The sequence below is a fragment of the Ancylomarina sp. genome, assembly GCF_041555295.1.
In the GTDB taxonomy this organism is placed as follows: Bacteria; Bacteroidota; Bacteroidia; order Bacteroidales; family Marinifilaceae; genus Ancylomarina.
Genome location: NZ_JBFFKR010000001.1, coordinates 1 through 57671, shown reverse-complemented (window position 1 = coordinate 57671; position 57671 = coordinate 1). Strand labels below are relative to the sequence as shown.

At 35.1% G+C, this 57671-nt stretch carries 51 protein-coding genes and 1 pseudogene (1 of these 52 running past the window's edge); 33 read left to right on the top strand and 19 right to left on the bottom strand.

The window, feature by feature from the left end:
* The 6 genes from ABY905_RS00260 to ABY905_RS00235 all read right to left on the bottom strand — a co-directional run.
* On the bottom strand, positions 1-3175 hold part of the coding region annotated (locus ABY905_RS00260) for a cadherin-like domain-containing protein (protein ID WP_372639409.1) (this coding region is incomplete at its 3' end). The annotated region extends 47 nt beyond the left edge of the window; 3175 of 3222 annotated nt are visible.
* Positions 3176-3234: 59 nt separating this feature from the next.
* Positions 3235-4395: an ABC transporter substrate-binding protein gene (locus ABY905_RS00255; protein WP_372639408.1), complete on the bottom strand. Its 1161-nt coding sequence runs from the start codon at positions 4393-4395 to the stop codon at positions 3235-3237.
* An 83-nt stretch (positions 4396-4478) separates the two neighbouring features.
* Entirely contained in the window at positions 4479-5063 is a 585-nt protein-coding gene (locus tag ABY905_RS00250; RefSeq protein WP_372639407.1) for a phage tail protein, read from the bottom strand.
* A 1178-nt stretch (positions 5064-6241) separates the two neighbouring features.
* The gene (locus ABY905_RS00245; RefSeq protein WP_372639406.1) at positions 6242-6487 is read right to left on the bottom strand and encodes a hypothetical protein; all 246 of its coding nucleotides are present in this window, start codon (positions 6485-6487) and stop codon (positions 6242-6244) included.
* Positions 6488-6532: 45 nt separating this feature from the next.
* A complete protein-coding gene (locus ABY905_RS00240; RefSeq protein ID WP_372639405.1) occupies positions 6533-7345 on the bottom strand; it encodes an FKBP-type peptidyl-prolyl cis-trans isomerase in 813 nt (270 codons plus the stop codon).
* Between the two features lie 71 nt (positions 7346-7416).
* Positions 7417-7863, bottom strand: a complete 447-nt coding sequence (locus tag ABY905_RS00235; RefSeq protein ID WP_372639404.1) for a hypothetical protein — start codon at positions 7861-7863, stop codon at positions 7417-7419.
* A gap of 294 nt (positions 7864-8157) precedes the next feature.
* Here ABY905_RS00235 and ABY905_RS00230 point away from each other — a divergent pair, with 294 nt between their 5' ends.
* On the top strand, positions 8158-10527 hold the full coding sequence (locus ABY905_RS00230; protein WP_372639403.1) for a cache domain-containing protein: 2370 nt from the start codon (positions 8158-8160) through the stop codon (positions 10525-10527).
* A gap of 93 nt (positions 10528-10620) precedes the next feature.
* On the opposite strand, the gene ABY905_RS00225 is transcribed toward ABY905_RS00230, so the two are convergent.
* Entirely contained in the window at positions 10621-11661 is a 1041-nt protein-coding gene (locus ABY905_RS00225; RefSeq protein WP_372639402.1) for a hypothetical protein, read from the bottom strand.
* 221 nt (positions 11662-11882) lie between these two features.
* Between ABY905_RS00225 and ABY905_RS00220 the strand changes: the two genes are divergently transcribed.
* The 6 genes from ABY905_RS00220 (at position 11883) to ABY905_RS00195 (ending at position 19796) form a co-directional block, all read left to right on the top strand.
* Positions 11883-15638 (top strand): response regulator, encoded by a 3756-nt coding sequence (locus ABY905_RS00220; RefSeq protein ID WP_372639401.1) that lies wholly within the window; start codon positions 11883-11885, stop codon positions 15636-15638.
* A gap of 3 nt (positions 15639-15641) precedes the next feature.
* Positions 15642-17234 carry a response regulator gene (locus ABY905_RS00215; RefSeq protein WP_372639400.1) on the top strand — a complete coding sequence of 531 codons (1593 nt, stop codon included), beginning with the start codon at positions 15642-15644 and terminating at the stop codon, positions 17232-17234.
* 1 nt (position 17235) lies between these two features.
* A complete protein-coding gene (locus ABY905_RS00210) occupies positions 17236-18102 on the top strand; it encodes a protein-glutamate O-methyltransferase CheR (protein ID WP_372639399.1) in 867 nt (288 codons plus the stop codon).
* Positions 18087-18656, top strand: coding sequence for a chemotaxis protein CheB (locus ABY905_RS00205; RefSeq protein ID WP_372639398.1), 570 nt, complete (start codon positions 18087-18089; stop codon positions 18654-18656). Before ABY905_RS00210 ends, ABY905_RS00205 begins: the two co-directional genes overlap by 16 nt.
* 63 nt (positions 18657-18719) lie before the next feature.
* Positions 18720-19262, top strand: a complete 543-nt coding sequence (locus ABY905_RS00200; protein WP_372639397.1) for a class IV adenylate cyclase — start codon at positions 18720-18722, stop codon at positions 19260-19262.
* Positions 19263-19346: 84 nt separating this feature from the next.
* The gene (locus ABY905_RS00195; RefSeq protein WP_372639396.1) at positions 19347-19796 is read left to right on the top strand and encodes a hypothetical protein; all 450 of its coding nucleotides are present in this window, start codon (positions 19347-19349) and stop codon (positions 19794-19796) included.
* A 57-nt stretch (positions 19797-19853) separates the two neighbouring features.
* On the opposite strand, the gene tsaD is transcribed toward ABY905_RS00195, so the two are convergent.
* Positions 19854-20876: a tRNA (adenosine(37)-N6)-threonylcarbamoyltransferase complex transferase subunit TsaD gene (gene tsaD, locus ABY905_RS00190; protein ID WP_372639395.1), complete on the bottom strand. Its 1023-nt coding sequence runs from the start codon at positions 20874-20876 to the stop codon at positions 19854-19856.
* A 174-nt stretch (positions 20877-21050) separates the two neighbouring features.
* On the opposite strand from tsaD, the gene ABY905_RS00185 reads away from it, so the two are divergent.
* The 5 genes from ABY905_RS00185 to ABY905_RS00165 all read left to right on the top strand — a co-directional run bounded on the left by ABY905_RS00185 (position 21051) and on the right by ABY905_RS00165 (position 29263).
* Positions 21051-25424 (top strand): translocation/assembly module TamB domain-containing protein, encoded by a 4374-nt coding sequence (locus ABY905_RS00185; protein ID WP_372639394.1) that lies wholly within the window; start codon positions 21051-21053, stop codon positions 25422-25424.
* Between the two features lie 219 nt (positions 25425-25643).
* Positions 25644-27032 (top strand): sodium:proton antiporter NhaD, encoded by a 1389-nt coding sequence (nhaD, locus tag ABY905_RS00180; RefSeq protein WP_372639393.1) that lies wholly within the window; start codon positions 25644-25646, stop codon positions 27030-27032.
* 168 nt (positions 27033-27200) lie between these two features.
* Positions 27201-27911: a MotA/TolQ/ExbB proton channel family protein gene (locus ABY905_RS00175; RefSeq protein ID WP_372639392.1), complete on the top strand. Its 711-nt coding sequence runs from the start codon at positions 27201-27203 to the stop codon at positions 27909-27911.
* A gap of 8 nt (positions 27912-27919) precedes the next feature.
* Positions 27920-28312, top strand: coding sequence for an ExbD/TolR family protein (locus ABY905_RS00170; RefSeq protein WP_372639391.1), 393 nt, complete (start codon positions 27920-27922; stop codon positions 28310-28312).
* Positions 28313-28315: 3 nt separating this feature from the next.
* Entirely contained in the window at positions 28316-29263 is a 948-nt protein-coding gene (locus ABY905_RS00165; RefSeq protein ID WP_372639390.1) for a TonB family protein, read from the top strand.
* Positions 29264-29321: 58 nt separating this feature from the next.
* On the opposite strand, the gene ABY905_RS00160 is transcribed toward ABY905_RS00165, so the two are convergent.
* Entirely contained in the window at positions 29322-30098 is a 777-nt protein-coding gene (locus ABY905_RS00160) for a sulfite exporter TauE/SafE family protein (RefSeq protein WP_372639389.1), read from the bottom strand.
* Positions 30099-30190: 92 nt separating this feature from the next.
* Entirely contained in the window at positions 30191-31471 is a 1281-nt protein-coding gene (gene glyA / locus ABY905_RS00155) for a serine hydroxymethyltransferase (RefSeq protein WP_372639388.1), read from the bottom strand.
* Between the two features lie 443 nt (positions 31472-31914).
* Here glyA and ABY905_RS00150 point away from each other — a divergent pair, with 443 nt between their 5' ends.
* The gene (locus tag ABY905_RS00150; RefSeq protein WP_372639387.1) at positions 31915-32397 is read left to right on the top strand and encodes a hypothetical protein; all 483 of its coding nucleotides are present in this window, start codon (positions 31915-31917) and stop codon (positions 32395-32397) included.
* 50 nt (positions 32398-32447) lie between these two features.
* Positions 32448-32951 (top strand): hypothetical protein, encoded by a 504-nt coding sequence (locus ABY905_RS00145; RefSeq protein ID WP_372639386.1) that lies wholly within the window; start codon positions 32448-32450, stop codon positions 32949-32951.
* Between the two features lie 58 nt (positions 32952-33009).
* On the opposite strand, the gene ABY905_RS00140 is transcribed toward ABY905_RS00145, so the two are convergent.
* On the bottom strand, positions 33010-34404 hold the full coding sequence (locus tag ABY905_RS00140) for an aldehyde dehydrogenase family protein (RefSeq protein WP_372639385.1): 1395 nt from the start codon (positions 34402-34404) through the stop codon (positions 33010-33012).
* Between the two features lie 114 nt (positions 34405-34518).
* On the opposite strand from ABY905_RS00140, the gene ABY905_RS00135 reads away from it, so the two are divergent.
* Both ABY905_RS00135 and ABY905_RS00130 read left to right on the top strand, forming a co-directional pair.
* Entirely contained in the window at positions 34519-35220 is a 702-nt protein-coding gene (locus ABY905_RS00135) for an XRE family transcriptional regulator (RefSeq protein ID WP_372639384.1), read from the top strand.
* 153 nt (positions 35221-35373) lie between these two features.
* Positions 35374-36321, top strand: a complete 948-nt coding sequence (locus ABY905_RS00130) for a DMT family transporter (RefSeq protein ID WP_372639383.1) — start codon at positions 35374-35376, stop codon at positions 36319-36321.
* Here ABY905_RS00130 and ABY905_RS00125 read toward each other — a convergent pair.
* The 4 genes from ABY905_RS00125 to dinB all read right to left on the bottom strand — a co-directional run bounded on the left by ABY905_RS00125 (position 36318) and on the right by dinB (position 40133).
* Positions 36318-37220 carry a cation diffusion facilitator family transporter gene (locus tag ABY905_RS00125; RefSeq protein WP_372639382.1) on the bottom strand — a complete coding sequence of 301 codons (903 nt, stop codon included), beginning with the start codon at positions 37218-37220 and terminating at the stop codon, positions 36318-36320. The two genes, ABY905_RS00130 and ABY905_RS00125, sit on opposite strands and share 4 nt — an antisense overlap.
* 41 nt (positions 37221-37261) lie before the next feature.
* Positions 37262-38197: a bifunctional UDP-sugar hydrolase/5'-nucleotidase gene (locus tag ABY905_RS00120; RefSeq protein WP_372639381.1), complete on the bottom strand. Its 936-nt coding sequence runs from the start codon at positions 38195-38197 to the stop codon at positions 37262-37264.
* Positions 38187-38966 carry a 5'-nucleotidase C-terminal domain-containing protein gene (locus tag ABY905_RS00115; protein WP_372639380.1) on the bottom strand — a complete coding sequence of 260 codons (780 nt, stop codon included), beginning with the start codon at positions 38964-38966 and terminating at the stop codon, positions 38187-38189. The genes ABY905_RS00120 and ABY905_RS00115 overlap by 11 nt, the downstream gene beginning before the upstream one ends.
* A gap of 96 nt (positions 38967-39062) precedes the next feature.
* A complete protein-coding gene (dinB, locus tag ABY905_RS00110) occupies positions 39063-40133 on the bottom strand; it encodes a DNA polymerase IV (RefSeq protein WP_372639379.1) in 1071 nt (356 codons plus the stop codon).
* Between the two features lie 148 nt (positions 40134-40281).
* Between dinB and ABY905_RS00105 the strand changes: the two genes are divergently transcribed.
* From ABY905_RS00105 to ABY905_RS00080, 6 genes are all read left to right on the top strand, one after another.
* Positions 40282-41808 carry an MATE family efflux transporter gene (locus ABY905_RS00105; protein ID WP_372639378.1) on the top strand — a complete coding sequence of 509 codons (1527 nt, stop codon included), beginning with the start codon at positions 40282-40284 and terminating at the stop codon, positions 41806-41808.
* 35 nt (positions 41809-41843) lie between these two features.
* Complete coding sequence (gene mnmD, locus ABY905_RS00100; RefSeq protein ID WP_372639377.1) at positions 41844-42536, top strand: tRNA (5-methylaminomethyl-2-thiouridine)(34)-methyltransferase MnmD; 693 nt, start codon at positions 41844-41846, stop codon at positions 42534-42536.
* Between the two features lie 223 nt (positions 42537-42759).
* Entirely contained in the window at positions 42760-43362 is a 603-nt protein-coding gene (locus tag ABY905_RS00095; protein WP_372639376.1) for an FKBP-type peptidyl-prolyl cis-trans isomerase, read from the top strand.
* A 31-nt stretch (positions 43363-43393) separates the two neighbouring features.
* Positions 43394-44101, top strand: a complete 708-nt coding sequence (locus ABY905_RS00090; protein WP_372639375.1) for an FKBP-type peptidyl-prolyl cis-trans isomerase — start codon at positions 43394-43396, stop codon at positions 44099-44101.
* Between the two features lie 336 nt (positions 44102-44437).
* Positions 44438-44875, top strand: a complete 438-nt coding sequence (locus tag ABY905_RS00085) for a peptidylprolyl isomerase (protein ID WP_372639374.1) — start codon at positions 44438-44440, stop codon at positions 44873-44875.
* A gap of 66 nt (positions 44876-44941) precedes the next feature.
* Positions 44942-45310, top strand: a complete 369-nt coding sequence (locus ABY905_RS00080) for a DUF3127 domain-containing protein (protein WP_372639373.1) — start codon at positions 44942-44944, stop codon at positions 45308-45310.
* 71 nt (positions 45311-45381) lie between these two features.
* Here ABY905_RS00080 and ABY905_RS00075 read toward each other — a convergent pair whose 3' ends face one another.
* Together ABY905_RS00075 and ABY905_RS00070 are read right to left on the bottom strand one after the other, a co-directional pair.
* On the bottom strand, positions 45382-45804 hold the full coding sequence (locus tag ABY905_RS00075) for a hypothetical protein (protein WP_372639371.1): 423 nt from the start codon (positions 45802-45804) through the stop codon (positions 45382-45384).
* 65 nt (positions 45805-45869) lie between these two features.
* Positions 45870-46445, bottom strand: coding sequence for an RNA polymerase sigma factor (locus ABY905_RS00070; protein ID WP_372639370.1), 576 nt, complete (start codon positions 46443-46445; stop codon positions 45870-45872).
* 347 nt (positions 46446-46792) lie between these two features.
* On the opposite strand from ABY905_RS00070, the gene ABY905_RS00065 reads away from it, so the two are divergent.
* A complete protein-coding gene (locus tag ABY905_RS00065; protein ID WP_372639369.1) occupies positions 46793-47122 on the top strand; it encodes a DUF6249 domain-containing protein in 330 nt (109 codons plus the stop codon).
* Between the two features lie 74 nt (positions 47123-47196).
* Here ABY905_RS00065 and ABY905_RS00060 read toward each other — a convergent pair whose 3' ends face one another.
* Positions 47197-48483, bottom strand: a complete 1287-nt coding sequence (locus ABY905_RS00060) for a M64 family metallopeptidase (protein WP_372639368.1) — start codon at positions 48481-48483, stop codon at positions 47197-47199.
* A gap of 208 nt (positions 48484-48691) precedes the next feature.
* On the opposite strand from ABY905_RS00060, the gene ABY905_RS00055 reads away from it, so the two are divergent.
* The 10 genes from ABY905_RS00055 (at position 48692) to ABY905_RS00010 (ending at position 57203) form a co-directional block, all read left to right on the top strand.
* The gene (locus tag ABY905_RS00055) at positions 48692-49930 is read left to right on the top strand and encodes a mechanosensitive ion channel family protein (RefSeq protein ID WP_372639367.1); all 1239 of its coding nucleotides are present in this window, start codon (positions 48692-48694) and stop codon (positions 49928-49930) included.
* Between the two features lie 70 nt (positions 49931-50000).
* Positions 50001-50414, top strand: a complete 414-nt coding sequence (locus ABY905_RS00050) for a TM2 domain-containing protein (protein WP_372639366.1) — start codon at positions 50001-50003, stop codon at positions 50412-50414.
* Between the two features lie 94 nt (positions 50415-50508).
* Positions 50509-51222: a hypothetical protein gene (locus tag ABY905_RS00045; RefSeq protein ID WP_372639365.1), complete on the top strand. Its 714-nt coding sequence runs from the start codon at positions 50509-50511 to the stop codon at positions 51220-51222.
* Entirely contained in the window at positions 51194-51688 is a 495-nt protein-coding gene (yidD, locus tag ABY905_RS00040) for a membrane protein insertion efficiency factor YidD (RefSeq protein WP_372639364.1), read from the top strand. The genes ABY905_RS00045 and yidD overlap by 29 nt, the downstream gene beginning before the upstream one ends.
* Complete coding sequence (locus ABY905_RS00035) at positions 51685-52530, top strand: tol-pal system YbgF family protein (protein ID WP_372639363.1); 846 nt, start codon at positions 51685-51687, stop codon at positions 52528-52530. The genes yidD and ABY905_RS00035 overlap by 4 nt, the downstream gene beginning before the upstream one ends.
* Positions 52531-52579: 49 nt before the next feature.
* Positions 52580-53341: a hypothetical protein gene (locus ABY905_RS00030; protein ID WP_372639362.1), complete on the top strand. Its 762-nt coding sequence runs from the start codon at positions 52580-52582 to the stop codon at positions 53339-53341.
* A 49-nt stretch (positions 53342-53390) separates the two neighbouring features.
* Positions 53391-53684, top strand: a complete 294-nt coding sequence (locus tag ABY905_RS00025) for a PQ-loop domain-containing transporter (RefSeq protein WP_372639361.1) — start codon at positions 53391-53393, stop codon at positions 53682-53684.
* A 32-nt stretch (positions 53685-53716) separates the two neighbouring features.
* The gene (locus ABY905_RS00020; protein ID WP_372639360.1) at positions 53717-54271 is read left to right on the top strand and encodes a chalcone isomerase family protein; all 555 of its coding nucleotides are present in this window, start codon (positions 53717-53719) and stop codon (positions 54269-54271) included.
* Between the two features lie 225 nt (positions 54272-54496).
* Positions 54497-55576, top strand: coding sequence for a 3-oxoacyl-ACP synthase III family protein (locus ABY905_RS00015; RefSeq protein WP_372639359.1), 1080 nt, complete (start codon positions 54497-54499; stop codon positions 55574-55576).
* Positions 55577-55850: 274 nt separating this feature from the next.
* Positions 55851-57203 carry a 4Fe-4S dicluster domain-containing protein gene (locus ABY905_RS00010; RefSeq protein WP_372639358.1) on the top strand — a complete coding sequence of 451 codons (1353 nt, stop codon included), beginning with the start codon at positions 55851-55853 and terminating at the stop codon, positions 57201-57203.
* Between the two features lie 95 nt (positions 57204-57298).
* On the opposite strand, the pseudogene ABY905_RS00005 reads toward ABY905_RS00010, so the two are convergent.
* A pseudogene (locus ABY905_RS00005) lies at positions 57299-57671 on the bottom strand (sodium:solute symporter); the annotation flags it as partial.

Here is a 57671-nt window from a genome sequence, read left to right as displayed (position 1 = left end):
CTGCAGATGTTATCGATGCAACTGCATTCAGAAGCACATCCTGATACTCCAGGCTAACAGAGTAGATTGCACCATCAACAAGGGCATCATTGCCATCGGTGGTTACACTGGCGACATTGGCATTGGAAGACAGATCCGTTCCATCGAGTGTAGTTATATGTTGAGTAGCCGATTCGAATCCGGTAGCAAAAGTAAGAACATGCGGTGCAGACGCATCGGCAGTTCCACCTGTACGCATAAAGGTCATTTTAAGCGTACCAGGGCTTGCAGCCTCGGGAAGGCTGAAATCGACATTCAAATCACTGTTATCTGTTGATGAAGTAGCTGGTAAAGTCAATGAAGCTATTTGAGTATAATTTGTTACAACAAAGGAAAATGTCTGATTGGTCAACTCATTACCATGTTCATCTGAGACTTTAAAAACAAAACTGTCAGTGTCAGTATTTGTGCCATCGTGGGCATAAGTTATAATACCAGCTGTAAGATCAGCCTGTGTAAAAGTTCCATTTTCATTCACAATGGAACCAGATTTCTTTAAGGCACCATTCGAAGTATTGGTGGTCACTGTAAAAATCAATATTGCATCATTATCATCGGCATCAGTAGCACTTAAGTGTGAGACTGAACTTAGAGTAGCACTTGCTGCCTCATCAATATTGAGGGTACTGTTTGTAGTGAGGGTAGGTGAATAATCATCATCAAGTATTGTTGCTGTAACTTGTTGCGTACCATCTTCTGTACCATTGGTCACAGTCACAACATCAATTATAATACTTTCGTTATCTTCATCCAAAGCATCACTAACAGAAGAAAGTTGTATGGAGTTAGATGTATTACCCGCTGATATTATTATAGATGATGCAGGTAAAGTATAATCGGTAGCTGAACCTGTTGCTGTTCCTGAAAAAAGAAGATTTACTGTTACATCTTTATTAAAACTGTTAGATAATGTTGCTTTTAGATTTGTTGTTCCAGAGCTTTCTGCTATGGAAGAAGAAGGATCTAAACTAAGCGTTACCGTAGGTGCTGAAGAAACTGTTAATGTAGCAGTGTAAATTGAGGCACTATAGGTAATACCATCGTTCACAACAAATTCAAAATAACTGCTTATTCCATCAGTATTTAAATATTGTAAGTTCCCATTATCTAAATTAGCCTTGCTAACATTTGCTCCATTAGCTAATTCCTCTCCAGCATCATAATCATCTCCATTATCGGCATCAAGATATAATATACCATTCTCAGGTACCCAATTAAAAGTAATCTTAACCAGAGCATTACCATCAACATCTGAATAAGCAAAATTTCCTGTAGAAAAAACATAGGGTGTTCCTTCATATATTGTTGTTGCTGAAAAATTACTTGCTGTGGGTTTATCGTTAACGGCAGTGATATCAACATTAACTGTTCCTAAAGAAACATCTGTTCCTCCACCTGTTCCAGTATAACCTCCATCATTAGCCGATACACTTAAAGTAGCAGCATCGTTACCATTTATATTACTAGCCCCAGTATATTTAATATTCGATGCAATATTTAAATAAGTATCAATATTGGCAACTGTTCCGGTTAAAGTAAGCGTACCTGTACCTGAACCTCCAATAGTGACTGAACCTCCTGTACTAGCAGAAAGTGTACCTGTCGATGTCGTAATAGTTAATACAATACTATTTGCTCCTGCATCTACATCAGCTAAAGTGGCAGCCGAAAGATCAACATTACTTGCAATATCTTCCGTAACTGTAATATCGGTAGGTAAACCTGAAATGGTTGGATCATCATTAACAGCAGTAACACCAATTGTACGTTGAACAGTTTTACTGGCAAGAACTGCATCTAAAGCGGAAATAGTTATCCACCGCTCGGAAGTTCCTGGGTTATCAGACGTATTCCTATATCGTATAGATCTAAACACTTGCTGCACAATGGCATTTGTAGCATCAGAATCAAATCCGATAGCGAGTTGCGTTCCCCCTGTCGCTACTCCTCCACTGGGAACTAAATCACCTACGTCAGTGCCATTAGCAAATATATTGGCTCCGCTAATGGTAATTGCTATTCCATCACCATCTGTGTCACTAACACTAATTTCATCTGATGAATCAATATAAGAGTTTAGTTCTATAGCTAGTTGTCCACCGTTCCAATCGGCATCACCGTCAGGATCGGTTACTGTTGCAGCAGCATCAATTTGAATAGCTGCATTATTTTCGGTATAAGATAAAACAGATCCGTCAATTGAAATAACGGGAGTATCATTAACAGCAGTGATATCAAAGCTAACGCTCGCTGTATTGGAATCGTCTGTTCCATCGTTTGTAGTAAAAGAAATTGTAGCAGCATTAGTGCCACTTAGGTTAGGAGTAGGAGTAAATGTAGCAGCATCCAAAGCTGTATTAATTGCAGCCAGTGTACCTGAAGCCGTAAAACTAGCTGATCCATTTCCATTGCCACCAAATGTAATGCCAGTAGTTCCCGTAGTAAGCGTTCCTCCGGTTATTGTAAATGTAAGCGTCTGGTCATCTCCATCAGTATCTGCTACTTGAATGTTATCTGCCAAAGCAACATTTGTATCATCTTCGCTTACGCTTGGGGCACTAAGTGCTGTAGCCGTGGGGGCGGCATTGGCTGCACCTAAAGTGTACGCAAAATCATCAATCTCAATTATGATTTCAGTCCCTTCAAACCGAAGTTCATCAACCCCTGTAAAATTTAGTGTCTGTATTCCTGAAAAACCAGCGGAAACCGTCACCGTCTGACCTGTGGTGGCGTTATCATTATATCCTGTAATAATTACGTCGTCAAAATCTGAAAAGATCCAAAGACTTGTTGCGGTAAAAGAAGCCCCATCAGTCTTTTTTATCTTAAATGTTTTTACGAAAGTTGCGTCTGCTCCTGTAACTCCTAAATCTGAAGTTCCACTTTCACTCCAAACTACCCACCAATACAGATCTACGTCTGTTTCTTGTCCATCCAATTCCGTAATTTGGTATGTAAAGTCTCCATATTCATATGCAGTCATCCCATTTACAATAGATTCATCAGGAGATGTTCCTACACCAGAATAGTTTTCTGTAGTCTGTCCAAAACTTAAACTACCAGATAGGAATAAAAATATCGCCAATAAATATCTGACATTTCGAAAAAATGGGTAATGGGTAGAAGTTGCTTTCATAATTTAGGGTTTAGGAATACTCTGAATTGTTGAATTATATATTAAGAAAATAGATCAACTTACACGCACATGTAGGGATTTAGCCAGCCACTGACATTCTCTTTATGAATCCTTTCGTAGGTTTCATGATTGTACTGCATGGCTATTCCTTGTTCAATAACGATCTTGGTCACGGTGTTAGCGTGAAACCCAATCTTTTCGATATCTATAAGGGGAGTGGCATATTCTGAATTCAGGAAAAAGGAACGTTTGCCTCTAGGTCCTTCAATGGTTTCAGTTTTGAGTCTTTTTTTAATCTCAGGCCAGTCTCTTTTTTGGAAATCAGGTATCAATTTCTCAAACAAAAGACCTGTTTCATAACCCAAAAGGGTGTAAAAATCGGGTTTTTGTCCTGCAAATTGGTTCACCTTTTGTTTGAATTGAAGATTGGCCTGTTCTTTTGAATGATAGTTCCACATGGATGCCGAATAGAATTTCAGATCCAGATTACTCACTTGCTTCAGTATTTCATCGGAGGCCATATGAGCGCTTACAATAAGGGGAATCTGTTTGTTTAAACCCGATTTGCAGAATTCATCGTAGAATTCGAGGGCTTCGTTACCACAAAAAAGAGCATGTATAAATGAGGGCTTTTCTTTTTTGAGTTGTTGAAATAGTTCCTGAATTTGTCCTTTCACTTGCGAACCTTCAGGCTTATAATTGAGTACATGAAAATCCAATTCACTGGCGCCCGCCATTACAGCCCCTTGTCGAAAAGCAGATTGCAGATGGTAACCACTATCGTATATGGGGGTAATAACTGTACCTTTATCACCAAACTGTTTATGAGCCCAATCTCCTAGGGCAAATTGTGACTGCCACATCTGGAAACTGTTAAAGAACACATTGTCTGATATATGATGGGTATAAGGGATATATTCTCCTGCATCGAAGAAGAAACCTACCTTTTGCCTGCTTTCGATATGGGGAATAATAGAAGGCAGAACTTTATAACTGACGAATCCAGCAAGGATATCCACCTGATGGAAATGCAACAACTTATTTGCTGCTTCGATGATTATCTTATCCCCTCCCTGTCCGATATACTCAGGTATTATCTGAAAAACAGAATGATATTTTTCAGGAATGGCAGAATAAAAGCCAGAGATAAGGCTGGGAGTCATCTCGGGATAAATGGAGGAATAGGGTGTCAGAAAACCTATCTTGATATTTTTAATCATAAAGAAAAGAAGTTGGGGTTAACTAGGAGTAAAAAAAGGATCAAGCTAAAAAGTAGCTTGATCCCGACTTATTATTATTATTATTATGGTCTTGGTGGGAAGATTCCTTGCATACTCATAATATAATTTGTAACAGTGTAAGGTTGTCTATTCTCATGATACTGACTTAAACCTGCATTATTTACCGATATGTTACCACCGCTTGCAGACACACCATCCAAGCTAACATTAGGTACTTCTGTGTTATAAAGGGTAGCAGCATACTTTCCAGCACCTGCTCCAATTGTTTTAGCATTATTTTCGCCTGGTTTTGATTCTGTACCGGGCTGATCGCTAGCCTTAAACGATACTGAAACAGAAGAAAGAGCTGCTGCATGGGTGTGAGTAGGCATTTCGTTTTGTGTTAATTGCACCTTTTCAACCCCTCCTATTTGGCCCATAATAGTAGTGGGAATTAAACCTATTCCAGATCCATAACCAACCTGAACTCTTCCACGAAAGTCAGGTAGTTTAAAATAAGATCTACCATCACCGCCATAAGTTGTTCCAAGTAATGAATAAAGTGCAGGATTGTCGTTAATAGAAATAGTTTGGCCCCAACATAAAGCCCAATAGTTAGGCGCCCACTTTAGGGGCCAGATCCCAATAAAAGAAAGAAATGCTTCCATAGTTAAGATTTTAATTGTTAATATGATTATTGAAAAAAAAAAAAAAATCACAAACTCACAACCCACATCAAACAAGAATAATCTTAACACCCAACTTCTCTTTAACAAATTAAATATACAGTTTCCACAAACAAACTCCAAACATTGATTAACACATCTTTACACACACAAAAGAAAAAAATAGCTAAAAATCATGAAACATCACAACAATAAGCTAGAACAAAACCAATCATCTCAGTAAATACTTAACATGATGATTTATTAACACAACAAAAACACTACGATTAATTAACTATAAAAACAGCAATACCCTTTTATAAATACACAAGCTGTTCTACATGATATGAGACGACAGGTAAAACACGAAAATATCATTTCAAATTGGCTGTACTAGAGATTTTCTCATTGGGTAAAATGATTAAAGTAAAATCCAAACTCTTTTTCTGCGATCATCTGCATAATCGGCACTTCTCTAAGTATAGTTCCATGAATACACACAGTTCACCTCATAAAAAAGACTTCCGCTAGTCTAGAGACACACATCTGAGGAGTAAAGGAAGACTAGCGCTGGACATGTTTAAGTATAGTTCCGTTCATAAAAAAGACTCCCGCCAGTCTTGCGACACACATTTGAGACCTAAATAGTACTTACTTAGGTCTGTAGGAAGTATTCTAAGGTATAGAGATCACTTCCTCGGCTCTTAAGATGCGTATCTGAAGAAGGAATATAGCTTCCTTTAGAGCAGAACATGCACCCAACAAGAGCAGCGGAAGTCTTCCTTTAAAGCAGAGAAGCCTATAGAATCTCTTGGGGATGTACAATTGGGAGTGTGAAAAACATTCTGAAGACTAAAAAGACTTTCCGCCAGACTTAAGATACATCTCCCAAGAGCTCAAAACACATTCTCTACTCTGTAGATACATCTCGCAAGACCAGCGGAAGACTTCTCCACGAGTCGAAAAGCTTAAAATATCTATTGAGTCTGTATAATCTCAAGAGATGAGGTAGTCAATTTCTTGTGCTGAGAAGTAGGACAACCTGAGCCAAGGGAGTGCTAAACAAGTATAGGTTCATACTAAAACTAGTATGTTTATTAATACTGCAAATTCTTCGGGAAACTTTCACAAAAAAAAAGCCGCAACCTTACGATCGCAGCTTTATCCTTTATCCTTTGTATCTACTCTTCAGGTATACTCTTATTAAATGCTTCAATCAAAGCAAGGGCTTTCTCTTTATCTCTCGCAAAAATTTCGACTCCAACAGGATCAACACCACCTGCAGCCACATAAAAGGGTGCAATACTTCCCATCATCTGGTTAGTCATGCTTGCAATAATGCCATTATCGTTTAAAATATCCTTAATAATTTCAGAATTAATAGGGTTTCCTCTGTAAATTTCAATTAAGTCTGTATCCTTTTCCATGGTCGATGTCCTTTAATTTTAAAAAATTCTAATTACTATTCACAACTACTTTAGCGAAGGTTTCGCATTCATCTCAACCAACTTATCAGTAAATTCCTTATTTGTTGGCTCTTTACCAATTAGCACCTCCAAGTTCTCTTTCGCTTCTTTAAATTCGCCTAAGTTTTCCAAGGAAAGCACCATTTTGTACCAAAGCTTATTATCATTTGTAGCATCGGCAAAGCAAGCTGCCACTTCGGCTGCTTTCTTGTGCTGATTGGCTTTACTCAATTTGTCCCACAATCTATACAAATGATCTTGCCCTCTGTGGAATTTATTAGAATCGGCCGATGTTGTTATTTCTTTATATTTTTCCATTACAGCTTTCTCGCCACCAATTTCAATTGCTTTAAGTAGCGTATCAGCCATTATGCCTTTAGGCTCATCAACCCTTACCACTATAAACTTGTCGTAAACCAAAGTCGCATGAGGTGGAATAATATCTCCAGCGCCTTTAGCGCCATAAGCCAAGGAGTCCGGTAGAATCGCAATCACCTCATCACCTTCTCTAAGCAACATACTCATTTCTGTAAAACCTTTAATCAATCTGGTATACCCTGCTATATAAGTAAATAAAGAATCAGGCTGATCAGCACTAGTCCAAACCACATCATCGCCTACTTTTAAACTAAGATAGGTCGCCATTTCAGACCCAGCCTCAACTTTTCTACCCTTACCCATTTTCTCGTAATAGTATTGCAAACCACTTGCTGTTCGGATGGTATCACCCAAAACAATTTCACACTCATTCGACTTAGGCCCAGTGCATGAACTCAAAGCAATAGTGGCTAGTAGTATCAATAGATAAATCTGTCTCATTCTGAATTCGTTTTGTATTAGAAGTAATAAAGAGGAAAGATACATGCATTCTCACTTTTCTCCCTTACAATTTAGCCTAAGTTCTCTTTCAACTCTTTCAGAACACGATATAAAGCTTTCTTTTGATCTTGCGTAAAAATTGAAAAATCGTAGAGACTGTATTTTTGATCTTTAGTAACAAACTCAACCTTATTTTTCTCTATAATAAGATCGTATAAATTCTCAACTTCAAGATTCCTGGCTCGTTGTGAAACGTTTTTAAAGGTAACATTCTGAGGATTAATACAAATTGAATTAGATTCTTTAATCATATTCTTACCATAAGCAGCTATAAGGAAACTCAAAATACCACCAGCAAGAAAAATCATATAAAATCGAGACATAGGGTATTCCACAAGAAAGATCCCAACTGAGCCTACAAGCATTTCGACGATTCCCAACGAATAATAAGTCTTCCTTTTTGTTGAAGAAAAAGGTCTGCAGGCATTAAAACTCAATTCAAAATTTGTTGCATTCATAATTAGAGATTAATATTAGACACATCAAATTTATGAAAAACAAAATAACAGTCAAACTTTACGTAAAACTTAGATTACACCCAAAAACTAAACAAAACCTTTCCTTCTCTTATAAAAGTTAAAAGCTACATAATAAACAAGATATGGAATAGAGAACCTCTAGAGTATACACGCAGAAAGCTGACATAAATAAACAGGCTTATTTACACTGATTCTTTTTCCAAATAAACAGACAATTCGTTAATAATAATTGTATTTTAGTAGCTGATCAATTGCAAACCCTTATTATTCCCTATGCTAAAACGAAAAGCCCTATCTATACCGCAAACCTTTCTTTTATACATTGTTGTATTCTTTGCTATTTCGGCAATTGTAACAAGTAGTCTCTTCCTTTATTTCGAATACAAAACTTTCGAAAAACAAAGCAAGGAGAGTAAACAAGCCCATGTAGAAGCTCAAAAGCAATTGATTAAAAACGAGGTTGATCAAGTCATTGAACACATAAACATTAGCCGAGATATTAGAATCAATAAAATTAACGAATACTTAACCTATCGAGTTGATCAGGCCTATGTTTTAGCCGAAAATATATACAAAAAGAATAAACACATATACAGCAAGCAAGCTATCACACAAATCATTAGAGAAGCATTACGACCATTAAGATCAGAAGAAATCAGAGGTGACTACTTTATCCTTAATACAAATGGTGAAGAGATGCTATACCCCGCACATCCTGAATTTGAAGGCACCAATTTCTTAAAACTTAAAGATTCACCAGAAAAAGCAATCGTTCAGGAAGAAATAAGAATTGCAACTCAATATGGGCAGGGCTTTATTCGAGAAAAATCAACAAATTTAACGACCGATAAGTCATTTACCTCCCCATCAGTAATCTATGTTCGTTTATTTAAACCGCTCAATATTATTATTGGTACAGGCGAATACATTCCTGATATTGAAGGAGACATAAAAAAAGAGGCAATTCAATACATCAAGAACATACAATATGGTGTTAATCAACAAATTTTCATTAACGATACTGATGGAAATGTAGTTCTCTCAAACACGAAACACTACAGTAATGGGGAAAACATACTTAAATTAAAGGATGCTAAAGGCTTTGAAATAATTAAAGCTGAAATTGAAGCATCAAAAATGCCTGATGGCGGATTCACTAATTTTGACTGGCTTAACGAGGATAATAATCAAATTGATAAAAACATCTCCTATGTAAAGGGATACACCAAATGGAACTGGGTTGTAGGCGCTTGGTTCGATCTTTCACTTATAGAAGCAGATATAAACAGTAGCATTCAACAAATGCAAAATGCTCAAATTAAAAAGGCAACAAACATACTAATACTTATCATTCTTATCCATTTAATCTTAATTCTGATATTCAGATATGTAACTCATAAAACCAAAAAGAATACTGCAACCTTTATTCGCTTACTAAAGAAAGCGATCCAGTCGAATTCTAATATTGACAAAACAAAATTAAACTACTCTGAATTCCACGCAATTGCAGACGCAACCAATAAAATCATAGAGAATAAACTTATTGCAGATGAAGAACTCAAGAAGAGTGAACTGCAATTTAAATCCCTTTTCGAAATAGCGCCTATCATGATATTTGGCTTAGGCAAAGACGGTGAAATTGCCCTTTGGAATAAAGAATGTGAACGAGCTACAGGTTATACATTGGATGAAGTAAAAACCATGGATAATCCTTTTGAAAAGCTTATAAAAAACAAAGAGGAATATAATCACGTTAAAAATAATTTCTCTAATCCAAGTGGTCAGTTTAATGAATTTACTATCACCAATAAGAATCAAGAACAGAGAAACCAATTTTGGGCTGGGTTTACAACACCTTCAAATTTAACAATTGCTGTTGGTTACGATACTACAGAACTCAAAAAAACACTGACCGAGCTTAATGTCACTGCTGATAAATTGCAAGAAGCAAATCTGACAAAGGATAAGTTTCTTTCTATTATTGCCCACGATCTAAAAAACCCATTCAATGCCATTATTGGTTTTTCAAACATCTTGTGCACAAGCTACAATGAGTTCGACGACGAAACAAAACTAGAATTAATCAAAGATATTCAACATTCAGCAAGATTAAACTTTAACCTTTTAGAAAAAATGTTGGAATGGGCTATGAGTCAGTCTGATCAAATTCCTTTTCATCCTGAACATCTCAATCTTCAAGAAATCATTCAAGATTCAATTTCTTTCGCCTCATATCAAGCCAGTCAGAAAAAAATAGAATTGAAGATTTTAGATTGTTCAAACATGAAGATTTTTGCAGATGATAATATGCTAACCAGCCTTCTCAGAAACTTGATTTCTAATGCAATCAAATTCACGCCTGAAAATGGTACCATAAGTATTTATTCAGAAGACCGTCCAACCGACATTAAACTCTCTATAAAGGATACTGGTGTTGGCATGAGTGCTGATAATATTGCCAAACTATTCCGAATAGATACCAAGGTTCAAACCGTTGGAACCAAAGAAGAAAAAGGAACTGGACTTGGTTTACTTATTTGTAAGGAGTTTGTTGATAAGCATCAAGGGGAAATATGGGTTGAAAGCGAACTCGAACAAGGCTGTGTGTTTATTATGACATTCCCTAAGCAAGTTCTAAATTAAGAATAAACGTTTATAGAATCAAAAGCAAAAAAAACGCAAGGATTGATATGGTCAATACCTTGCGTTTTTTTTATTCATCGCTAATATTTTGAATTAACGCTCAAGCATTGCTTCGAAAGTCTTAACCAGATCTTTAAAATTTGGATATATTTTCTCTGCATTTTCTATTGTCTGATCCTTTAAGAGATTCTTAAGCTTATCTTTTCCTCCTTTATGAATGAGGAAATCGATAAATGCACCACCCATAGGGTAAGATAAATCTCTTTCATACTGCGTTGGTGATTCCCACAGTTCCAGCAAATGAAACTCTTTTTTAGGTGATACTTTTCTAGCTTGATCCATTTTGTTTCGGGATGTTTGATCAAAATACACACAAATCCCTTCATTTATCAATTTTGTTTTCTTCTTAGGTTGAATAGCAATATCACAAAGAATATGGCAAATTTCATGTCCCTTAGTTTGTTTATACCATGCATTTATAATCTTTCTTTCCGAATTAGCAAAGCCCAAAGGTCTACCAAACAAATCGTATGCCTCTTCCCTATCCTTCCAAACAAAGAAATCAATTTTCTTAGGCAAAACTGTCTTGAAAAACTTATTAACATCCAGATAAGCATCTTCGTGTTGCTTCATATAATTTTCTACATTCTCAATAATTGATTCATCCTGAAAATGAAAACGAATATGATCTGTTTCACGAACCTTCCATTTTTGAAAAAATTTGTTCTCTTGAAAACGCATCAATTGATTATGAGCAAAACGAGTACAATTTCGAGTAGCCTTCATATCCATAGCCTTTCTCAAATTCTCTACCCCAATTTTCACCTGTCCAGTATGATAATAAGCCTTACCTAATTCTGCCATGCTCCACGATATTGTAGAAGGCAGTGCAGTTTTATCATCTAAAGCTTTCTTCAAAAGGGGTATAGCAGTCTGATACTTCCCTATAGCCACATTAGCTCTACCAACAATCATATTAATAATCACATCATCAGGTGATTGCTCAAGTTTCAGCATCCCTTTTTCAATTACTTTTTCGAATTCACCTTTTAAATATAGCTTACTTAAATCTTTATGTTGAGCTGAAAGCAAAAGGCTAAAAGATAAGAAGATGATTAACAAAATATGCTTCATGATTTTATTGTTTTTTTTCGTTTTTGAATGAAGATATAAAGCTACAGTTAAATATATATTGAGCAATATATTTTTTATAAAAATCCTAAAAGATGAATAATTAACAATTTAACCTATTTTTCAAAGCTATTCGTGTAAGTAAATAGTTAGTTCATTTTATTTTATTACTATTTTTGCGCATCTTTAAGAGTCCATTTATACAACAAACACTGACGACTATCATGAACTTGCCAATATCTAAGTTTAAAGATTGGAAAATAAAATCACGTTTATTCCTTTTAACAATTGTTTCAGTTACAAGTATAATTCTACTTGGCTTACTGGCAAATTTCTTTTTCCAATCAAGTCGAGTATTGACTCTTTTCATGAATGCAGATCGTATTCACAATAATACTTTCAGTAGTGGTATTCAAGATTACTATAAATATATCCATACTGGTGACGAGGCATTATACACATCAGCACTTAATGATATTAAGGCTGCTAACTTTATGGCATATAATTTCTCGAAAATTGATGAACACCTTCAAGATTTATCGAAGAAAGAATTCACCAAATTATTCTACAGTTCTTTCCCTACAATACAACAACCTAATGAAGATCTTGTCAATACTTTCTACAACAGGTTAAAGCTCCTTAGTAAATATGCCCCTCATAAACTGGAAGAGAATCAGGCAATTGCTAAAAATGGCTATCAAATTGGCTTAAGTATTCAGAAACATATCGAAAATCATAAAGAGGGTATCGTCAATAAAGAACTTCTTAACGATATTAATAGATTAAAGAACCACTTTGGAGACTTTGCCAGAGAAACGGATCAATTATCAAACAAAGTAAACAAAGCTCTGATATATGTCATTAGCTTTTTTATATTCCTTATCGCAGTTTTCATATCGAGCATATCATATATCATCAACAGATCGATATCAAAACCTGTTGCTACTTTAGTGAAAAATTTTAATCTTCTAAACAAAGGGATTCCTCAAAAACGATTGAGCTTGAAGAGTAATAGTGAACTTGGTGTTTTGACACAATCTTTTAACGAAATTCAATTTGGCTTTTCACGTATTATTCACAATATTCAAAAAGTAGCTGAAGGTAACTACAGTGTTAAACTTAAGCCTCGCTCTAAAGTTGATGAGTTTACACATACCTTCAATAAGATTATTGACCAACTTGAAGCGGCACACCAAAGGAATAAAGAAACCAATTGGTTCCGCACAGGAATGAATCAACTTAACGAGAAATTACGTGGCGATCAGGAAACGACTGAAGTTTCAGGTAACGCTCTTGAATTTACAATCAACTTCCTTAATGCTGAACTGGGTGCTTTATATCTTTATGATGAAATTAATGAAGCGTTTAATCTTGTTGCATCACATGGTTTACCCGACAAGAATCAGTTTAAATTCATAAAAAAAGGGCATGGTTTGATTGGATCAATGTCCGAAAGTAGAGAAATCAAACACATTAAAGATCTTCCAAAAGATTATTTCACCATTTTCTCAGGAACTGGAGAGATTAGTCCTAAAGAAATCATATTGATACCTCTCCTTTTTAATAATCGCCTATGGGGCGTAATGGAATTGGCTTCAATTCGCGAGTTCAAGCCTCATAAAATTAGTTTCCTTGACAATGCCAATGAAACAATAACTGTAAATATTGCTTCCTCAATTGCTCGTGAACGTCTTGAAAGTTTATTAATGACAACTCAGGATCAAGCCAAAGAGCTTCAGGTTCAACAAGAAGAATTAAGAGTGGCCAACGAAGAACTTGAAGAGCACACCAAAATATTAACCGAAAACGAAAAGAAACTTCAGGTTCAACAAGAAGAATTAAGAGTGGCCAATGAAGAATTGGAGGAGCGTACCAATCAATTGGAGCTTCAAAAAGATGAGATTATACAAAAAAACCTCAACCTATCTCAAACTCATACTGAACTTGAATTAAAGGCTACAGAGCTTGAACAAACAAATCGATACAAGTCTGACTTCTTAGCAAATATGTCACATGAGTTACGTACACCTTTGAATTCTTTATTGATTCTATCGGGGATGCTTACTAAGAACAAAAAGGGTAACCTAAACAAATCTGATATTGAATCTGCTGAAATAATTCACAAAAGCGGTAAGGATCTTTTACAGCTAATCAATGAGGTTCTTGATTTGTCAAAAATTGAAGCAGGTAAAATGAATATTGAATTTGCTCCTACCAATGCAGCAGATATCAAACATGAAATCATGCTCGATTTTAAACACCAGGCAGAAAAGAAAAAATTAGAGCTTTCAGTTGAGATTTCAAAGGATATACCAACTTCATTTGTTAGTGATAGATTAAGATTATCACAAATCATCAAGAACTTACTTTCAAATGCCCTAAAATTCACGGCAAAAGGAAGTATTACTGTCTCTTTTAATAAGCATGATGAAAAGCTAGCACTTAGACGAAATGATCTTGATCCATCGCAAGCTCTTTCCATTTCGATAACAGATACTGGAGTCGGTATTCATGATGACAAGAAAGAAGCCATTTTTGAAGCGTTCCAACAAGCAGATAGTAGTACATCAAGAAAATATGGTGGAACAGGCTTAGGCCTATCTATCTCAAAGGAATTAGCCTTTATGCTAGGTGGTGAAATTCACTTAGAGAGTAAGATTAATCAAGGCTCAACATTTACAGTTATTATCCCTATTGAACCCAATCAAGGCTCTTTAGATTGTGCAGACGGAATTGCCGCACCTACTAAAGTTGAACTTCCTAAAACTGTAGAAGTAAACACTGAAGATATTACAAAATACATTGATGATGACAGAGATCGGTTCCAAACAAAAGCTATGGTACTTCTAATTCATCCAGAAAAAAAGAAAGCAGAAAAACTTCTAGATCTTATTCATAAAAATGATTTTCAAGCCGTAGCTGCTTCCGATATAAAGTCCGCTATGCCTTTGGTAGAGAAATACCAACCTACTTCTATCATTATTGCTTCCAAACTTTTATTAACGAATGGTGACGAACAGTTAGCAAAATTAAAAGAAAACCCACTGACATCTAATTTGCCTCTTCATATCGTCTCTCCAATAGATGGGCTGAAAAATGATAAAAAAGAACTGCTAACTACTGTAAATGCCATTGATTTTGATTCGGCAATGAACAAAATTAACAGACAAATTTTCTCTGATTCAAAACATATATTGATCGTCGAAGACAGTGCCTTAACAAGAAAAGTAATTCACACTTTACTACAGCAAACCCATGCACAGATTGATGAAGCTGAAAGTGGTTCTGCCGCACTAGAACAGATAAAAAACAAACAATATGATTGCGTCATTCTTGATTTAGGTTTACCTGATTTTTCGGGGCATGAATTATTGCAAAAATTATCAAAACTAGACATTACGATTCCTAACACGATCATCTATACAGGGAAAGAACTCTCACGAGAAGAACATCGTGAGCTAAGCAAATACACAAATGCTATAATTCTTAAGGGAATCAAATCAGATGTTCGTCTAATGGACGAAGTCACTCTCTTCTTACATCATGTCGCAATTAAAAACCCTCAAGTTCTTGCAAAAACAATAGGTGAAATTGATGAATCCATTTTTAAGGGTAAAAAGATATTAGTTGTTGACGATGAGATTAGAAACATATTTGCCCTAGGCAAAATACTTGAAGATAAAGATATGGAAGTACTTGAGGCCGAGAATGGAAAAATCGCACTCGAAGTACTGAAAGAAAACAAAAATATAGATTTAGTTTTGATGGATGTTATGATGCCCGAAATGGATGGATACACAGCCATTGAGCATATCAGGAAAACTCCAGAGATTAAGAATATTCCTATTATTTGCACCACAGCCAAGGCTATGAAAGAAGACTATGATAAAGCAATACATCATGGAGCTAACGATTATCTATCGAAGCCTATTGATGAAAACAAGTTATTCTCGATGTTAAAAATTTGGTTATACAATTAAGTTATGAATAAGGATAAAATACTAATCGTAGACGATAAGGAAGAGAATTTAATCAGTCTTGAATATATTCTTAGCGATTTCGATGTTGAAATTGTCAGAGCTTTTTCTGGTGAAGAGGCATTAAAACATACACTGAAGTATGAATTCGCAATGGCAATTCTTGACGTACAAATGCCTGGTATGGATGGCTATGAAACTTTGGAACTCATGCGTCACAGAAAGAAGACTAAATACCTTCCTGTAATCTTTGTTTCTGCAATTCATCAAAGTGAATATCATATTGTAAAAGGCATAGAAACAGGAGCTGTAGACTTTATACCAAAGCCTATTATCCCGGAAGTTCTTAAAGGAAAGGTGAGTGTTTTTCTTGATCTTTATAGACAAAGAAAAGAATTAGACCTTGTTTTAAAATACCTTGAGGAGAAAAATGAAGAACTTATTTTAGCCAAAAATAAAGCGGAAGACGCCACTCAAGCTAAATCAATGTTCTTGGCTAATATGTCTCACGAAATACGTTCTCCAATGAATGGCATATTAGGCCTTTCGCGATTAATGCAAAATGAGACTGAAAACTCAGAACATCAAGATATGCTCAATGTTGTAACAACATCAGGCGAACATCTCTTACAAATCATAAATGATATTCTAGATTTCTCAAAGATAGAAGCAGGACAGATCGACCTGGAATGTATTGACTTTGATATTAGAAAATTATGTGACACGATCTATCAGCTTCTTAACTACAGAGCCGTTGAAAAAGGAATTCGTTTTAACATAGATATTGACAAAGATGTTCCACGAGTTCTTAGAGGAGATTCTTTTAGACTGAACCAGATCATCATGAACTTAACCAACAATGCGGTTAAATTCACCCTTAAAGGTGATGTTAATGTATCAATTAAATTGCTTGATAAAAACAAAGAGTGGGTATCTCTTTTATTCTCAGTAAAAGACACCGGTATTGGAATTCATGAAAAGGCACAAAAGAAATTATTCAAAGAATTCACACAATCTGACAGTTCTATCTCCAGGCAATATGGAGGAACTGGACTAGGACTTGCAATCTCAAAGAATCTAACCAATTTGATGGGTGGTAAGATTACACTTCAAAGTAAACAAGATGTAGGTTCAGAGTTCATGTTTGAACTCAAATTCGAATATAAAGAACACGAAATAACAACAGGTCCAAGCAATAATAATGAACTATCACAAGACCTCACAATTCTTGTGGCAGAAGATAACCCAATCAATCAGAAAGTCGCCGTTTTAACTCTTCGACACTTAGGTTTAACTTGTGATGTTGCTAAAAATGGCCTTGAGGCCCTGCAAATGTACAAAGAGAAGAGATATGATATCATTCTTATGGACATGCAAATGCCAGTACTTGACGGACTGAATGCTTCCGCTAAAATTAGGAGCTATGAGACAAATGAAAATATTACCAACTCAACTTATATCATTGCGCTAACTGCAAATGCCTCATCAGAAAACAAACAACAATGCCTTGATGCAGGTATGGATAATTTTTTAAGCAAGCCATTTAAAGAAGATGGTTTAAAGAGTGTTTTGAGTAAAGGAATCAAAACTGTTCATTAAAATGGCAAGCAATCTGGATAAACTTGAAAAATTTGATAATATCGACATTGAAATACCTTTGATCCTTGAAGCCATTTATCAGAAGTACGGATATGATTTTCGAAGATATTCCCGTTCTCATATTAAAAGACGATTGGTACATCGATTAGCTATCAGCAATTTGGAAAGTATCTCTCAAATGCAGGATAAGATTTTACGTTCGAAAGATTTCTTTATCGAATTACTCGAGGATTTATCCATCAATGTCACTGAAATGTTCCGTGATCCTGAATTTTATGCTTCATTTCGAGAACATGTTATTCCAAATCTAAAAACATATCCATTTATTAAAATATGGCATGCAGGTTGTTCAACGGGTGAAGAAGTCTATTCCTTTGCTATACTTTTACGAGAAGAAGGCATTCTAGACCGTTGTCAGATTTATGCTACCGATTTTAACCGAAAAGTTCTGGAAGTAGCCAAACAAGGCATATACCCTATTCGTGACATTGACCAATTTGAGAGAAATTATGCGAAATCTGGAGGAAAATCTAAGTTATCAGATTTTTACACCATGAAATATGGATCAATCAAATTGGATCAATCCTTGGTTAAAAAAGTCGTATTTGCTGATCACAACCTCGTGACAGACTCTGTTTTTGCCGAAGTAAACCTTATTATTTGTCGCAATGTTCTCATTTATTTCAATCGAGATTTGCAAAATAAGGTGATCAACTTATTCCATGAGAGTCTGTCATCTAGTGGACATTTGTGTCTGGGATCAAAGGAAAGTTTGAAATTCACAACCAATGAGAATTGTTTCTCAAATGTGGATGATAAACAAAAGATTTATAAGAAAAGCCTAAGCAAATCATGTATAAAGCTTTAGTAATAGGCACCTCTTTTGGAGGCTTAGAAGCCCTAAAGGCTATTATTCCTCTACTACCTAAGGATTTCCCTTTGGCAGTAATCGTTGTTCTCCATATTGGAGACAATCAAAACGATTCTTTTATTCGTTTTCTTAATGACATCAGCCAACTATTCGTAAAGGAGGCTGAAGAAAAAGAGCCTATTTCTCCTGGAACAGTCTACTTTGCACCACCAAACTACCATTTATTAATTGAGTGTGACGAAACCTTTGCTCTTTCAACCGATCCTAAAATCAATCATTCAAGACCCTCAATCGATGTGTTATTCGAAACGGCAGCTTGGTGCTACAAACAAAATCTTATTGGTGTTGTCCTTTCGGGCTTAAATCAGGATGGAGCCAATGGTTTACTTCAGATAAATGATTTGGGCGGAATTTGTATCGTAGAAGATCCTGAAAATGCTATCGCTAGAATCATGCCTTCAGAAGCTTATAAAATAGCAAAACCACAGTTTATTACGCCTCTTCATCAAATTGCTGACAAGATTATAGAACTTGTACTATCTCAAAACTAAACAAATCGTCTTCATATCAAATTTATATCTACTTTTGAGCCATAAATTTATTCAAAATAGACCATGCCAATAAATATAGAAATCAAAGCTCGCTGTTCCAACTTAAACAAAGTTAGAGACATCCTTAAAAGTCAAAATGCAGATTTCAAAGGTATAGATCATCAAAAAGACACCTATTTCAATTCTAACAAGGGGCGTTTAAAACTTCGTGAAGGAAATATTGAAAACAACTTGATCCATTACGAAAGAGAAAATACTCAAGGAAGTAAAGAAAGTAAATTCACACTTTATAAAACCGAGGTAGATTCTAGTCTTAAAACGATTTTAGAAAATGCGATTGGCAACAAATGCATTGTTGAGAAAGATAGAGAGATATTTTTTATTGATAATGTGAAATTCCATTTAGACACAGTCAAAAATCTAGGAACATTTATAGAAATTGAAGCTTCAAACAAAGATAATAAGCTCTCTAAGGATTCACTTCAAGAGCAATGCAATATTTATATTAAATTACTTCAAGTCAACCCAAAAGATTTCATCTCCAATTCTTATTCTGATATGATTCAACAAAATAACTTATTCTCACAAATTCTGATTGAAGAATAAATGGTTTTGTCCCGAATTCAGACAAAGGTTTTTATGTTGGTTCAATTTTAAGTAACTTGAATCAAATACTAAAAACAAACTGCCATGCTTCAATTCGAATACGATATCCGAAGTCATAAGATTAAAGCACTTAATGGTAAGAGTAAACAATTAGCCATTGGTATTGCATCTATCATCACTGCTATTGTATTATACTTTTTTGTAAGATACTTCGAGGTTATCTATCTATGTAAATATTTTGCACCATTTTTAATCATTATTGCATCGATATATACTGTCGGAATTCTATTAGGCTGTAAGTTTATGCATCCTCGTGAATATCTAAAAATAAACTCACGAAGGATAAAATATAAATATGGGTGGTTTAAAAGGCGAACAAAAATCTACCGAAAAGATGTTAAAGAATTCAAGCTTATTAATAATGAACTCATTGTATTAACGAAGGAACAAGAAGAATATCGAATTAGCCTTAAGGATTTTTCTGATGAAGCCATCATGGTTTTAAAAGGTTATCTAAATATTACAACAGACTAGAATCAATTCGAATGATATAAAAACAGCCTTGAAAAAATATTTCAAGGCTGTTTAATTTTATTTGATAGTCATTCTTGCAAAAGGAGCTGTATCCTGTTCCACAAAATCTTTTTTCAGATATTTAAAATACCCTGTTATAGCAACCATTGCAGCATTATCAAGTGAATAACCTAGCTGTGGAATATAAACTTTCCATCCCATTTTAACAGCAGCTTCCTTCATCGCATTCTGAAGACCTGAATTAGCAGAAACACCTCCAGCGATAGCAACTTCCTTAATGCCTGTTTCACGAACAGCTCTTTTTACTTTATTCATCAAGACATCAACAATCGTATATTGAATTGATGCACACAAATCATTCATATTCTCCTCAATAAAATTAGGATTCTCTTTAACTCTATCGCGAAGGAAATATAAAAATGAGGTTTTTAATCCACTAAAGCTATAATTTAGCCCTTGGATTTTTGGTTTACTAAATTCAAAAGCCAATGGATTGCCTTCCTTCGATCGCTTATCAATTATAGGTCCTCCTGGATAAGAAATTCCCATAACCTTTGCACATTTATCAAAGGCTTCGCCTGCGGCATCATCAATCGTTTCACCAATGACTTCCATGTCCATATGATCTTTCACAATGATAATTTGCGAATTGCCACCTGAAACTAAAAGTGCTAAAAAAGGAAAATTAGGATGATCGTAAGTGTTTTTTAAATCATCAATAAAGTGAGCAAGAATATGAGCTTTTAGATGATTTACCTCTATTAGAGGAATGTTCTTTGATAGAGCAAAGCCCTTAGCAAAAGAGGTACCAACCATCAAAGAACCCAGCAATCCAGGTCCTCGTGTGAAGGCAACAGCATCAATTTCATCAGCTGTCACATTGGCTTCTTTTAAAGCTTGATCAACTACCGGAATAATATTTTGCTGGTGGGCACGAGATGCCAACTCTGGCACAACTCCACCATATGCCATATGCACAGTTTGAGTGGCAGTAATGTTAGAATGAATCACACCATCGCGTAAAACCGAAGCCGACGTATCATCACATGATGATTCAATTCCTAATATCGTTATACTCATCAAATTAAAAATTAACTTAAAAACATTAAAAAAGACTATAATCACAGCTTACACTAGCTGTTTTCTATTTCTTTTTATCTAATTTTGTGCAACTGCACTCAAAAGCACAAAACTATTAAAAAATTCCTCAAAATATCAATTTGGTCCATAGCAAGTATCATTATGGTGCTTATATTGACATATCTAATATTTTTGAGCCCTCGCGTACAAACGTATATTAGTCAAAAGATAGCCATATATATATCTGAACAGACCCATACTCCTGTTACAATAGAAGGTGTAGACTTTTCTCCTTTTAAAAACATCATCCTCAAAGGTATTTACATTGAAGATTATAAAAAGGATACTTTAGTTTATGTTGGAGAGTTGAAATCCAAACTTGATTCAATAGATTTCAAAACAAGAAAAGCGTATATAGGCAAGCTGATCCTAAATAAAGCATATTTTAATTTGTACGAGGGTGAAGATCGAAAACAAAACCTTCAAGTTTTTATCGATTCTCTTTCAAAAAAACAAGAAGTCCAAGATACATTGATACAAGGGAAACCTTGGAATATTAATGTTTCAAACCTCGACTTAATAAATTCTCATTTCAGTTTTGTTACAATTCATGCAAAAAAACAAGCTTTTGGCATGAATTACGACGACATTGATGTTAAAAACATCAAACTTCAAGCTCGTAAGATTAAAATCATTGGCGATTCTGTTGTTTTTGATTTAAAACATATGAGTTGTATTGAAAAATCAGGCTTTGTTTTAAAAGATTTTAAAACTCATTCTTGGATTACACCAACACAATGGGGTATGTCAGGTGTGACCATGAGTTCAACTAAAAGTAATGTTTCTGCACGACAGATACTTTTAAATTATGAAAGTGGACAAGGCTACTGGAGGCATTTTACTAAAAAAATGAAGCTTGATTTTCAAATTAAATCATCAAAAATTAATTTCGAAGATCTGGCTTATTTTAACGACAGACTTTTAGGCTTTAGGGAATACGGTTTCTTATCTGGTCATGTGTATGGAACAATTTATGATTTAAAGGGGCAGAATATTAATATCCTTTATGGGAATCAAACCAGCTTCAAAGGCCGATTCTATATGAATGGTCTCCCTAGTATTGCCGACTCATACCTCGAAGCTGATTTTAAAGATCTTACAACTAGCATTTCAGACATTGAGAGTATTTACATCCCTAACTATGAGGACAATTATATTCAACTTCCTAGTCAGCTAGATAATTTGGGTCTCATACATTATCAAGGAAAGTTCAATGGTTTTCTTAACGATTTTGTCTTTTATGGAAATTTCCAAACTGACCAGGGTAATATCAGAACTGATATTTTACTCAAGCCCAGCCTTATAGAAAACAACCTAAGTTTCACAGGTGATATAAATACTCAAGATTTTAACCTTGGACACCTTTTAGGTCAAGAAAAGATTGGAAAAGTATCAATGAATGTTGCCTTAAAGGGATCCACCTCTAAAGATGTGACTCAAGGTGTAATGAAAGGTAATATCAGAAAATTCAATTTCTTTGATTACGAATACAAGAACTTATCACTCGACGGGTATTTTGCTGATAAACATTTCGATGGTAAAATCTCACTTCTCGACCCAAATATAGGGCTTGACTTTACAGGTAAAATCGACCTTTCAAAGGAGACTCCAGTAGTTAATTTCAATTCTCAATTGAAGAATGCTAAATTATTTCCTTTACATCTTAATACAAAAGATGAACTCTCGGAACTCAGTTTAAGCTTAAATGCAAACTTTACAGGTGCACGATTTGATAATGCTAATGGTAATATTTTGATCGATGATATTAAATACAAAAACGACAGAGGAGAATTCAATTTAGATAAGATTACAATCGATTCTAAAACCACACCAGAACTCAAACAATTCAATTTAAAATCAGATTTAGCAGATTTAAATGTGAAAGGAAACTACGAACTTGATAAGCTCGTTTCATCCTTATCAAACATGATATACTACTACCTACCAGCCTATGCTCCTGATTCATCATACACTAAAATAGACTCAACCAATAAGTTTGAATTCGATCTGTTATTAAAGGAAAACGCAGAGTTGACCGAACTAATCTATCCTGAAATAAGCTTAGCACCCCAAAGTCAACTGAGTGGGAAAATTAATGCAAAAGAGCATTCCTTAAACCTTGAACTTGACATTCCATCCTTAAATTACGACTCAAAATATATTGAAGGAATTAAGGTAAGCTTGAACACCAACAACAATAAACTCAGTTTAAAGGGACGTAGCGATAAATTATCTTTCACCAATGATTATAACATTTTCAATCTTTCACATCAGATTGAAGCCCAAAAGAACCAAGTTAAATACGATTTAAACTGGAATAACTGGGGTGCAAAAACATATAGTGGCTCCTTATCTGTCATGGGAACTGCCAGTTCTAAAAAACTGAATTCAGATCCGAAATGGGAAATTGATATTCTACCCAGCACTTTGATTCTTTCTGATAGGACTTGGCAAATAAGTCAATCACACATTCAAATAGACAGTACAAGCTATACTATCGACCAATTTGAGATTAGGCAAGATGAACAATTTCTATCTATAGATGGCAAGATTTCAACTCAAGTTGAAGACATGATTAAATGTCAGATCAATAATATCAGCTTGAAGAATATAAATACGATTACTAACGGCAAAAGTTTAGGCATTGATGGTAATACTAGAGGCTACTTTCAACTCTCTGACTTCTATGGAGATCGCCTAACTAAATCTGACCTTATTCTAGATAATTTAACTTTTAATAGTGATACTATTGGAGATTTCCATCTTAAAAGTGATTGGGATAAAATTGAACAAAAGCTATCTATTAAATCATATGCGATTCATAACAATAAGCGAGAGATTAATATTGAAGGTGACTATTTTCCTGTATCAGATTCAATTAATCTAAGTCTCAGCTTAGATTCGATGCGTATGAATGCACTTCGTCCTTATTTGGAAGGAAATATATCTGAACTAAAAGGACGATTGGGTGGATTTATGAAAGTTGAAGGTCCTACCAGTTCACCTCGCTTTTATGGTAAGCTTAAATTCCTAGATACAAGCTTCAAGATTGATGAGTTGCAAACTAAATACTCTTGCAATGACAGTATTATTTTCACACCACAAGAAATACAATTTAATAACTTAAAATTGTATGATTCCGAAAATAATCTGGCTGAAATTTATGGTGCTATCTCACACAATAATTTCGAAAAAATTGATTTAGACATAGCTCTTAATACTAAAAACTTCAAACTTCTTAACACCAAAATTACTGACAATGAGCTTCTATACGGTCAAGCTTACATGACGGGCATTACACACCTATATGGTTCTCCAGATGATATAGAAATTGAGATCGATGTGAAAACCAATAAAGATACCCGAATATACATCCCTCTGAACAAAACAGGTGACATTGAGAAAAGCAATTTTATCACTTTCATTAACTCATATGAAACAGTCGAAATCGCAAAGGAAAAATATGATATCGATCTTAGCGGTATAAAACTAAATTGCAACCTTGAAATTACACCAGAAACCGATATACAAATCATTTTAGACCCTAAAATAGGAGACATCATAAAAGCAAATGGTACTGGTAATCTAAAACTAGGAATTGATACAAAAGGTGATTTTAATATTTACGGTAATTACACCATCAATACTGGAAGTTATTTATTCACACTTCAAAATGTAATCAACAAAAAGTTTGATTTATCAAATGGTGGGACAATTAAATGGAATGGAGATCCATACAGTGCAACAATTGATATCAATGCCATATACAATGTAAAGACAACTCTTTACGATCTCTTATTAAATACGCCATATGTCGAGAACAAGAAAAAGATACAAGTTCAGTGTAAAATGAACCTAAGCCAACAACTTAGCAATCCTAATATTCGTTTCGATATCGATTTTCCAACACTAGATCAACAAACACAAAGTATTCTTGATGCTCTTTTCTCAACAGAAGATGAGATGAACAAACAAATTCTATCCTTATTGGTATTGAATCGTTTTTATACACCAGAGTATATGCGATCTACGGATGCTGAATTTGAAAATAAAAATTCAAGTTATGCGGTTGGGGTCACAACTAGTGAGTTATTGTCTAATCAATTATCTAACTGGCTTAGTCAGATTAGTAATAAATTTGATGTTGGTTTCAGTTATCGACCGGGTGACAATATTACTAGCGATGAAATAGAAGTTGCTCTTTCGACGCAGATTTTCGATGATAAAGTAACAATTAATGGTAATTTGGGAACCAATTCTAATAAAAACCAAGACAATGATATTGTAGGTGACTTCGACGTAAATATAAAAATTGATCAAAAAGGAAAATTGAAATTGAAAGCTTTCACCCGATCTAATGATTATTTATCAGATAATGCCTCTCGTAATACACAAGGTGTTGGTATATTTTATAAAGAAGATTTTAATACAGTCGGTGAACTGTTCAGAAAATACCTAAACTTTTTGAGAATTAACAAAAAAAATTAAAAAGACTGAATAACAAAAACTTATCTGAATAAACATTTAATTTTGACTTTTAGTGTTGTGAAAATTCAAAACCTCTTTTTTTTATTAATGCTCATTCTAAATTACTCGATATCGACTTTTATTAGGAATTAGGCGACATTTGGCATTCTCCAGATAGTTAAATATAACTATATTAGTGACCGACAAAAAGCAATTAATTAACTATTAAAACAAGATAATATGTTTACATTAATGGTCGTGGTTTTTGTTCTTGGCTATATTGCGATTGCCCTCGAACATCCATTGAAAATTGACAAAGCCGCTTCGGCGCTTTTAATAGGAGTTATAACTTGGGCACTTTATGTGTTTGGTGGTGTTGACATCCTTGGTTCAGGAGTAAGTAGGGCATGGAATGAATTCGTACTTAACAATCCAGGTTCCGACAACCCAGAAGCTATGCTTCATTTTATCACCCATCATGAAGTTCTTCATCACCTTTCGGAAATTTCGGCCATTCTTTTCTTCCTCTTGGGAGCTATGACCATTGTTGAAATTGTAGACCAACACGAGGGGTTTAAAATCATTACTGATAAGATTAAAACAACAAACAAAGTTAAGCTTCTTTGGACCTTAAGTATCCTGACATTCTTCATGTCCGCTACTTTGGATAATCTGACAACAACTATTGTACTCGTTGCCTTAATCCGTAAGCTTATTGATGATCAGAAAGACCGTTGGTTTTTTGCCTCTATGGTTGTATTAGCTGCGAATGCAGGGGGCGCATGGTCCCCAATTGGTGATGTAACCACTATTATGCTATGGATTGGTGGTCAGGTAACAACTCTTAATATTGTAGGACACGTAATAATACCAAGTTTATTCACAATGCTTGCTCCTCTTGTTGTAGTAAGTTTCTGGTTAAAAGGTGATGTAACTCGTCCACAAATAAATGATGCTGACAGTAAAGAGTATACCACACATAAAGAGCAACTTTTTATGCTATGCTTAGGTGTATCTGCACTTCTTTTTGTTCCCGTTTTTAAAACTGTAACGCATTTGCCTCCATACTTAGGAATGTTATTCGGACTAGGTGTTATGTGGGTTGTAACAGAAATAATGCATCGTAATAAAGGACATGAGTATAAATCTCGTTTAAATGTTACTGGTGTTTTAAAGAAAGTTGATGTTCCTACTGTCTTATTCTTTTTAGGTATTCTTTCTGCCGTTTCAAGTATGCAATCAGCGGGCCATTTGGATATCTTAGCCAGTTGGCTAGATTCAAATCTGCACAATGTATACACCATTAACCTGGCAATTGGTGTCCTTTCTGCTATTGTTGATAATGTACCTTTAGTTGCCGCTGCAATGGGCATGTATGATATCACTGGGCCTGAAGCTGTCGGCTATGCTGCGAACTTTATGCAAGATGGTATCTTCTGGGAATTCCTAGCATATTGTGCTGGTACAGGAGGATCTATATTGATTATTGGTTCTGCTGCTGGTGTTGCTGCTATGGGAATGGAAAAAATTGATTTCATCTGGTATTTAAAGAAGATTTCTCTTCTTGCTCTTATCGGCTATTTAGCTGGAGCAGCTGTTTTCTATTTGCAAGCAACTTACCTGTTATAAGCCGCAAGTTTATGGCAGTAATACCCTGTAAATATTTAACTTGAGGATTTTGAAAAAAATCTACTCGAAATAGTCAAAGAAGAAAATACAAATATTAATTTAGCGAGATATAATATTTTATATTATATCTCGTTTTTTTATATATCGACAAATCAGAAAATTGACAATATGAATTACCTTTCGATGTTTGCAGGACTTCAGAACATGGCTCAAAATGAGGACGTTTTAAGCGAAGCTGGAACAAAATCTACTGAAATCACACTTAATTTTATTGATTTAGCTTTTAAAGGTGGTTGGATTATGATTCCAATCTTTGCCTTATCCATTATTGCCATTTGGATATTCTTCGAACGCTTTTATGCAATCAGACGAGCTTCGAAGAAGGATGATAATTTCATGAATCGTATAAAAGACTACATTCACGAAGGTAAAATAGATTCAGCATTATCACTTTGTGAATCGAATGATACACCAGTTTCAAGGATGATATCAAAAGGAGTTAAACGTATCGGTCGACCTTTAAACGATGTAAATGCTGCCATAGAAAATATAGGGAACCTTGAGGTTTCAAAATTAGAGAAGAATCTACCAACACTTGCTACCGTAGCTGGTGCTGCCCCAATGATTGGTTTCCTTGGTACAGTTATGGGTATGATTCAAGCCTTTTACGCCATGGCAAATGCCGGAAACAATATTGATGTTTCACTTTTAGCAAATGGTATTTATACCGCTATGGTGACGACTGTTGCTGGTCTAATCGTTGGTATCATCGCTTATTTTGCCTACAATATTTTAGTTGCTAAAGTTGAAAAAGTTGTTTTCACAATGGAGGCTACAACTACTGAATTTATGGATCTTTTGAATGAACCAATCAAGTAATTCACGCTATGGCATTAAAATCTAGAAATAAAGTCAACCCCAATTTCAGCATGTCTTCCATGACTGATATTGTCTTTTTATTGTTGATCTTTTTTATGGTAACATCAACCTTAATTGCACCTAATGCATTAAAGTTATTATTACCTAAAAGTAGTAATCAAACTGCATCAAACCCGATTACTTCCGTATCGATAGATAAGCATTACAATTACTATATTGAAACAACACCTACTTCATTTTCAAAGTTAGAAGGTAAATTGCAGAACTTATTAGCTAAACATGAAGATCCAACGATTTCACTTCATGTTGATAAATCAGTATCAATGGAGCAAGTCGTAAAAGTGATGAATATCGCAAAAAACAATAAATACAAACTGATTTTAGCAACATCAGCAAAATAATTTATGACGGATTCCAGAAGTAAACGAATAGGATTTGTGGGAACATTATTGTTTCACGCAGGAATTGTTGCACTCCTATTTTTTTTGGGTTTCCGTACACCCCTGCCCTTACCTGAGGAAGAAGGTATTCTTATCAACTTTGGCAATACCGACCAAGGAGCTGGCAGGAAAAGACCGGCTACAGCACAGTCACGACCTGCCCAAAAGTCAAAACCTAAACCTATTCTTAAAAAGAAAGAAGTCGTAAAACCAATAAAGAAAATAACAAGCTCTCCAAAGGAGAAAATATTAACTCAGAATACTGAAGATGCTCCAACTTTACCTTCTGCTGAAGAAATTGCAAAAAGAGAAGCAAGGAAAGAAAAAGCTAAAAAGCTGAAGAAAGAACAAGACAAAGCGAGAAAAACCGAAGCCGATAAGAAACGTATTGCTGAGCAAAAAAGGCTTGATGAAGAGAAAGCCGAGCAAGTAAGATTGGCAGAGATTGAACGTGAAAACTTAGCTGAGATTGCTCGTCAAGAAAAAATTACAAACATTAATAATAAAACGAAGAATGCTTTTGGTAGTGGCACATCAAATGCGAGTTCACAGGGCAAGACTTTTCCTTCTGGAAATCAAGGAAAAACAAATGGATCACCTGATTCAAATAATTACACAAGTAGTGGATTAAGTAATAAAGGTTATTCTTTTGATCTAAAAGGGAGAAATTCGATATCAATTCCTAAGCCGAAATACAATCTTCAAGAAAGTGGGAAAGTTGTGGTAGAGGTAACAGTTGATCGCAATGGGAAGGTGACTAATGCACGTCCAGGAGTTTCCGGTTCAACAACGACAAATATTACTCTACTCGAAGCGGCAAAAAGAGCAGCACTGAAAGCAAAATTCAATTCAGACAGTAAAGCTCCAGCTTATCAACGTGGAACGATTACCTATCACTTTCAATTGGATTAGAGTTTGAATGAAACCTAAACTTCTAGCTTCTTCAATTAGCTGGAATCAAATCACGGTTCTATTTCAGTATCATCATAAATAGATCAAATACGCCTAAGAATTTGATTGAAGCAACAATAATAACTCCCATTAAAATATAACGAACATATTTGGCCCCCCAGCTAACAGCGAATCTAGTGCCAAACCAAGCCCCTATCATATTACCAAATCCAAGAATTAATCCAACTTTATAATCAACCTGATCATTGTAAATAAATATCACAAGAGCAAAAGCCGTATAAAGAAGAACTATAAATATTTTTATAGCATTGGCTTTAACCAGATTAAAACCTGCACCCAGAACTAAACCTGCCAAAAGGAAGAAACCCACTCCAGCTTGAATAAATCCCCCGTAAAAGCCTATAAAAAAGAAAATGATGTGTTGACTCAAGTTAGGTCGCTTTCCCATTTTACCCACCTGACCTTTTACCCAGGCATCTGGTTTATAAAGTACAATAAAGAAAAGAACTATCAGGATTGCGCCAATGGTCTTTTCCATGATTTCCTCATTGATATTAACAGCAAAAATTGCCCCGAAAATAGAGCCAACAATTGCAGGTAATGCCAAACCTATCCCTTCCTTGTAGTTGAAGACTTTCTGCTGTTTAAAACTGGCTACACCAACAATATTCTGCATTAAAATAGCAATACGCAAGGTTCCATTAGCCACGGTAGCCGGTATGCCTAAAAAAATGAGAAGAGCTAAAATAAGTATAGATCCACTACCAGCTAAGACATTGATAAAACCAGCAAATACACCTGCCAAAACAACTAAAATATACGAGTACCATTCCATAATTTATCCAACTAATATCAAAAAAACACTGACAAGGTATAAAAATAAAGGCCACCCAGTGGGCAGCCTTTAAAATATATCAGTAATAAAAATTACCAAGCAAACATTGGACGCTCAGTCATCAATTCATTAACACGAGTTTTAACTGAAGCAATAACTTCTTCGTTATCGATGTTCGAGATTACCTCATCAATCATTGCGACAATAATTGGCATTTCTGCTTCCTTAAGACCACGAGTTGTGATAGCAGGAGTACCCACACGGATACCAGAAGTAGAGAATGGAGAACGCGTATCAAATGGAACCATGTTCTTGTTGATAGTGATATCAGCTTTCACCAAAATATTCTCAACTTTCTTACCTGTAATTTCTGGAAATTTAGAACGAAGGTCAACCAACATAGAGTGGTTATCAGTTCCGTTAGAAACAACCTTATAACCAAGCTTCATGAACTCTTCAGCCATAACCTTAGCATTCTTTTGCATTTGAATAGCATAGTCTTTATAGCTATCAGTTAAAGCTTCACCAAAAGCAACCGCTTTAGCAGCAATAACGTGCTCCAAAGGACCACCTTGTTGTCCTGGGAATACAGCAAAATCTATTACTTGAGACATCATTTTGATAACACCTTTTGGAGTTGTTTGTCCCCAAGGATTTTCAAAATCTTTACCTATAATAATCAAACCTCCACGAGGTCCTCGAAGAGTTTTGTGAGTCGTAGTTGTAATAACATGACAATGAGGAACTGGATTGCTCAACAAGCCTTTAGCAATAAGACCAGCTGGGTGAGCAATATCAGCCATTAATAAACAACCAACTTTATCAGCAATTTCGCGCAATCTTACGAAATCCCAATCACGAGAGTAAGCAGATGCACCTGCAACAATCATTTTTGGATTGTGCTCCAAAGCTAAAGCTTCTACCTCATCATAATCAACAAGACCAGTTTCCTCGTTTACATGGTAAGGAATTGGATTGTATAGATTACCAGAAAGGTTTACTGGAGAACCATGAGAAAGGTGACCTCCATGAGCCAAATCTAATCCCAAGAAAGTATCACCTGGTTTCATACAAGCATAGAATACAGCTGCATTTGCTTGAGCGCCTGAGTGAGGCTGAACATTAGCATACTCTGCACCAAATAATTCACAAGCTCTGTCAATTGCCAATTGCTCAGTTTGATCTACGATCTGACAACCACCATAGTAACGCTTACCAGGATATCCTTCAGCATACTTGTTAGTTAAACATGAACCCATAGCCTGCATTACTTGCTCACTTACAAAGTTCTCTGAAGCGATCAATTCGATTCCTTCTTTCTGACGATTGTGTTCTTGTCCAATCAGGTCGAAAATAAGAGTATCTCTTTCCATTGTTGTTTTTTCTTTTGTTTATTTTAAAAAATCTGTCAGTGCTATTCTATAAGTTAGATCCTAAATATTCATTAAAATCAAAACTCAAATCAATTACAATCCGCTGAATTACAAGTTGTAATTACCTTAAAAAAAGCATGATTCCCACCTCTTTTCAATTTCCCAAAAATAGGCAATTAGACCTATTAAAAAAACATTTAAGACCTTTTTTACAATAGCTTTTGAATAATACAATAAACAGCTAATAATCAATAAATTTAATATTTGAAAATTAGGGATTCATTTCTTAGTTTATTTTGATTCATAGGAGCTAGAGATATCAAAATCGAGTGATTTACAGTGCTTATCTATTTTATGTAATTAATTGTTAGCTTTTTTGTACATTTATTACCGTCAAAAACAATTCATAGCTGGATAAATAATAACCCAAAACAAAACCTAATATGGAAACAATATCTGTTTACCCTAAACCTCGTCCAATTCTACTTACGGCACTCTGTGTTCTTACATTTATAGGTAGTGGCTTTGGTGTTTTTGCCAATTTAATGGCCATGTTTGCAGCTCCTTTTATGGATTTGTTTCAGCCATCCATGTTAGATGAAGCCTATAGTCAATTAGGTAACGATCCTGGTGACATGTTTGCAAAAGAAGCTCTGGACATGGTACTTGTAGTCATAGATAACTTTCTCGCCATTACTCTTTCTAAATTTATATTCTATGCTTTAAGCTTAATTGGTGCCATTATGATGTTTCAGATGAAAAAAATTGGATTCTATCTCTATATAGCTGCACAAGTAGGTTTCTTATTTATTGGTCCTGTATTTCTAGGATGGAATATATTTGTCAGTATGGCTCTTTTATTCTCTGGCTTTTTCTCCGTTTTATTTATCGCGCTATATGCGATCAATCTAAAGCACATGTCTTAATTATTCAATAATCAACTAATAACCTATACTAACACATTAATTTTATACCCATGGAAGACATTACTCAAGTTGTATTAGCTAAAAAAAGACCAACATTTATTACTGTACTTTGTATACTTACTTTTATTTGGAGTGGAGCTTATGGTATTCTATATCTTGGATACGACTATCTTACTTTCGAGAAGACTTATCCTCAAAAAGCAGGTATGTTTGCTGAAACTATAGAAAACCTTGAAGATGCAGGACAAGATTCAGGAATGATCTATGACGGAATGATTAAAGCACAGTATATTCTTGAAAAGACCTCACAAAACCTTGATACTTTTTATTTAGCTAATATCTTTTTTGCCCTGTTAAGCGTTCTTGGAGCATTCTTAATGTTTCAAATGAAAAAAACCGGTTTTTATGTTTACGCTGGTTCCAATTTGTTTTGGATGTTAGTCCCTGTAGGTATCATTGGGATGGAAATAGGGCTAGTTTCAATTATTAGCACAATAGCCATAGCGATTCTATTCATCATTCTATATGGAGTCAATCTAAAACATATGGAGTAATTTCAATACTCATAATAGAAGAAAGGCTGTCCATCGAGACAGCCTCTTCTTATATTATCTAAATCGATTTAGATCGGATGACCATTAACTTGTCACGAGTCATTTCTTTCATTGAATAAGGAATTCCTCCGACTCCAATTCCTGACGAATCTCGACCTCCAAACGGCATCCAATCCACACGAAAAGCTGTATGGTCATTTATCATCACTGCCGAAGCATTTAACTGACTAACAGCATCAAGAGCCTTATCCATATTTTTGGTGAAAATGGAAGCCTGAAAAGCTAAATCCAGGGAATTACTTCGGTCAATAGCTTCTTGTAACTTACTATAAGTGTATAGACAGACAACTGGTCCAAAAACTTCCAATTTTGAAACTTTTGAATCCTCGGAAGGATCTAGTAAAACGGTAGGTTGATAACAAGTCGCCATACACTTACGTCCACCACATAATAGCTCTGCTCCTTCTTCAACAGCCTCATTTACCCATTTATGAACTCTCTCTTGTTCACAAGAATCAATCAAAGGGCCAACCTCAATGAATGGATCAAGAGGATCACCAACTTTTATACTTTTAGCATATGCAACCAGCTTCATACTAAACTCATCCATAATTGAATCGTGAACAAAAACTCTTTGTACAGAAACACAAACTTGACCTGCATGATAAAAAGCCCCTTTCCCTAATAAAGAAATAGCATCGTTAATATCGGTATCGGGTTCTACAATAACTGGAGCAGAACCGCCATGTTCCATAGCACAGTGCGTACCAGGAGCTAACTTCGAGCGCAAAGCCCAGCCGACTTCAGCCGAACCTATAAAGGAAAAATAATTCACACGACGATCCTTCACCATAAGCTCAGCATTTTCACGATTACAAACTACCACCTCAGCCCAATCAACAGGTAATCCAGCCTCTATCATCATCTTAACAAGTTCGATAGCCGACATAGGCGTACTACTTGCTGGTTTAATAATGACTGGACAGCCCACAGCAAAAGCAGGAACAATTTGATGCACCGCTAAATTTAAAGGGTGATTAAATGCTGAAATACTCAATACCACACCAATTGGTTCAGGCATGGTAAAAGCCAAACGATTTAAAGAAGCTGCAGTTATTCCCATAGGAATTTGATCGCCTTTTATCTGCCCAATATATTCTATGGCTAACTGAACGCCATTAATAGCACGCAAAACTTCAACCTTAGAATCCTGATAGGGCTTTCCTCCCTCAGAAGCTGCTATTATTGTTAGCTCTTCAACTCGAGCTTCCATCAATTTCTTAGTTCGCTCAAGGATTGCGATTCGCTCGTAAGGTTTAAGCCAGCGCGAGCGATCTTTAAAAAGAGCATGGGCTTTAGCCATTTTCTCTTCTACAAGCTGTTCGTTCATTAAAGGGATTTCCTGAAGCAATCGACCATTAAATGGTGATTTAACTTTTATACTTGTCGTCATATGATTTATTTTGATTTTGTAAGTCCAAATTACAAGAATTCGAGGCCATTATCAACAAGTATTCTTTACTTTTGCACGAATTTTTAGTTTATCACATCCCTCAGACCAAACAACATGCAGTATCTAGCACCTAATCTAAAATATCTCCGTCTCAGAAAACGATTATCACAAAGTAAACTCTCTTTTAAAACAGGGATTGGAGCTTCATCAATATCGGCTTACGAAAAAAAGAGATCAACACCTAAGCTTGAGACTCTACTTAAATTCACCAACTTCTTTAATAGAAATCTTGATGAATTAGTACTGACAGATATTAGTGCATTAGATAGAGAGAAACTTCAAGACACCAAAGGTGACAAATTGAGAATCCTTCCTATTGTTGTGGATGCTCAAAATGAAGAAATGATAACTTTAGTTCCAGTAAAGGCCGCTGCTGGCTACTTAAATGGTTACTCAGATACAGAGTTTATAAGTGAGTTGCCCAATTTCAGAATGCCTTTTGCTGAACTATCAGAAAACAAAAGTTATCGTGCTTTTCAAATTGAAGGTGAAAGTATGTTGCCAATTCCTGCTGGGGCTTATATTATTTGTGAATATGTGCAAGATTGGGAACTTCTACGCAATGGCTCTTGCCATGTCGTTGTGAGCTCTGAAGATGGTATTGTGTATAAACGAATTCAAAAAGACCTCGAAAACAATCAATTTATCCTTCATTCCGACAATTCTGAATTTTCTAGTTTCGAAATTGGCTTAAATCAAGTTCTAGAAGTATGGAAAGCTCTAGGTTACGTCTGTTTTGACTTACCGAATGCTTAAAACCAAGATAACAACATCATAAACAAGCCACAAACTGAAATGCTCTAAAATTGAAAACAAGACTAAAATCATACTTTAGGCAGCTTTTATTTTGAAAATTTAGTTTACTTTCGTCCTGATTAAATTCATTCTAAATAACTCAATCCGACCATAATGGGAAATTCAGGAATATCAACAAATCTTAAAGGGGTTTTATTTGCTTGCCTAACAGCATTTCTTTGGGGCTTTCTACCTATTTTCCTGAAGGTCAGTCTTAAATATCTTGACCCAAATTCCATTGTTTGGTTCCGATTTACTTTTGCAGCTGGTGTTCTCATTATCTACTACCTATTTACGGATAGACAACAACTTCAAATATTTAGACGACCACCTGTTTTACTCGTAATAGCATCTTTAGCCTTAGGCTTAAACTATATTGGTTTTCTGCAAGGGGTGAATTATACAAGCCCTAGTAATGCACAAATCATTATTCAAACCGGGCCAATACTTCTGGCATTAGTCGGTTTTATAGTCTATAAAGAAAGACTGAACATAAAACAAATGGGAGGCTTTGCTATTGCTGGAATCGGTCTTATATTATTTTATCAAAATCAGCTACAAGGTTTTCTTCACGATCCTCAGGCTTTTAATAACGGCTTTCTTTGGATTGAAATTGGAGCCGTAGCTTGGGTACTATATGCGGCCTTACAAAAGAAATTGGTACAGAAACACCCAGCTCAAACACTGAACATGTTTCTTTATGGTCTACCCGCATTGCTCTATACACCCACTGTTGACTTTCCTGCTTTCGCTGAATTGAGTTTGCCTATTTGGCTGATTGTCATTTTCCTTGGTGTAAATACTTTAGTCGCTTATGGATCTCTCGCTTTTGCATTTAAATACACCGAAGCCTATAAAGTGAGCATCATTGTTACATTAAATCCGATCATCACGCTAATAGCGATGGCTGTTCTTTCGAGTATGAACGTACAATGGATCAAAACCGAAAACCTTGATCCGGTTTCAATGATGGGTGCTGCATGTGTTATCGGGGGCGCTATAATCGCTGTTTTCTTTGCAAAGAAAAACTTGATGGTCGCAAAAGCTAAGATTACAATTTAAGAATCGATACTTATATGTTCCTGGTCATTAGGATCGATATGCAAGGTGGCTGAATAGGAATGTTCCTTTGCAATCTGATTTTCGATATAATCTACGATCTCATGGGCTTCCCGAATTGTCATTTCAGGAGGTAAACAAATATGAAAAGTGATTTCATTGTGATCACCATAAGAATGGACATGGAAATGATGTGGATATAAATTTTCAGGGTAACAACGCTTACATGTTAATTTAAGTTTGTCAATAATATCTTTAGAAGGACTTTCCCCTAACAAGGTATAGATTGAATCTCTAATGATTTCATAAGCGGCATAACCAATTAACAAAGCTACAATTAGTCCTAAAACTCCATCGATCCACCAAAAATACTTACCTAAAAATATACCAGCCAAAATAACCAAAGATGATATGGCATCGCTTCTATGATGCCAGGCATCCGCCTTTAAAACTTTTGATTCTGTTTTTTTTGCGCCCCAAAATGCAAACTGAGCCAGAAGTTCCTTCAATATCACTGATGCAATCATGACATAAATAGCCAAGCTTCCAAACATAGAACTTTCTCTATTTTTCAGAGCATCATATGATTCTAAAATAAAATCGAAAGCAACAAGTAAAAGCATAATCCCAATTACAAAAGCCGCAATTAAATCGGCACGACCATGACCGAAAGGGTGATCCTTATCAGCAGGTTTCTTTGAAAATTTTGCTCCTAATAATACGATAACCGAACTCAAGCTATCTGATAAAGTATGCCAGGCATCAGCCATAATAGCAATAGATCCTGTAACTATACCTGCCCAATATTTTAGAGCAAACAATAAGAGGTTAGCAATTATTGAAAGGACACCTTCAAAATAGGCCATATTAGACTTGTCCAGTTTTTTTAATAATTTCTTCATAGTCTGTTATTCTAATCCAATAGCTGGATCATATCCAAATTTTAGGCTTCCAATCTTTTATCAATGGTATGCAGAGTTGAACTTGCAAGCTTAGTCCCTTCCTCCTTATCGATATAAAAATCAATTCGTCCAAGAGCGATACCGGCCCAACCCACCTGATTGATCACAACTTCGTTTCCATCTAAATTACGAACACGTGTTGCAGTTTCCAATAAAGTATGTGAATGTCCACCCAAAATGACATCGATTCCACTGGTTTCTTTAGCTAATTTCAAATCACACATTTCATCAGTCTGACTACTATAACCAATATGAGACAGACAAATAACTAGGTCACAATTTTGTTCCTCTTTCAAAATCTTTATCATATTTTCGGCAACAGAAATAGGATCGTTATAAACCACGCCTTCACAATTCTTACTCGAAACTAAACCATCCAGTTCAACACCTAATCCAAAAACACCAATTTTGATATTCCCTCTATTAAAAATTTGGTACGGCTTAATTTCCCCTTCCAATTTGGTACCGGTAAAATCGTAATTTGAATTAATGAATGGGAAGTTCATGTGTTTCATCTGAGAAGAAATACCAACAAGGCCATTATCGAATTCGTGATTTCCAATAGTACCCGCATCGTATCCTATTTTAGACATCAATTTTAATTCGGCTTCCCCTTTAAAGAAATTGAAATAAGGAGTCCCTTGATAAATGTCGCCACAATCGAGTAATAAGGTATGTTCTTCAGTTGCTCTAATTCTTTTCACCAAAGCATTAATACGAGCAAATCCTCCTAAACCTGGATGTTTTGGGTCTGATTCTGGAAATGGATCGATATGAGAATGCATATCATTGGTATGTAATAAGGTGATTTTTGTCAATTTGTTTTTTGCTGCTTGAGAAGCTAAAGTATATCCGCCAAATCCTAAAAACAGGCCTCCCATTCCTAACTTCTTAAAAAAATCTCTTCTACTGCTCATAGTAAATCCTCCCATCTAATTCAGACTTGATTCCAATACCTGATTGATACAACACCTTAGCATGTTCAATAATTGCTTCACGTAATTTCATATGAATATGACGGAAATTTTCTCTTTTGTCAAACGAGTTCATACCATCACCTCCATTTACCAAATAATCGATGCTGATAAGATGATAGATCTTATTTAAGTCTATGGCCTTTCCTCCAATTTTAACATCAACCACTTTTCTATCTTTTATTCCCATCTTAATACCAGAAACACCTTCTCCATTTTTAGCAGCAAGATATTTTAACACGTTCTTCAAATCGGAACCTTTCATTCCAATAATGACCAACTTATTTTCGAAAGGTAAAAGTTCAAACAATTTCCCTGTTGATATATTTCCTTTTGGAAGACTGGTACGCAAACCGCCATTATTAATAATAGACAGATCAACAACGTGTCCAAGCTTATTATCCTGGCAGTATTTATTACCTATTGCAAGCATTGCATCGGCAATATAATTACTCAATAAAGATTCAGGTTTACCAGACATCATGGCTTCACTGGTTTCTGAAACCAAATGATTCATCTGAGAATCAAGCCCTATTTTATAATGATTAATCATATTAATAAAAGCCGTATCCTGAAGAGCCTGCTGATCCAGACTTGAGTCGATACTAGAATTAGAATCTAAAATTCCAGCTTGTTTCTTTGCCTGAGGATTACAAGCAATTGCCGTGATAAAGCAAGCTGCCCACAATAACCTATTTAGGTGTTTTTGCATTCTTTGAAAATAAAATACTTAAATATCTTTTAATATGATGCAAAAATAGAAAAATCATTCTTAATGAACGATATTAAAAAACATAATTACTCTTTATTAAAAATCGAATGTGAGTTGAATGACTTCATTGTGCTTTATTTGGTTGGAAATACCGACTCCCAGTAGGCGAACACTGTCTGTCAGCTCAAGTTGATCAAGCAAACTATTTGACAATTCTACAATCTCTTTATAATCTGTAATCTCATGCAAAACAGTACGAGAACGCGTAATTTGCTCAAAACTACTGTACTTGATTTTCATATTTATAGTACGCCCTTTGAATTTAGTCCGCTGCAAACGTCGATGAAGGTCTAATATCAATTCTTCTAATCTTATTTTGAGCTGTTTCTTAGTTCTAATATCATCAAGAAAGGTATTCTCAGTACTAACTGATTTTCTTATCCGGTGGGGATCAACCTCTCTGTTATCAATACCTCGGACAATATTGTAATAGTAAGCTCCATTTTTTCCAAACAAACGAGTCAATTCCAACAAAGAACGCTTTTTCAAATCTTTACCATGAAAAATTCCAATTTGATGCATCTTTTCAGCAGTCACCTTGCCTACACCAAAAAACTTCTCGATGCTCAATTTCTCGATAAATGATTCCACCATTTTCGGCTTTATTACAAACAGTCCATCTGGCTTTTGATAATCAGATGCAATTTTTGCCAAAAACTTATTTACAGAAATACCCGCAGAAGCAATTAATCCCGTTTCCTCTTTAACTCTTCGCCTAATTTCTACAGCAATTGCTGTAGCAGAAGGCAATCCCATCTTATTGCGGCTGACATCAAGAAAAGCCTCATCAATAGAAAGTGGTTCAACCAAGTCGGTAAACTCATGAAAAATTGTCATGATTTGATCAGAAATCTCTTTGTATCGAGAATGGCGAGGCTTTACAAAAATAAGATGTGGACATCGTTTCAAAGCTGTTTTGGATGGCATAGCAGATCGCACCCCAAATTTTCTAGCCTCATAACTCGCTGCCGCAACAACGCCTCTATCTCCACCTCCGCCAACAGCCACAGCTTTACCCTTAAGTTCAGGATTATCTTTTTGCTCAACTGAGGCAAAAAAAGCATCCATATCAATATGAATTATCTTTCTAATTACATCTTCACTCATAATGGCTGCAAGATCTGAATTAATCGAGCTATTTTCAATAATATTGCATCTATTTCTTAATTTTGCATGACATTATTTAAGGCGGTTTTATTCATATCTAAAATCTCCTATACCAATCCTAATCGTTCAATTAATTAAAGTCTATTCAGTGTCACAAATAAAAGATCTAACGACAGGCAGAATATTCCCTCAAATACTCAAACTAGCTATCCCTATTATTGCGACTTCATTTGTACAAATGGCGTACAATATGACTGATATGGCCTGGCTGGGTCGAGTAGGAAGCGAAACGGTAAGTGCTGTTGGTATAGCTCTTTACTTGGTGTGGTTAGGATCTTCGCTCATGTTTATTACAAAAATAGGAGCAGAAGTGTGTATTTCTCAATCCATTGGGCGCAAAAACATGGAAGATGCAAAAGCTTTCACTCGAAACGCTTTCGGTTTATCTTTTCTCATTTCCATTGCTTTTGGTTTTTTAGTTTGGTTATTTACGGGACCAATTGTCAATCTCTTTCAAATTGAAAGCAATTTTGTAAATCAAACAGCCTTTGTCTATCTAAGAATTGTAGCTATTGGTATGCCCTTCACCTTTTCTAACATCACCCTTTCAGGGATATATAACGGAACGGGTAATACCAAAGTGCCTTTTTATGTCAACGCTGTGGGACTAATTTTGAATATGATTCTAGATCCGATTCTAATTTTTGGGTGGGGAAGCATTCCTGCAATGGGTGCTGAAGGCGCTGGTATAGCAACAGTTATTTCCCAAATTTTCGTATTTGGATTATTTATATTACTCCTTAAAGGAAAATACAATCCTCTTAGAACCAAACAATATTTAGGTAAACTACAGACGCAATTTTTAAAACCAATCATCAAAATTGGCGGTCCTGTTGCTCTTCAATCAGCCTGCTTTGCTTTACTTTCAATGCTCCTTGCACGGATAATGAATAGTATTGCTCAGGGAAATAGCATCCCTTTTTCCGTACAATCAATCGGTTCCCAAATTGAAGCTCTTTCCTGGATGACAGCCTTGGGCTTTTCATCTGCACTCGGAACTTTTACAGGCCAAAACTATGGTGCCAAGCGTTGGGACCGAATTCAAAAAGGTTTTTTCATTACTCTGGGTATAGCCTCAACTATAGGGCTACTAAGCACAGCATTATTTTACTTTTTTGGATCGGAAGTATTCAGTATTTTCATTAAAACAAGTGAACCTGATGTTCTTAAAATGGGAATTGTTTATTTGATGATTCTAAGTTTCTCACAGATTTTCATGAGTATAGAGATTACTGCTACCGGCGCATTTAATGGAATTGGCAAAGCCATGCCACCAACTATAATTGGCATAATCGGAAACGTTCTGCGCATACCATTTGCTATTATTTTTGCTTACAATCTTGTTGATATGCTACCTCTTTTTCCAGAATATCTTAACCCTGACTCAGTACCTGTGACTTCTGTATGGTGGGGCCTTACCTTATCAAGTATACTAAAGGGAATTTTTCTATTCTTCGGATTTATAATTTTATTAGTTCGTCATCCCGAGAATGATCAAGAATTACCATTTCAAAAAAAATGGATTAATCTGTTCCCAAATAGATTGCGCCAACAAGCTGTTGTGATTTCACCAATAGATATAGGTCATAATAAGGACGCTGACACAAAGCTATAAACTGGATTAAGTATCATCCACTATTAAATAACACCATGCTGAAACGAGAGATAAAAATAACTGAAGATGGTTCTCACACCATATATATTCCAGAACTCAACGAACATTATCATTCAACACATGGTGCTATTCAGGAAGCAATTCATGTCTATATAAGTACAGGTTTACACTTTTCTGAAAAAAATCCAATTCGTATTTTAGAAATCGGTTTTGGGACAGGTCTTAATGCATACTTGACTCTTGTGGAAGCTGAGAATAATAAAAGATCTATTGTTTATCACAGCTTAGAACGTTACCCTGTTGATGAAGAACATCTAACAGTTCTAAATTATCCTGAGCAAATTGATTTTGGTAATAAAGAATTGTTTAGGAAACTACACCAAGTTGATTGGAATAAAACCAGTGAAATCTCTGCCAATTTCGAACTCAAAAAAATAAATGGGGATTTAAAAACAATAGACTTCAAGGATAAATATGATCTTATTTACTTTGATGCCTTTGCACCTGATATTCAACCAGATCTATGGACAGAAGAAATATTCAAAAAACTATATGGGTGTACAAATTCTAATGCCATACTAGTCACATACTGTTCTAAGGGCATTGTAAAGAGAGCACTTCGTGCATCGGGTTTTGAAATCAAAAGATTAGCTGGCCCCCCAGGCAAACATCATATTTTAAGAGCGACTAGAATTGAAAATTTTGATTATAAAGAACCTTTCGAATAAATTAAAAAAAACTTAAAAAGCATAAGCTATTCTCGCATTTTTGGATAAAACTATTAACTTAGGGCTTTGCTTTTCAGAAGAAGTCATAAACCTCTGAATAACAATAACGTAACTAAATATTGATGTTTCTCAAAGCAAATGAAGATCAATTTCAAGTGCAAGTATTTTAATATCTGCATTTTGAAATTCAAGACTCATTTTTGAGATGAATAATTTTGAATACATGAAATATACAGAAGAACAAGATAAGGTAAGCTATTGCCTTGGTTTAAGCATTGCAAGCAATTTAATTACATCAGGTGTTAAGACTATAAGCACTGAGCCATTTGTTGAAGCTCTTGAAGCTGCATTTAATGGTAAAATGCCAGAGTTGTCTCCAGAAGAGGCTAATGGTATTCTACAGGAGTTTTTCGGAAAAATGCAAGAAGAGCAGGCTGGACAAGCTATAGGTGAAGGAAAAGTTTTCCTTGAAGAGAACAAAAAAAATGAAGGCGTAATTGAACTGGAAAGCGGTCTTCAATATCAAGTTATTACAGAAGGTAATGGTGCTATTCCAAAAGCAACCGACAGCGTTAAGTGTCACTACCACGGAACATTGATTAACGGAACTATTTTCGATAGCTCTGTAGATCGTGGAGAGCCTGCTACATTCCCAGTAAACGGTGTTATTGCTGGATGGGTTGAAGCGCTTCAATTGATGCCTCTTGGATCGAAATGGAAATTGTTTGTTCCTTCGCACCTTGCCTATGGTGCACAAGGTGCTGGTAACTTAATCGGGCCACACACAACTCTAATGTTTGAAGTAGAGTTATTAGAAATTGTATAATTTTTCACAGATAAACTAAATATTCAAAACAATGAAATTAAAAGCATTAACTCTAGCATTAGGACTAGGCGTATTCGCATTTAGCTCTTGCGATAAGAAAGTAGACACTAAAATGGCTTTGAACACAACTGTTGATTCTGTAAGCTATAGTATCGGTGCTAGTTTCGGAGGGAACTTATTACAAAACAGCTTAAACGAAGTTAATCAAGATGCTCTTTTAGCAGGTTTAAACGCTGCTTTAGCTCAGGAAGATTTAAGAATCGAGCCTCGTGCTGGTGGTGCAATCATCAATAATTACATTAAAGTTCTTAAGGAAAAAGCAGCTGAAGCGAATATTGCTATTGGTGAGAAATTCCTAGAAGAGAATAAAGGCAAAGAAGGTGTTGTAACTACTGAAAGTGGACTTCAATACAAAGTTTTAACTGCAGGAACTGGAGCAATCCCAACTAAAGATCAAGAAGTTAGTGTTCATTACCGTGGAACAACAATTGATGGTAAGGAATTTGATTCTTCATACAAACGTAACGAACCAGCAAAATTCTTACCTACTCGTGTAATCAAAGGATGGACTGAAGCTTTACAAATGATGCCTGTTGGTTCTAAGTGGGAGCTTTATATTCCTTCTGCTTTAGCTTATGGTCCTCGTGGAGCAGGTGCTAATATCGGACCTAACTCAACATTAATTTTCGAAATTGAGCTTCTTGAAATTGTTGCTGCAGCAGCTCCTGCTACAAAATAATTTCTTAATAAAATTTAAATATTAGAGAATTTGTTTCAACAGAACTCTATTAGAATATTCCCTTTTCGATTTATTTCGGAAAGGGATTTTTTTTTCCCTTTTGCGAGTACAATTCTTTTCTTAGCTTTGTAGGCTAATTGAACAAATAGCATTTGATTTTAGCGAAGTCGTTTATTAAAACGACAAGTTCCTAGCTTACAAGCAAGTGAACTCATAATCAAAGCATAGAGAACAAACTCGATTTTGTTTTTTTGTTGTCTGGCTAAGACATTTTGAAAGAAAATGAGTACTTTCAATCTTCAATTTCACAGAAAAAAACTAATAAAAATCAAAGATATGTTACAAGCAGAAATTCATACAGAAAAAGGTCTAATGAAGGTGGAATTCTTCGAAAAAGATGCACCTACGACAGTTCAAAATTTTGTTACTCTTTCAGAAAAAGGATTTTACGATGGATTAACTTTTCACCGTGTAATTCCAAACTTTGTTATTCAAGGAGGATGTCCTGATGGAACAGGTGCAGGTGGACCAGGTCATACTATCAAATGTGAATTAACTGGCGGTAACCAATTCCACGATAAAGGTGTTCTTTCTATGGCTCACGCTGGAAGAAATACAGGTGGATCTCAATTCTTTATTTGCCATAGTCGCGAGAACACAGCTCACCTAGATCGTCAGCACACTTGTTTTGGCAAGGTTGTAGAGGGTCTTGAAGTAATCGACCAAATTAAAGGTGGTGATGTTATCGAGAAAATCGTAATCATCAGAGAGTAATTCTTTCTAAAGAAAATTTACAATAATCAAACATTAGTAAATACTTACTAAGCAAAAGATATTTATATGAATTTTGAAATTAACGGTAAGGTTATCCTTAAAGAGGATACTCAACAAATAAGCGATCGTTTTAAGAAAAGAGAATTTGTTATTGAAGTTGAAAATGAGAGAAATTCTGATTGGAATGATTTCATTAAGTTTCAATTGACTCAGGATCGTTGCGATTTATTAGAGACTGTGTCTGTTAACGAAAACATTAAGGTTTCTTTCAATATCAAAGGAAGAAAATGGGAAAAAGATGGAAAAGTAAACTACTTTTCAAATCTTGAAGCTTGGAGAATTGAGAAAATGCAAGCGGCAGCTGCTGCTGAAATGCCTGAATTCAACGCAGCAGATATGCCTCCAGCTCCAGAAGAAGATGATCTTCCATTCTAGGAATGAAATTCACATATAAAAAAAATGCTGTCGAATTATCGACAGCATTTTTTACCTCATAGACAAATTCGTTAGGATTGATGTAACATCTTTTTTACAAGATTATCAAAAAGAACTAATGATGAACCTGCAATCATGATTATATAAACAATTGCAGGCAGACTGACAACACGGTCAACTGCCCCAGTTAATAAATCATGTATTGGCTGAATTAAAATAGCATTCAATTGCTTGATTAAAGGATGCTCCCAAGAGGCAACAATACTGTGCACATCAGTTCCTAAAAGAATGATCACTATCAGTAAAATAAAAGCTATTAAAATCAGTAAACGTTTAATTGGCATGCGCTTCTTAACACTTACTGAATTGGTCAACCAATCTTGCATCACATCGTCCATCACATGCTTTGTGAAATCGGCCGATGGCTCTTCAAGTTCAACCTCGTTCAATAACTTTTTTATGAATTCGTCTTTATATATATCTTCCTTTTGCATCTGTTCCAAATTTTGTCTCAATTAGAAAAGCAAGTTTCTTTTATTCTATTAGTTTAATTTTCATCTTAAAGTATCGTTTTTAATTCTTCGTGCAAAAACTGCTCTAAGATACCGTATAATTTCTTACGAGATCGATGTAATTTAACCTTTACATTTGCCACACTCAATCCAGTAACTTCACTAACCTCATCAATAGAATTCTCTTCTAAATAAAAAAGGTTTATTATTATCTTTTCGTCACCCCTCATTTTATTAAGAGCTCTATCTATATAGAGCTTCTGCTCCTTATTTGTTAAAGCTTGAAGCGACGACTGGGTCGATTTCACATTTACCGATGCGTTAAAGTCATCATCAATGGAAACCTGATCTAATTTTTTTTTTCGCATCTTCGAAATAGAGGCGTTGTATATAATTCTATAAAGCCAAGTCGAAAATTTCGATTCACCTTTATAACTATCTAATGCCTGATATGCTTTTAAGAAAGCATCTTGTGTAATTTCTTCAGCATCCTCTCTGTTTCCAATTAATTGCATAGCAATGTTAAAGGCCATTTTTTTATGACGATCAACCAAGTAGGCATATGCGCCAACATCACCCTCCTTAATTTTTTGTATGTAATAGCTATCCTTGTTCGACTTCATGTTCTAATGTTTAGAAACTAGATTAACAAACTTGTTCAAAGACAATTAACTTTCCTCATTTCCACTTCACAATACAATAGACTGTAATAAGTCTTTAAATGTTGCATCTGTTTCGAACTACTAATAGTTAGACGCACCAAACTTATATTGGTTACAGATAAAATGACAAAAAAAACATAACACTACAATATAACGATTAACAAACAGACAAAAAACCCAATTAAAAAAGAATAGTTTATTTGTAACCCTTTCTTAGAACATGGCGTCATAAAGTTGAAAGCAAAAAATATGAAGCTTTTATTTACAACTAAAAAAAATTATTGTACGTTTAAATTAAAACTTATATTATGGATATCGAAGGAGTAGTAGCAATCATCTCAGTATTTGGAATTATACCATTATGCATTTTCCTAGTACACCGTCATCGTGAAAGAAAGGCTCTTATTGAAAAAGGTCTTAGTGCAGAACTTTTGGTTAGTGCAACTAAAGACAGAACTCAGGAGAGTTTGAAATATGGTATCTTATTAATTGGTCTAGCCATAGGAATTCTTGTCGGAAACATCCTTGATGAATATACAAGAATGAGCGAAGAGGTTTCATATTTCTCAATGATCTTCATGTTTGGAGGACTAGCGTTACTAGCATTCTATAGTCTTGCTAAAAAAGATAAAGAATAGGAATCTAAAATAGTCTGTTCAAAAAAAATGCACTCATCAATATGAGTGCATTTTTTTATTTCTAGATATCAGAACTATTCTCCAATTGTAAACTTGATCATCCTAACACAAGCTTTCTGGCAAACAGGACAGAATTCATCTTTATTATTCGATTTCATTTTACAATCCTGAACTGGTGAATAAATCCCCTTATTCATATAACCGCCTCCTTCAAAAAGTCCAACTTTGGCTTCATATTCTTCAGTTCTAGGAGTTGGTGTTACAATTCCCTCGTCTATCAATGACTTCCATTTGCTTTCAAAATCAATCAAAGTGGTGATATTTGGCTCCCAAGGTTCTACTTTTAAGTTGTAAAAATCTTCAACAGATACGCCTGAAGTGTAATATTCATCTGCTAAGCCAACAAAACCATGTCCGAATTCATGGCTGGCAACTTCTCTGGATAATTTATGATCAGAAGCACAAGACGTGTAATAATTATAGATTCCTGCACCACCATATTTCTCAGTATTTATTAATACGAAAATTTGATCATAAGGCACATTAGCAGCTATATCATACATACTTTTCAAATCAGAGGTAGTGAGATATCGCTCCGAATCAAAAGTGTAGAAGTTTGAATTCAAAACTGTGTTCTTATATATATGCTTTCCAGGAATATCCGGTCCCGATTCTTCTGAAACAGATTCTAATGCATAAATATTAAAACGATCTGCATAAGTTTTAAAAGGTTCTACATTCAAAATGTAACCAGCAACTCGCTCGACATCTGCTCTAAATTTCCCCATCTCTTCCTGAGTATAGCCTTCAGCTATGAAAGCCACATCAATACTAGAATCAGTTTCTCCATTTCCCATAATCTTAGAGTGCTTAACCTTTATTGCCGTTTCATCTAAAATAAAATAGTTAGTTGGATCAATCTCGTATTCAAAAAGTTGTACAAAAACACCATCTCTATTTCTATAGTCAATAATAAACTGAGCCCTATTCTTTGGGAAAGGCATTACATTCACCTGATAATAAGATCTATTCACTATTTTTGCTTCTGGAGTAGCTTGCCATTCCTGAAACAAGGATCCAAACCCACTAGAATAAATTATAGTTCCTGAAGTTTTATCAACCAACTTATAACGAAAGTTACCGTAGTTAAATCTATCTACAAGATTTTTTGTTGAACCTCCCCAGTAAGCCTCCTTCTTTAAATTCTGAAAAAAGACAGTCTGCTCATTTACATTCCCACCTAGTAAATAATCAACTCGTAAGGTTTTGTGTTCAAAATAAGTATCAAAATCAACTGAGGCAAAACTCAGCTTAGTTGCTACTAATAGCACACTTAAGATTAATGTTAAAGATCGTATCATTTCTATATGTTTAAGGTTATTGCAAAGTTAAAAGAAAGTTTGCTGTAATTAAATGATCTTTTTCATCTCTTCATATTACTTAATAAATATTTAGGCATTCTCCCTAAGGTTTCTTTTTAATAAAACGATTCAATATATTTGTTCTTACATTAAATACAATTAGATTAAATTCCACTTTATAAAAGCGGTCAATATATTTGATAACAATATGAAAGAACTACTTGGATCTCATTTAAAAGATTGGTTAATCAATCAAGGTATTGCTGAAAGCTTTGCAATTATTATACAATCAGCAATTGCTGTTGTTATAGTTTTGATCCTAGCATGGCTTTCCGATGTCATTTCTAGAAAGGTTTTGATTAGTATCATTACTAAACTCGTTCGTAAAACCAAAACCCATTGGGATGATATTCTTTTGGAAAGAAAAGTCTTCAATAAAATCTCGCACTTTGCGCCTGCCATTATCATTTATTATAGTGCGTCCTTGATTAATCCTCCTTCTAGTGGTTTAGCTATCGAAAAAGCAACCCAAATTTACATGATTATTTTATCATTAATGCTTATAGATTCTTTTCTAAGTGCGGCTAATGATATTTACAAGACATTCCCGGTAAGTAAAACTCGCCCCATTAAAGGCTATATACAAATTATCAAAATCTTTTTCTATGTAATGGGATGTATTTCTATCATTGGTATTCTAATTAATAAAGCGCCAACATTAGTACTAGGCACAATGGGGGCTTTCGCTGCAGTCCTCATCTTGGTGTTTAAGGATACTATATTAGGATTCGTTGCTTCCATACAGCTTTCAGCAAACAAGATGGTAAGCATTGGTGATTGGATTAGTATGCCATCGAAAGATGCTGATGGAACCGTTATCGATATCAGTTTAAATACGGTGAAAGTTCAAAACTGGGATAAAACAATCAGTACAATACCTACCTATGCCTTAGTTTCCGAGTCCTTCAACAACTGGAAAGGTATGGAAGAATCAGGCGGGAGAAGAATTAAGCGTCATCTGAATATCGACGTAAAATCTATTCATTTTTTGTCTGATCAGGAAATTGAGATGGCCGAGAAAGTGAAACTAATCACCAGCTATATTCAAGAAAAGAAAGAAGAAATCAAAAAGGCTAATCCTGAAAACGAAATTCCAGTCAATCAGAAACGCATAACCAATATTGGAACCTTCCGAAAGTATATTGAAGCCTACTTAGAAAATCATCCCAAAATTCACAATGAGATGACTTTCATGGTACGCCAACTTCAGCCTTCTGAAAAAGGACTCCCTATTGAGATTTATGTTTTTTCAAATGATCAGGAATGGGCCAATTATGAAGCCATACAAGCTGATATCTTTGATCACATTTTGGCTATCGTTCCTGAGTTTAATCTCAGAGTATTCCAGAATCCTACTGGTGATGATTTTAACAGACTCATTCAATAATTAATTATATAAAGACTATTTAATAGATTTATTTTCTTAATTTAGATTTGAACATATAAATTATATTTAAATGAAAAAATTTTTATTCGTAGTTGCATTTATTTGCACAATGTTTACATTTTCGAATGTAGAAGCATCTAGCTACCACATCAATGATGCAAAAATTGATGTATTGTTTGAAAAAGCTTCAACAACTATCATGATGAATTTAAATGAGATGTCTTCAAACTTGATGGCAACATCAACTTTAAATTCAACTGTAAAAGCAAAAGACCCTCTATTGGCTATTGTTTTTGATTTCTTTTTAGGAGGTCTTGGTGTTCACCGTTTTTACCTTGGAACTAAGGTGATGACAGGTATTGGCTATATCCTTACTTGTGGAGGATTTTTTGGTATAATGCCACTAGTCGACTTAATTGTTCTTGCAATTAACTATGATGATATTAGTCAGTTTGTTGACAATCCAAAATTCTTTATGTGGTAATATCATAAAGCATTACTAAAAGTTGCTGTTATAAATCCAGATTTCATCTGCGGTTTATAGCAGCAACTTCATTTAACACTTTATATAATTTAATATGTTACTGATTCGATTATCATTTATTCTTTGTATCCTATTCCCTACTGTTTTGTTTTCTCAAAAGAGCTCAAACTACATCAGTTATAGTATGGATAATCAATCGTATAAAAAAGGCTTACTAAGTAACGCTCATGCTGATTTTTTCTATGATAAAGAACAAGGCGTAATTGTCTCGTCATACAGTTCTCCACAAGAATTCGTAAAAGTAAGCAACCGAAAAGGAGAAATAAAACTTTATATTCCTGAAACAAACACAGTCACTTATACACAAGATATTACTCTATCAAGTGAAAACGAATTAATCTTCTATTTCTCCAATAACCAACAACAAGATTTAGGTTTGGAAAAAGAAGGCTTTACAATGGTTGATTCAAGACTTGATAAAAATTATCTCATCTTTGTTTGGGAAGCTCCTCAAGAAATGAATACTGTCAAGAAGGTTGAGGTTGTATACGAAGGTGATAATCCAATATATGCAGCCTATTTCAACCTAGATGGTGACGTTTTAAAGAAGATCTATTATTACAATTACTTCTCAACGACATATTTCCAAATGCCAACTAATGTGACAGAAATAAGTTATACTCCAGAAAAAGATTCCATTGTTCAACGCACAATTTATTCAAACATTAAAGTCTCCAACACGCCTTCATCATCCTATTTCAACTTTAAAGTTCCTGACAATGCAAAAGTTAATAAATCAGATTTATAAGCTGACATTCACCTTAAGCTTTATCCTGTGTTTTTGCATTCTTACGAAAGCTCAAGATAAAGAATCGAGTAATATTCAACTTATCCTAAAGACAAAAACGAATACTCTTGACACCAAGAAGCATAGTCGAGATTATATCTATAAGAACGAGAAAAGTTGGTTCAAAAAATACAATCCTATTAGTTTAGGTTTTGGGTCCCTATTATACCTTTACCAGAATGTTATATCTCAGCAGTTTTCTGCAGATTGCCTTTATCATCCAACTTGCTCAGACTTTAGCAAAGATGCCATAAGGGAATATGGATTAATGAAAGGAATCTTTCTTAGCTCCGACAGAATTTGCAGATGTAACCGAATTGCTGCAACCAGTATTAACTATTTTAAGTTCGATCAAAAAAGCAATCATGCTCATGATAGTGTTAGCTATTACAGGATCAAACCGATAATCAATCTTGAGTCAAAGTGAAAAAAATAATTATTTTAGTCCTTTTCTGTGCATTATCAATTAACCTGTTGGCCCAGTACTCCACAAAACAAAGATTCGAGTTTGCTCATCATCTCATTAAATCGAATGACTTTGATGAAGCTCTAATCGAGCTTAAACTTCTCGAAAACAAGACTAGTAGCGATAGTTTATATTACCTTAAAGGATGGAGTTTATATTCTCTTAAGCAATTGGAAAGTTCTGCTCAGAACCTTCAAAAGGTTAAACCCGAATCTTCTTTTTATCACAAGAGTCATTTTTTTGCAGCCTATAATTATGCACATACCAAAAACTATAATGATGCAAAACAAGTGCTCATGAAGATTGAATTGGATCAAAAATTAGTGCAGCTAAAAAACTTTGAAATATCAGGAATCGCTTTACTAGAAAGGGATTTAAACACATATGAAACAAGTCGTCTAAAAACAACGGAAATTCTTCCATCTCTACAATTCGAAGTTGTCAACCTTAATAAATTGCATGCTTCAATAAAGAATAGAAAACCTAAAAAAATGTGGCTAGCTGGTTTAATGTCAGCTGTTGTTCCAGGTTCAGGTAAAATATATGCTGGCAAAACGGGCGAAGGAATTGCATCTATGCTGATGGTTGCTTCTACTGGATTAATAACATGGGAGAACCATAGGAAACTAGGCATCAGAAACTTTAAAACAATACTATTTGGATCGATATTTACCATATTTTATGTGGGCAATATTTATGGATCAGTGTTTTCGGTAAAAATATCAAACGAAGAGTTTAATCATGAAATGGATCAAAAAATATTATTTAATATTCATATTCCTTTGCGCAATATCTTCGACTAGTAAAGGGGAAAATAATAGTGTATTATTAAAAGCAGACAGCTTATTTTCCATGGGAAAATATAAAGCTGCTGCTATCGAGTACGAGCGTTTTCTATACTTTTCATGTGAAGAACAAGATTTACTTAGTACGCTATATAAAAAAGCACAATGCTATAAACAGCTTTTTGATTTTACGAAATCATACAAAACACTTGAGAGAATAAATCTATTTAGAGAAAACATTGAAAACTATACCAAAGTTAAGAAAGAGTTAAGCCTTTCTTATTACCTGGACAATAAGCTTCAGAAGGCTCAAATACAAATAACTCAGCTTAGGCATAAGCTCAGAAATAAGAACCTACCTAATGAAACACTTCTGATTGAAATCTTCATTTTAAATGAAATGAAACAATGGGCAAAAGCTCAGGAAAGGGCAAAAGAATATGTCAGCAATCAGGCTTCATTAAAAGACCATTTTACTGTTGTCACAAAGCACATAGATTCCTTGTACTCTAAAAAGAATTTACCCAAATTAAAATCAGTTGAGAAAGCAGAGAACCTATCTCGATTCATCCCTGGTGCCGGCCAGATATACTGCGGGGAAATCGCTGAAGGTTCATTTACCTTTTTATTCAATGGAGCCTTTCTTGCTTTGGGAGCTCAACAGATATTAACAAAGTTTTATTTCACGGGTTATACTGCTGGGTTTGGTGTACTGCACAAGACCTATACGGGCAATATGTCAAGAACCAGACATCTTGCTGATAAAACAAATCATCACAGGCATAACAGCTTTAATGAGTCGATAATTAAGTATATGCTGAATTTATAAATAGAATATTTGTAATATTGTTCGTCGAACAAGAAAAGACGAAATAGTTATGCATAAATTATTTAGAAAAATAGATTTCTTCAAATCGTTAGGCTGGTTTGGAAATATTATACTCAGTATTGGCGTTATTCCCCAAGTGGTTCAGACTTGGGAAACCAAAGATGTAAGCAGTTTCAACTGGTCTTTTCTTTTGATGTGGGCCTTTGGCGTACTATTTACATTTATATACATACTCGAAGGAGATCTAAAATCAGGCAAGCGACAATACCCTCTTTGGCTCAATTATTTGGTTAATATTATTGCAACCTTCTATTTATGCTACGCTAAAATTCTCTATAGCTAAGATTATTCTATACAAACTTCAAATCCATCAGAATGAAAAAATTACTCATACCTATAATTCTGGCTTTTTTCAGTTTAAATGCCATGTCACAAAACGAAACTGAAGTATTTCCAAAGAATCTGAAAATCGAAAATCAAGAACTTCAGCTGAAAGGAACCGGTACGCGAGTTAAGCTGTGGATGGACATGTACACACTCGGTCTATTTGTTTCAGACATCAAGCAAGATGCAAGCCTTGTTGTTTCAAATAACGAAACGGCTGTGGTTCGCCTGAATATTATTTCGGGACTTATCACTGCCGAGAAGATGGATAAAGCCATTCGCGAAGGATTTGAAAAATCGACACAAGGCAATCCTGAAGCTATTCAAAACGAAATTGAAGCTTTCCTAAATGTGTTTAAGCAAGGTGTTGAGAAAGAAGATCTTTTTCAATTTACGTATCAGCCTGAGGCTGGCACAAGCATTTCTAAAAATGGAGAACAACTGGCCAATATTGAAGGATTAGCCTTTAAAAAAGCACTTTGGGGTATTTGGTTAGGCAAAAATCCTGTCGATAAAAAGTTAAAAGCAGAGCTGTTTAAAAATTAATAAAAAACTTCAATATTCATGGCGCAATCAATTCCAGATTGCGCTTTTTTTATGCCTAAAAATCGCATTTATAAATAATTTTATAACTTAGCCTCAACTACTAAAACAGAATACACTTAAAGCAAGTGTAGATTCATACTCTCATCTAACTGACTTTAAGGAAAATTCCCTTAAATTTTTTTCATGCGCCCTACTTTATTTTATTACTAAAAAGAAAAATTGAAGATGAGCACATATTCAAAAATCGTTGGATCAGGAAGCTATATTCCTGAAATTGAAGTTAAGAATGAAGATTTCCTGAAAAATATATTTTACAATACTGATGGCAGCCACAATGGTGCGACTACGCCTGAAGTTCTTGAAAAATTCTACAATATTACTGGTATTCAGGAAAGACGCTATGCTCGTGAAGATCAAAAAGCTTCAGATTTGGCCTTTATTGCTGCAAGTAGAGCTCTCGAATCATCAGGAATCGATAAAGAAAGTCTGGATTATATTTTAGTCGCTCATAATTTTGGTGACGTTTCAGCCAATACCGTTGCACCGCAATTGATGCCAAGTTTAGCGGCTCGTGTCAAGCATTTACTCAAAATAGAAAATCCTAAAACCGTTGCTTACGACATTCTTTTTGGATGTCCTGGTTGGATCCAAGCAATGATTCAGGCTAACTATTTTATCAAATCAGGCGATGCTAAGCGAGTACTGGTGATTGGTGCCGAAACACTTTCTAGAGTTTGCGATCCGCATGATAGAGATAGTATGATTTATTCTGATGGGGCTGGTGCGACTATTCTCGAAGCTGTTGAAAGCGAAAGTAAAACAGGAATCATCTCTCATTCAGTTCGTAACGATACTTTAAACGAAGCCTATTTCTTATGGTCAGGCGCATCTCACAACCCTGATTTCCAAAATCGAGACAGAGATTTTTATATTAAAATGCATGGGCATAAAATCTACGAATACGTAATTTCAAACGTTCCCCAACTGGTAAAAGAATGTATAGAAAAAGCAGGATTGGGATTAAAGGATATTAAGAAAGTTCTGATTCATCAAGCCAATGAAAAAATGGACGAAGCCATAGCAAAACGTTTATTCCGTTTATATGGTGAACGACAAGTTCCTGATGATATCATGCCTATGATCATCAAAAAAATGGGAAATAATTCGGTGGCAACCGTACCTATTTTGTACGATATGATTGCCAAAGGAGAACTTGAAGGTCATCAATTTGAAAAGGGCGATCACGTTGTGTTTGCCTCTGTAGGTGCAGGTATGAGTATTAACGCCTTCGTTTATCAATTCTAAAATCAAGATTACATACTAGCCCAAATTCACTATAAACCGAGAGCCTCACAAAAGTGGGGCTCTCACTCTTTAGAAAACTCGCTGCAGTGTGCAGGAAGCTTTACACGAGGCATGTGATACTCGCTGCAGTGTGCAGGAAGCTTTAAACAAAAATTGAGACACTACCAATTCTTTTTGTATTCATTCTAAACTCAGTGCTCTAAAGGCTCAAAAAAAGAAATTAGTCTATCTTAACACGCGATATTCTAATCCTAACCATAAGTATTTGTTATCTATGAATTCTCTTTCCGATATTTCAACTCTTTTTTGTCTTATCAGCTCAATAATCTTTCTGGCTATATTTCTATACAGTGCTTATATTTTTTATATCGAGAATGAAAAAAGGGCAGCTTTACTTGCACTTAGCATCGGCATACTATTACCTATGCCCTACTTTATAGCTTGGTACTACAACTACAATATATTGGCATTAATTCTTTTTGCTGATATCATACTTACGGGCTTACTATTCATCTACCCTTTTAAAACGCCTCAACCTATTTGTGACGAAATTCCATTGACTAAGATTGATGAGAGAAACGTGATGTTTTCGCGAAACGAACTGGTTGTAGGAAGCGAAAATTATAAAAACTACTATAGTAGATATCCTGAAAAAGAGGATCTCGATAATGCCTTCAGAAAGGAAGCAGGTTTATGTTCTGAAAAATCGATATTCAATCACACATTTGCTTTTGCAGCAGCACATGCCAGCTTCTTTGCTGTTGGACAATTTAAGAAAGCTGTTGATGGCGAGGTTAATGTAAATCGAAAAGAAAGCTCACCCCAAGAAATGAGTTCTTTCCTAAAAGCTTGGGGTAAAAAGCTAGGTGCATTAGACATTGGTATCTGCGACCTTAAGGACTATCATTTGTATTCGCACAAGGGACGTGGAGAGGAATATGGGGATGAAATTCACAACTCTCATAGCCATGCTATTGCTTTCACAGTTGAAATGACAGAAGAAATGGTAAAAGCTGCTCCCCAATCGTCCATCGTAATGGAATCGGCACAACAGTATCTCGATTCGGGACGAATAGCCATTCAGATAGCTGAATTCCTACGTCACTTAGGTTACTCAGCCCGTGCACATATCGATGGAAATTATCAAGTTGTTTGCCCCTTAGTTGCCCGTGATGCTGGTTTAGGAGAAATTGGACGAATGGGGTTATTAATGACACCGAAGCAAGGTCCAAGAGTTCGACTAGGTGTTGTCACAACCGAATTCCCATTAACAACTAAAGATCGGAAGAAGTTGAACTATATGCTAGATTTCTGCTTGCGCTGTAAAAAGTGTGCAGAAGTCTGCCCTAGTAAATCCATTTCATCAGACAATCCTAAAATGGTTGATGGGGTTAAAAGATGGCAAATTAATTCAGAATCCTGTTTTACCTATTGGTGCAAAGCCGGAACCGACTGTGGACGATGTATGGCAACTTGTCCCTACTCACATCCTGATAATTTACTGCACAATGCCATTCGATTTGGAATTAAATACTCCCCTCTTTTTAGACGAATAGCCGCACCATTAGATGATTTATTTTACGGACGCAAACCCAAATCTAAAAAACTTCCTAAATGGATCAATTGATGTGATGATGTGATGATGTGATGATGTGATGATGTGATGATGTGGAAAATAAAAAAACTTTTCTCATCACACCTTTAACCTTTAACCTTTAACCTTTAACCTTTAACCTTATGTCTCCTGATTGCTAGCAAACCAATAAAGGTTAAGAGTCCATTAAGCATTAACAGTTCAAAGCCTAATTTGAATCCAAACCAATCCATCGAGTACTGTGCAAATATATAGCACAGAATTGGTGCAACAAGGGTTACTAGTGGTACCCATTTGTCTTTAACTTGAATGGATGTGAATAAACCAAAGGCATACAAACCCAACAAAGGGCCATAGGTATATCCAGCAACGGTAAATATGGCTGAAATAACCGAATCGTCATTTATAGCTCGGAAAATAAGAATAACGACAAGCAGAATAAGAGAGAATAATAAATGCGAACGAAAACGTAGCTTTTTGGTTCTTGCTTCATCACTCTCA

Excerpts from the sequence above, each read along its gene's own strand:
- ABY905_RS00255 (WP_372639408.1), bottom strand. The coding sequence starts at position 4,395 with ATGATTAAAAATATCAAGATAGGTTTTCTGACACCCTATTCCTCCATT.
- ABY905_RS00250 (WP_372639407.1), bottom strand. The coding sequence starts at position 5,063 with ATGGAAGCATTTCTTTCTTTTATTGGGATCTGGCCCCTAAAGTGGGCG.
- ABY905_RS00245 (WP_372639406.1), bottom strand. The coding sequence starts at position 6,487 with ATGGAAAAGGATACAGACTTAATTGAAATTTACAGAGGAAACCCTATT.
- ABY905_RS00240 (WP_372639405.1), bottom strand. The coding sequence starts at position 7,345 with ATGAGACAGATTTATCTATTGATACTACTAGCCACTATTGCTTTGAGT.
- ABY905_RS00235 (WP_372639404.1), bottom strand. The coding sequence starts at position 7,863 with ATGAATGCAACAAATTTTGAATTGAGTTTTAATGCCTGCAGACCTTTT.
- ABY905_RS00230 (WP_372639403.1), top strand. The coding sequence starts at position 8,158 with ATGCTAAAACGAAAAGCCCTATCTATACCGCAAACCTTTCTTTTATAC.
- ABY905_RS00225 (WP_372639402.1), bottom strand. The coding sequence starts at position 11,661 with ATGAAGCATATTTTGTTAATCATCTTCTTATCTTTTAGCCTTTTGCTT.
- ABY905_RS00220 (WP_372639401.1), top strand. The coding sequence starts at position 11,883 with ATGAACTTGCCAATATCTAAGTTTAAAGATTGGAAAATAAAATCACGT.
- ABY905_RS00215 (WP_372639400.1), top strand. The coding sequence starts at position 15,642 with ATGAATAAGGATAAAATACTAATCGTAGACGATAAGGAAGAGAATTTA.
- ABY905_RS00210 (WP_372639399.1), top strand. The coding sequence starts at position 17,236 with ATGGCAAGCAATCTGGATAAACTTGAAAAATTTGATAATATCGACATT.
- ABY905_RS00205 (WP_372639398.1), top strand. The coding sequence starts at position 18,087 with ATGTATAAAGCTTTAGTAATAGGCACCTCTTTTGGAGGCTTAGAAGCC.
- ABY905_RS00200 (WP_372639397.1), top strand. The coding sequence starts at position 18,720 with ATGCCAATAAATATAGAAATCAAAGCTCGCTGTTCCAACTTAAACAAA.
- ABY905_RS00195 (WP_372639396.1), top strand. The coding sequence starts at position 19,347 with ATGCTTCAATTCGAATACGATATCCGAAGTCATAAGATTAAAGCACTT.
- tsaD (WP_372639395.1), bottom strand. The coding sequence starts at position 20,876 with ATGAGTATAACGATATTAGGAATTGAATCATCATGTGATGATACGTCG.
- nhaD (WP_372639393.1), top strand. The coding sequence starts at position 25,644 with ATGTTTACATTAATGGTCGTGGTTTTTGTTCTTGGCTATATTGCGATT.
- ABY905_RS00175 (WP_372639392.1), top strand. The coding sequence starts at position 27,201 with ATGAATTACCTTTCGATGTTTGCAGGACTTCAGAACATGGCTCAAAAT.
- ABY905_RS00170 (WP_372639391.1), top strand. The coding sequence starts at position 27,920 with ATGGCATTAAAATCTAGAAATAAAGTCAACCCCAATTTCAGCATGTCT.
- ABY905_RS00165 (WP_372639390.1), top strand. The coding sequence starts at position 28,316 with ATGACGGATTCCAGAAGTAAACGAATAGGATTTGTGGGAACATTATTG.
- ABY905_RS00160 (WP_372639389.1), bottom strand. The coding sequence starts at position 30,098 with ATGGAATGGTACTCGTATATTTTAGTTGTTTTGGCAGGTGTATTTGCT.
- glyA (WP_372639388.1), bottom strand. The coding sequence starts at position 31,471 with ATGGAAAGAGATACTCTTATTTTCGACCTGATTGGACAAGAACACAAT.
- ABY905_RS00150 (WP_372639387.1), top strand. The coding sequence starts at position 31,915 with ATGGAAACAATATCTGTTTACCCTAAACCTCGTCCAATTCTACTTACG.
- ABY905_RS00145 (WP_372639386.1), top strand. The coding sequence starts at position 32,448 with ATGGAAGACATTACTCAAGTTGTATTAGCTAAAAAAAGACCAACATTT.
- ABY905_RS00140 (WP_372639385.1), bottom strand. The coding sequence starts at position 34,404 with ATGACGACAAGTATAAAAGTTAAATCACCATTTAATGGTCGATTGCTT.
- ABY905_RS00135 (WP_372639384.1), top strand. The coding sequence starts at position 34,519 with ATGCAGTATCTAGCACCTAATCTAAAATATCTCCGTCTCAGAAAACGA.
- ABY905_RS00130 (WP_372639383.1), top strand. The coding sequence starts at position 35,374 with ATGGGAAATTCAGGAATATCAACAAATCTTAAAGGGGTTTTATTTGCT.
- ABY905_RS00125 (WP_372639382.1), bottom strand. The coding sequence starts at position 37,220 with ATGAAGAAATTATTAAAAAAACTGGACAAGTCTAATATGGCCTATTTT.
- ABY905_RS00120 (WP_372639381.1), bottom strand. The coding sequence starts at position 38,197 with ATGAGCAGTAGAAGAGATTTTTTTAAGAAGTTAGGAATGGGAGGCCTG.
- ABY905_RS00115 (WP_372639380.1), bottom strand. The coding sequence starts at position 38,966 with ATGCAAAAACACCTAAATAGGTTATTGTGGGCAGCTTGCTTTATCACG.
- dinB (WP_372639379.1), bottom strand. The coding sequence starts at position 40,133 with ATGAGTGAAGATGTAATTAGAAAGATAATTCATATTGATATGGATGCT.
- mnmD (WP_372639377.1), top strand. The coding sequence starts at position 41,844 with ATGCTGAAACGAGAGATAAAAATAACTGAAGATGGTTCTCACACCATA.
- ABY905_RS00095 (WP_372639376.1), top strand. The coding sequence starts at position 42,760 with ATGAAATATACAGAAGAACAAGATAAGGTAAGCTATTGCCTTGGTTTA.
- ABY905_RS00090 (WP_372639375.1), top strand. The coding sequence starts at position 43,394 with ATGAAATTAAAAGCATTAACTCTAGCATTAGGACTAGGCGTATTCGCA.
- ABY905_RS00085 (WP_372639374.1), top strand. The coding sequence starts at position 44,438 with ATGTTACAAGCAGAAATTCATACAGAAAAAGGTCTAATGAAGGTGGAA.
- ABY905_RS00080 (WP_372639373.1), top strand. The coding sequence starts at position 44,942 with ATGAATTTTGAAATTAACGGTAAGGTTATCCTTAAAGAGGATACTCAA.
- ABY905_RS00075 (WP_372639371.1), bottom strand. The coding sequence starts at position 45,804 with ATGCAAAAGGAAGATATATATAAAGACGAATTCATAAAAAAGTTATTG.
- ABY905_RS00070 (WP_372639370.1), bottom strand. The coding sequence starts at position 46,445 with ATGAAGTCGAACAAGGATAGCTATTACATACAAAAAATTAAGGAGGGT.
- ABY905_RS00065 (WP_372639369.1), top strand. The coding sequence starts at position 46,793 with ATGGATATCGAAGGAGTAGTAGCAATCATCTCAGTATTTGGAATTATA.
- ABY905_RS00060 (WP_372639368.1), bottom strand. The coding sequence starts at position 48,483 with ATGATACGATCTTTAACATTAATCTTAAGTGTGCTATTAGTAGCAACT.
- ABY905_RS00055 (WP_372639367.1), top strand. The coding sequence starts at position 48,692 with ATGAAAGAACTACTTGGATCTCATTTAAAAGATTGGTTAATCAATCAA.
- ABY905_RS00050 (WP_372639366.1), top strand. The coding sequence starts at position 50,001 with ATGAAAAAATTTTTATTCGTAGTTGCATTTATTTGCACAATGTTTACA.
- ABY905_RS00045 (WP_372639365.1), top strand. The coding sequence starts at position 50,509 with ATGTTACTGATTCGATTATCATTTATTCTTTGTATCCTATTCCCTACT.
- yidD (WP_372639364.1), top strand. The coding sequence starts at position 51,194 with ATGCAAAAGTTAATAAATCAGATTTATAAGCTGACATTCACCTTAAGC.
- ABY905_RS00030 (WP_372639362.1), top strand. The coding sequence starts at position 52,580 with ATGGGAAAATATAAAGCTGCTGCTATCGAGTACGAGCGTTTTCTATAC.
- ABY905_RS00025 (WP_372639361.1), top strand. The coding sequence starts at position 53,391 with ATGCATAAATTATTTAGAAAAATAGATTTCTTCAAATCGTTAGGCTGG.
- ABY905_RS00020 (WP_372639360.1), top strand. The coding sequence starts at position 53,717 with ATGAAAAAATTACTCATACCTATAATTCTGGCTTTTTTCAGTTTAAAT.
- ABY905_RS00015 (WP_372639359.1), top strand. The coding sequence starts at position 54,497 with ATGAGCACATATTCAAAAATCGTTGGATCAGGAAGCTATATTCCTGAA.
- ABY905_RS00010 (WP_372639358.1), top strand. The coding sequence starts at position 55,851 with ATGAATTCTCTTTCCGATATTTCAACTCTTTTTTGTCTTATCAGCTCA.